Origin of the sequence: Mangrovibacter sp. MFB070 (genome assembly GCF_000705335.1) — a bacterium.
GTDB classification, from domain to species: domain Bacteria; phylum Pseudomonadota; class Gammaproteobacteria; order Enterobacterales; family Enterobacteriaceae; genus Mangrovibacter; species Mangrovibacter plantisponsor.
In genome coordinates this window covers 1-57,671 of sequence record NZ_JJMI01000056.1, presented here as the reverse complement: position 1 = coordinate 57,671, position 57,671 = coordinate 1, and the positions used below count along the sequence as shown (strand labels likewise).

The following is a 57,671-nucleotide window of genomic DNA, read 5'->3' as shown; positions in this document are numbered from 1 at the left end:
GGTCGCCCGCGAAAACGGGGATTGCAAAGGGGGCGAGCCCCCTTTAGCCCGTTCACTGGCTGTGAAGCCACATTAACCACGCCACTGGAAGTGAACGGAAACAACTACACTGTAAGTGAACGGAACTTTCACCGCACTGGCATCAGTACAAAGCAACAAAACCAGGATAACAAAGGGGCGAGCCCCTTAAATCGCCCATCCCCCGGCATAAAACGCCACCAGCGCAACAGCAATCACCAGCGTCCCCACATTCAGCTTACGCCATTCACCAGACACAATACGGCCAATCACCAGCGCAGCAAAACCCAGCATAATCCCGGTGACAATATTGCAAGTCAGAACAATAAACACCGCAGTGATAAGGCCCGCCATCGCATCGACAAAATCATCAAAATCAAGGCGCGACACATTACTCAGCATCAGCAACCCCACATACATCAGTGCAGGCGCAGTAGCATAAGCAGGCACCAGGTAAGACAGCGGAGACAGGAACATAATCAGCAGGAACAACAAACCAATCACTACAGCTGTCAGGCCGGTTTTACCGCCAGCAGCCGTACCTGCAGCAGACTCAATATACACCGCCGCCGGCGCCGCTCCCACAAGGCCGGAGAACACACTGCTCACTGAGTCACTGGTCAGCGCTTTACCACCATCAATAATCTGCCCGTCTTTATCCAGCAGATTAGCCTGGCCTGCCACAGCACGAATCGTACCGGTGGCGTCGAATACCGCCGTCATAACCAGAGCCAGCACACTGGGTAAAACAACCGGGTTCAGCGCCCCCATAATGTCCAGGCTGCCAATCAGTGAATGCCCATTTTCATCGTTCAGGGAAGGCATTTGAAAGAAACCGTGGAAGTGAACTGATGGGTCAAAAATCAGCCCAACCACAGAAACCCCAACGATAGTTATCAGAATCCCGCCTGGTACTTTCAGCTTTTCCAGGCCAATTATCACGGCCAGGCCAATCAGTGACATAATCACAGGAAAACTGGCGAAATCACCCAATGCAACGGGTAAACCATCCAGCGGGTTTTTGATAACCAGACCAACCCCATTGGCAGCAATTAATAACAGGAACAGGCCAATCCCAATCCCGGTACCTTGCGCAACACCCGCGGGCAGGTTACGTAAAATCCAGCTACGAATACCCGTTGCAGAAATAACACTGAACAAAACCCCCATCAGGAATACCGCGCCCAACGCAACAGGAATACTGATGTGTTGCCCCAGCACCAGGCTGAATGCCGTAAAAGCAGTTAACGAAATAGCGCAACCAATGGCCAGTGGCAGGTTAGCCCACAGCCCCATAAGGAGAGAGCCAAAACCCGCAACCAGGCACGTTGCTACAAATACGGCAGTGGGTGGGAACCCTGCTTTACCGAGCATGCCAGGCACTACAATGACGGAGTAAACCATGGCGAGGAAGGTTGTCAGGCCAGCGATGACTTCCTGGCGCACGGTGCTGCCACGTGCTGAAATTTTGAACCAGGCGTCGAGAGAGCCGCCGGCACGCGGAGAAGGTGTAGACATACTGAAAATCCTCTGAGATTTCTTGGCTGGTTTTACTGCGAAGAGACAACCCGGTAAACGTAAACTTCCCGCAACTGATGTGAGATACAGCGAGGCACCACAAAAGCAAACGTTTAACTTCGCAAGCGAAAACACTGACTGTTTTTTGAGGCCTGCGATTATCAAGCCTTCTCACAGCCATTTTCAACTTTACTGTGCGGCTTTTCGCGAAAAAAAACGTTCTGTTGACCAGAGATTAACCAGCCGATGCGCAATCGTTATCGTCCATGCGCAATGCTGCAACAATATTGCAGCATTAAACCTGCTTTAGCGGCAAAGCACTGGGGTGCCATCAGGTGCTGAGGGTCAGAGGCCCGCCAACCTCGATGGCTTTTTGCCAGGCTGCGCGGGATTCCACAGCAGAAAGCCAGCGGCGGGTATGAGGAAGATCTTCAGGCGCGCGCCGGGCAAGCATGGCAATCACCGGGAAGCTCATTTGAAAATCAGCGCAGCTGATAGCATCGCCGGCAAACCACTCATGGGCTTCCAGATGTTGCTCCACGAAGTTGACATGCGTATCAATGCGCCGGTTAAGCCAGGTCTTTTGTACCGCCTCGCCAAACATCGCTCCAATCTTGCGGAACATTTCGGGCACAGGAGGCCTGTCGAGGTTACCAAATACCGTTTTCATTACCATCAGCGGCATCAGTGAGCTTTCTGCATAATGCAACCAAAATCGGTAATCAGCGCGGGACTGAGCAGCCGAGGGTTTAAACTGATTTTGCACATCGTAGGTTTCCTGAAGATATTCCAGAATAGCGCCAGACTCTGCCAGTACCAGGCCGTTATCCTCCAGGACAGGGGAACTCCCCAGCGGATGAACACGCTTCAGTGCATCCGGTGCCAATAATGTACTTTCCCGTTGGTAACGCACCAGCTCGTAAGGCAACCCTAACTCCTCCAGCATCCACAAGATCCGGTGAGAACGTGAGTTAGTGAGGTGATGCAGTTTCATACTTATCCCCTAATAAGAACACCCTGTTTTAACTATATCCAAAATAAGCAAATTTGCCGGAAAGCCATGAGCAAAACGCCATGTTTTACTGGCAACTTCAAACTGAAGGCTATAAAAAGATGTCGGCAACCTGGTGAAAATATTTAGGAAATAAATACACAACAAAAAATTGTGTGTTTTTCATACAGCGCACTATACTTACTTATGTCGGGGTGCACCGGTACCTGAAAGCAAAGGCTGTAAAGGGGCTCCGATGTCGGGGGAAACCCTCCTGCCCAATGCGGGATAGAGCGAAAGACAACCGGCAAAACGAAAGCGCCAGCAATGGCGCTTTCGTCGTTGTGAAACAGCAGTGAATCCCTGTGGGTGCCCTGCAGGTTAAAGAGAAAATTTAAGGAAAATCGGTTTACTGATTTTCAGCCTTTTACTACGGCAAAGGAAAAACCACGCTTTTTCCTTTGCCGTCAGCAACCTCAAGCGCCAGAAATGGCGCTTTCGTCGTTCAGGCAGGGCTATAGCAGTTTTAATGCTACTTATCTTCCAGCAGGCGGGCACCACTGCCCTGCTCACCCAGTTTATCGCCTGGGTTGCGCAACGGACAATCACTGCGCGACAGGCAGCCACAACCAATACAACCATCCAGTTCATCCCTCAGGGCTTCCAGGGTTTTGATACGGTGATCCAGTTCTTCCCGCCAGCCCGAGGAAAGCTGTTTCCATTCGGCAGGAGTCAGCCGGTGCCCTTCAGGCAAAACACTAAAGGCTTCACCAATGGTTGACAGCGGAATACCAATACGTTGCGCAATCTTAATTATTGCTACATAACGCAACACATCACGCGTGTAACGCCGCTGATTACCACTGTTTCTCGTACTTTTAATCAGGCCTTTGCTTTCATAAAAATGCAGCGCAGAAACTGCCACGCCACTACGCCTGGCAACATCACCGGGCGTGAGGAGCGCTTTTATACGGGGAGATTTATTTTGCATAATTCGCTTTACCTCAAGTTAACTTGAGGAATTATACTCGCCCCAGATGAAACTTTCTAATTGAGAGCAACGCGAGGGAGTCTTATGTCACATCAGGATATTATCCAGACGCTGGTTGAGTGGATTGATGAACATATTGATCAGCCTTTAAACATTGATGTTGTGGCGCAGAAATCGGGCTATTCGAAGTGGTATTTACAGCGGATGTTTCGGGGAGTCATGCACCAAACGCTGGGGGATTATATCCGCCAGCGCAGGCTGAATATGGCTGCAGAGGCGTTACGCACAACTGAACGCCCTATTTTCGACATCGCCATGGACTATGGCTATGTATCGCAACAGACCTTTTCACGCATTTTCCGCCGCCAGTTTGACAGAACGCCAACTGACTACCGGTTACAGGCCTGACAGGTAGCATTAAAAGACCCAGTGCGGCTTGCCGGGGAACACGGTTTTTCGGGCAAGCCAGGCTTCAAACTCATCGGAAGGCATTGCCCGGGCAAAATACCAGCCCTGGCAGTATTGCACACCCCGCTTAAGTAACCAGGCAACCTGTTCCATGTTCTCAACACCTTCCGCAATCGTTTTGAGTTGCAGGCTGTGCGCCATTTCAATGATATGCTCCGCAATCAAATGGCTGGTATTCGGCCCAACCAGCGTATCAATGAAAGACTTATCAATTTTGAGAATATCCACGTTCAGTGAATAGAGGTTTTGCAGGTTAGAATAGCCGGTACCAAAGTCATCAATTGCCACTTCAAAACCTGCGGCCCGAAAGGCCTGGATAACCGGCGTCGTTTTCGCGACATCAATAAAACCACGCTCAGTCACTTCAATCTTGATTTGCCCGGTTTTCACACCGAACTGATGTGCTTTATCAGAAATCCAGTCAATCAAATACGGGGAATGAAAATCCGTGGCAGACAGATTGATGGAAATATAAATATCCGGAGTTTTTGCCAGGTACTCACCCAGGTCGTCAAAGACGTAATCAATGACATATTCAGTCAGGTGAGACATCAGCCCTTCCCGCTCCGCCACAGGTATAAACACTGCCGGGCTCATCAGCGGGCCTGAATAACCATGCCAGCGCAGTAGCGCTTCCGCGCCAACACACCGGCCAAGCTTAATATCGACAATTGGTTGATAATGCAGGTGGAACTGTTTTTTCTTCATGGCATTCATCAACAAACGACGGGGAGAATTAAGCTCCCGCTGCGCCCGTGACCATCCCATAAAGATAAGCAAACTCAAGATTACCCCCAACGGCACAGTCACAGTCATTTGATGAGACCAGAAACTGTAAAACAGGTCATCTGAGGTTGATACAATGACAGCTATGGGGCGTTTGGCATTGCTTATGCTGTAAAAACGCTGGTTGGCGCGAAACATCGAATTGCCATGCCGAATTAACCCGGACAAATCCTGTGCATCAACACCTGGGCCCAAAGAGAAAAAGTGCATTGTGCGGGTATCGAAAATCCCCCACTGCATTGATTTGTCGTTGGTTATAACGTTACCAAACGCCAGAGGGTTCACCACCGCAACATAATTCCCTTTGCGCATGTAAACCATTTTGTGGCCGGAGAAAAATGGGGTATCGCGAAAATAATAGATAGCGACATCACCTTCACGCGAATAATCCGGAGCCCCCAGGTAAAAAGGGAGCGACGGGCGTAAGAACGTCGAACAGAGCAGGTCATCGTTATGCGCGTAAATCAGCTCCTCCACATCCATGGAGGTTCGCAGGCTGGTAAGCATACTCACCTGATGTGCAGGCGAACAAGGGATCCCGCGAAAACGGCTGGCATCTTCGCGAACATCGTTCACATGGCTAATCACGCTTTCACTTTTTTCGAGAACCATAGAGGCAAATGCCTGCAAGTGCTGTTGCGTATCATTTTCAGCACGGATTCTCGCGAACCAGATTGCAAAGACAATTGGTAGCATGACTATCAGCAAAACGCCGATTATTCGCAACGTTTTCTTCCACGGCTGGAGAGTCATAGATGCCTCATAAGCGCGGTTATAGCACCTGGTAATGAGAATCAGTAAAAATAGACGTTTACGTTGCATGAATCCCTAAAAATTAGCAATAGGGAATACCTTTAATTTTCTTAAATTTCAGAGAAACAGTCGCCATTCGTCATAAATTAACGCTATAAATAAAGTGATTTGGTGTTTTGATAATCAATTACAAATATTGGCTGAGAAATACGCTAACGACGGAAAAACCTTGGTCATGGAACGCTACGCATAGCAAAAGCGGGACATAAGGTAAATAACAGCTGGAACATCGCATAAATCAGTTAAAAAACAGCATATTTACATCACACAATTAAGATAAATCTTAATTTATCGATGTTTTCGCTATCCACTGCGGTGAACCCCCAACGATAACAGACATACCGCGACCATTGCGTTTCGCACCATACAGCGCTTCATCCACTTGTTTTAATACTTCACTGGCAGGCATGACTTCGCCAGAACGTAAAGAAAGAATACCCGCACTGAAAGAAATACGCAGATCATGGTAGCCGGGAACCACCTGGCTGTTGGCAAGGCGCTGGCGAAATTGCTCAATAAAACGCCATGCCTGCTGGCTATCAGCTGCCGGGAAAATCGCCAAAAACTCTTCTCCGCCAAGGCGACCGGTAACCATGCCAGGTAGAGGATGAGCCTGCAATTCCCGGCCAAAAAACGACAGGGCAATATCACCGACTGAATGCCCCCAGCGGTCATTAATGCTTTTAAAATAATCCAGATCAAACATAACCACCGACATGCCATTCTGAATCACAAGGTGGCTGTTGCGCAGCAGAATCTCATTGAGTTGCGCAAGAATGCCCGCCCGGTTGAGGCACTGAGTGAGCTCATCAGTAATGGCTTTACGCGCCAGACGCTGCTCTTCACGTTTACGTGCAGTAATATCCACACCAATATTCAAAATAGAATGATCCGGCAATAAAATATTTGACCACAAGGTGGTTAATACGCGCCCGTTTTTATCAATTGGGTACCATTCCTGCATTTTATCCCCTGGCACCGTGGTTACCGAGGCCCGAACGCGTTCACGAACTGTCAAGTCGGGATAAAAAAGTGCCAGTGGATCCGGAAAGCGATTTAATTCATCCCGGCTCCAGCCAAATAATCGCTGGCATTCCCCGTTCCATAATATGCAGCGATTATCTGCACTAAATGAATTTATTAATATTGGCGCATTCGAAAAAAGGGTGGTGTATTGTGAAACTATCTTTTGTGTCTCGTTTAGCAGAAGCGAATTAACAGAATGCTTAATTAGATATTCTTTTATTGCTCCGGAAATAATAGCTGCAAGATTACGGAGTACTTTTTGCGAGTAAGATTGGTGGGGGAAAGCGAGAAAAAAATAACCAGCGACATCACCATTTTGGTGTCGAAGTTTACCTAATACAGCAGATTCAAGGGCACACAAGTTACTCTCAGACCGGGAAAAGAAATGCTTACCGACCCCACTTTCCCAAACCACAGTGTTCCACCCGCACGCCTGCAGGCGTTGGTCCGCAAGCATCTGGTAAACATCCTGCTCCTGGCAAGGACAACAACCACTCACCAGGACATTAAGACTTTGTGCTTCTTGCTCAATAAGAGCGACCCACCCCAGGCTCGCACCAAGTGCATGAGTAAAAGCATCAATAACCTGTTCGAGAGAGGCGCTTTCAAGAATAACCGGAAGCACCCCGGCCAGGGCATTCAATATTGAATCAGGTGTCTGTATATGGTGCTCAGCATTATCATTTTTCATTTAGAATTCTTCACATAACTATATGAATTCGAATAAAATTAACTGAACAACGCTATCGCATTGCGTTATAAATGCAGACTAAAAATAGATCTGTATACAGTGTGATGCGCCAAAAAATATAACAATAACAATCAATACCAAAGGTGACACAGGGTCTGAAAAACCCCACCGTGATATAACACAGTGTAATAAGTCATGAAAAAGTATTAGTAATCAGTACACTGGCATACAAGCGCAGTTAATAATCACTTACGCCATAATAAGTCAGCCAGGTTCTGCTGTAAATAACATCAGGCGGTGCAGGCAACATAGTGATATTTATAATCGACTGATTTTATTTATATAATTAGCAACACCCAGGATTATTCCAGGCAAATTTTCCAGCGACCACAAACCATGCCAGTATTTTCCCTTTATAAAATAATCACATAAAACATCTGTACGTTTTTTTAAAAAATTATCATCGTCAACTGGTGAATAAAACAACAAGTGTGATATAGTTCACAAAAATGAGTTAAAGATTGCTTCATCACCTGCAATGTCACTGCGCTTTCTCAAGGCCGACGTCATCAAAACCAGCCACAGAAAGCCAAAGAAATACTGAGGATTGTTTTCATGGCTACTCTAACAACGAGCGTAATGCTGATGCGCTGGCCACTGTTCAGCGCTGTGCTGATGTTTATGGCAAGTACCCTTAATATTCGTTTTCGCCGTAACGAACGTTACGCGCTGGCATTTGTAAGCACCAGTTGTGGTCTGGCAGCATCTTGCTGGTTTGCAACAACATTACTGGGCTTATCGCTGGTTGATTTAAGTATTTTCTGGGTACATTTCAAAGATGTAATGGTTGATATTATGAGCCATACGCCCCCGGAATGGCCGGTTATGGTTAGCTAAGTTCAGCAGTTAGCTGAAGTGCCTTCTGCAATAGCGGATAAAGCGAATAAACAATACGTTACAGCAAAACACGCCATTTTATTCTGATAGCATAACCAAACCGCTAAAGAGCAAACATCCGTGTTCTGTTGCCCCGGGGTGCTACTTTTTATTTCACTTTCTGGTGAGTTAATATTCGCTGACAAACGCGTAATTACTTTCCAGCACCCCGGCGATATACGCCTCAAAGCTATCTGCCAGGACAATATAACTGTCCGGGTCGTGCAGAAAGCGTACCACCTGGCCACAAGTACCACCGGTTGCCGGGTGGAAATCGATATACAGGCGAGAAGTTCCACCATTATTAAGGCAATGAGCAAAACACAACCGTTCACTCATCGCGACAGAGGTATCAATCCGGCTGTCTACATCAATGACATCCGCCTGCCCGAGCCACTCGCCATAAATATCATTAATTGAATCCCCAAAACGCTGTTCTTCCTGCATTTGTTCACAAGAAAGCAGATAGTAACCAAAGTCCTCGCCTACATCGGATGCCAGTAACAGCAAATTGACCATTTGCCCGCCATACTTTTTCCAGTATGTACCATCAACTTTACTTAACAGTTGCTGTAATTCAGGTGGGCATTGTGGGTAACGTTTTACCAGTTGCGCAAGTGCCTGTTCTGTTGCACCGCACAGCACAGCCCACTGCTCCTGGTTTTCTTCATCCAAATGTAACCTGACTTTTTCGAGGTGGCGCTCAACCAACGTCATAACCTCTCCCTGATGCACAATTAACCAAAGCGCTATCTTGTGTTTTCCAGGTGAAGGCGTCAATCAGCCAGCTGCTATTAATTCCAGGTGTTCTTGCTGCGTTTTTATGCAGGCTACGCCGATTCGCGAATGATAAGTTTTGGCGGCAGGATCAGGCTGTATGTTTCACTGCTACGCTGCCCAAGCTGGCTGATTAACCGCCTGGCGGCCTGGCGGCCCATTTCACGCGCATTGAAATTGACAAACGTAAGGGGAGGTTCGGTTAGTTCCGCTTCTTCGACGTCGTCAAAGCCAATAACAGAAACTTGCTGGCCAATAAACTGGTCCTTGCCGATTGACCGCCCCGCCCGGTGTACACCATAAACCGCACCCAGTGCAGTTGACGAATGGTGGCACAGCATCGCGGTCACTTGTGGCTGCGCTAACAGTAATTGCTCCACCGCCTGAGCAGCAGATGACTGGCTTTTCCCGCATTCCACCACCCATTCAGGCCTGAATGGTAAACCAAACTGCAAGAGTGTTGAGCAGTACCCACCAATACGTTCAGCCCGGCACAAAGAGTGGCTTGCCCCGCCAATGTAAGCAATTCTGCGGTGCCCCTGGCGGATAAGATGTTCAGTCGCGAGTTTCGCCGCAGACATATTATCCGGCCCAACATAATCAACCTGTTTATACACTGGCGCACGAGCAATGCAGACCAGTGGTAAACCATGTTCTTGCAGATTCTCAAGATTGAATGGCTGGCTTTCGTCGATAGGGCAAAACGCTATGCCACCAACGCCCTGCCGCGCCATGGTTAACAGACATTTTTCGAATTTTTCCTGGCTGTCTCCACTCTGAGCCAGAAACAGCATAAAACCCTGCTGTTCTATCTCCTCACTGATACCAGAAGCCACTTCAGCGTAGTAAGGATCACTGATGTCTTTCAGTATTAATCCAATGATTTCGCCTGCCCCGGAACGCAGGTTAGCTGCAGCCCGGTTACGTATGTAACCCAGCTCTTCGACGGCACCATTCACTTTTTCTATCGTGTCAGTAGAAATCCGCCCTTTGTTGCCCAACACCATCGACACCGTAGAAACCGATACACCGGCATGTTTAGCCACTTCTGTGATGGTCACCTTTTTTGCAGACATAGATTCACTTTCAGGATGAGAAAAACGTTTTATCAGAAAACTTTAACCCTGGAAGCCTGATTTTAAAAGCTCGCAGTTTGGGGAAGCCAAACTTGTTTAACACGATCACAGATATTTTGATAAAACGTTTTATCAAAATTTTACCTCTGTATATTGTGCGGATAAAGACAAAAATCCCCTGCACATAATCAGTTGATGGCTTGTGCGCTAAAAGTTCTCAAACTCTGGAGACGTGATATGTCGAATGCTAACAAATCGACCATTTGGGAGTTCCTGCAAAGCCTGGGCAAGACCTTCATGCTACCCGTGGCACTGCTGGCATTTTCCGGCATCTTACTCGGGGTCGGTAGTTCGTTTTCGAGTTCGGCGGTTAAGGCAGCAATCCCTTTGCTGGATAATAACTGGTTGCAATACTTGTTCATGTGGATGACCAAGATTGGTCTGGTCGCCTTTATCTTTTTGCCAGTGATGTTTGCCGTTGCCATTCCGCTGGGTTTAGCCCGCGAAGAGAAAGGCGTCGCAGGGTTTGCCGGGTTTGTTGGCTACGCAGCATTCAATCTCGCCATCAATTTTTTCTTAACAGTTGCGGGCGTGCTGGATGACCCAGCCGCGCGCACAGCTTATGGCGTAAAGAATATTATCGGCATTGAGTCTATTGATACCGGTATTCTTGGCGCGGTTATTGTGGGCGTAATTGTTGCCAGGCTCCACCAGCGTTACTACACATTCAAAATGCCGGATGCGCTGGCCTTCTTCGGCGGTGCGCGCTTTGTGCCAATCATTTCAGCCATTGTTCTGGGTGTGGTGGGCGTATTTATTCCCTATGTCTGGCCTTACTTTGCCGCGGGAATTAACAGCATAGGCCATGTTATTGAAAAGGCCGGGGTCTTTGGCCCAATGCTGTTTGGCACCGGCGAGCGTTTGCTGCTTCCTGTTGGGCTTCACCATATTTTGGTGGCACTGATTCGTTTCACCGAAGCGGGCGGCACGATGGATGTCTGCGGGCAAACCGTCTCTGGCGCACTGAACATCTTCTATTCTGAACTTTCCTGCCCCACGACCACGGCTTTCACACCAGAAGTTACCGCGTTTTTATCTCAGGGGAAAATGCCTGCTTTCCTGGGCGGCTTACCTGGTGCGGCTCTGGCGATGTACCATTGCGCCCGCCCGGAAAACCGGTCAAAAATCAAAGCGTTGCTTATTTCTGGCGTCGTAGCCTGCGTTATTGGTGGCATTACCGAACCACTCGAGTTCCTGTTCCTGTTTGTTGCGCCGGTTCTGTATTTGATTCACGCCATCCTGACGGGCATTGGCTTTATGCTGATGGGGATGCTGGATGTCACTATTGGCAATACCGACGGTAATCTGATCGACTTCCTGGTATTTGGCGTGCTGCAGGGCACGGCAACCAAATGGTATTTAGTGCCTTTGGTGGCAGGTATTTGGTTCGCGGTTTACTACGGCGTGTTTAAGTTCGCTATTACCCGGTTCAACCTGAAAACGCCAGGCCGGGAAGTGGATAACACAGCGGTTGATGAAAAGCTGCAGGCAGTATTTGTCAATGAATCTGGTAAAGGTGCGGCAGTCCTCGCAGCTCTGGGCGGGAAAGAAAATATTACTTCACTGGATAACTGCATAACGCGCCTGCGCCTGTCCGTTAACGATATGAGCTTAGTGGACGACGCCAAACTGAAGGCGCTGGGTACCCTGGGCGTGGTGAAATTAGACAAACACAGTTTACAGGTGGTAATTGGCACACAAGTTCACCTGGTGAAAAACGAAATGCAGGCCATTATTTCCGCAAGCTAAGAACGGTTTGCATTAATGCTCACTTTCGGCACATTTCTTTCCAGTGCCGAAGGTGCGTAATCCGGGGTGATACGCATGACACAGAACACTGACTTTGATACACCGATTGACCGCACTGGTACTTACTGCACACAGTGGGATTATGTCCAGGACAGGTTTGGGCAGCCCGGCCTGCTGCCTTTTACCATTTCAGATATGGACTTTGCCGTACCAGAGCCCGTGCTGGCCGCCCTTAAGCAGCGGCTTGCACACCCGGTTTTTGGCTACAGCCGCTGGAACCATGATGATTTTAAGTCTGCCATCAGCCACTGGTGCCAGTCCCGTTTTGGCTGCGCCATTGATAAGCAACATGTGGTTTACGGGCCATCCGTTATCTACATAGTTTCTAAACTGATTGAGCAGTGGACTGAACCTGGTCAGGGTGTTGTTTTTCATACACCCGCTTACGATGCGTTCGACAAAATGATTACCGGCCAGGGAAGAGAGTGTATTCATAGCCCGCTGGTTAACAGGCAGGGCCGGTTTGAAATCGACTGGGGCGATTTAGAGCGCAAGCTGGCTGATGCCAGGAACACACTGTTCTTATTATGCAGCCCGCACAACCCAACCGGGCGGGTATGGAGCAGGCACGATCTACAAAAACTCGCAGATCTTTGTGCACAGCACCATGTCAGGGTTATCTCCGATGAGATCCATATGGATCTCTGTTTTAAACCTCATACGCCGTATGTCGGGTTTGGGCCATCTGAGCACTGGGCACTGGTAACTTCCGCATCCAAGTCGTTCAATATCCCGGCACTGAACGGTGCCTGGGCGTTGATTCCCTGCCCACAGGCCAGAGAGCAGTACCTGCACAAACTCAAAGACGTGGATGGCCTTTCATCACCCGCTATTTTGGCTGTTCTGGCAACCATGGCGGCTTACCACGAAGGCGCAACATGGCTTGATGCACTGAATAATTACGTTCGGGCGAATCATGTGTATTTACAGGAAACACTGCACAGCGCATTCCCTGAAATAAGCTACCAGTTGCCCGATGCAACTTATCTGGCGTGGCTGAACCTGAGGCCGTTGAAGCTCAATATGGCAGAGCTTAACCAGGCATTAATCGAACAGTTTCACGTAGCCATTATGTCTGGTGAGGTGTACGGGGAAGCTGGCCTGGGTTACTTGCGCCTCAACCTTGGGTGCCCACGCGCCAAAGTAGAGCAAGGTGTGGCAGCATTAATCCAGGCGATTAAACTGCAACGGTAAGCAACCAGAGGTTGTGTGCACAAGCAACCCGTCGCCTTCCCCTTGGTATATGTGGCAAATAGCCTGTGTCGCAAAAAGCATCATGGCTGCGAATACTGGTACAGCTCGCCAACCGTGGCACTGGCAGCAGTGTGGCGGTACAGCCTGTCGATTTGCACCAACAAGAGTTCAGCACAAGCCACTGCATCCACCAGCGCATGGTGTGCCGGGTAATCGGGCAGCCCGTAACGGCGGCGGACTTCAGCCAGTTGCCAGTAACCACGCGGCTCTTGCTCCATTCCCCAGGGCCGGGGTAATGATTTTTCGATGTTAAGCGTATCCAGCCAAATCAGAGCGGGGGCTGGCAACCCTGCCAGCCTGAAAAAACGCGCAATAAATGCCTGTTCAACCACGGTGCCATGCCCTAATACCACCTGCCCATCCAGCGCCTGCCATACGCTTTCCAGTGCTTCTGCCAGTGGTAACCCCTGGCGCTGCATCTGGGGCAGAATATGGTGTAACCGAATTGCGTCTCCCTGCTCCGGAACGGCTGACTGCACCAGCATATGCCCCGCAGAGGCAAGGCGGATTATACCCGCCTGTAATGCCACAAACCCGATACTGACAATATTGTCCTGGTCCGGGTTCAGGCCACTGGTTTCAAAATCCAGAGCGAGAATGGTTTGCCCGAACAGAGGTGCATTTTCACCAGCCAGTGGCCGGGAAAACACGGTCGCCAGAGCCCCAGGCCAGGGTAAACCGGCCTGTTGTGCATAAAGCTGTGCAAGCCGTTGCCAGGCAGAGCGACGCAGGAAGGGCCAGCGCATCTTACAGCCCGAAGTGCATTTTCGCGGCGTCCTGAAAACCGCTGATAATCCGGAAAGCGTCTTTCAGGTGCTGGCGTTCAAAACTGCCAAAGCGCGCAGGTTGCAGGATGTTATCCGGGGTATCGCCACGCTTCAGGGCTTCACGCTGGTGAACATAACGTAACTGATTTACATAATGCCAGGTGCCCGACATATTCTCCCCGGAGGCATGGTTCAGAACCCCGGCATCAATCAGTGCCTGAATACGCTCCCCGGTATTCAGTTGCCGTAACCCCTGCTGCAAACTGTAAATGCGTACCAAATCCACCAGGCAGTGAATCGACGCATCTTTAATATTCAGTACCTTCTGGTTATCGCCATTTTTTTCCAGTACCAGATTATGGAAGATGCCCAAAGGCGGGCGAATACGCAGTGCATTACGCAACAGAGAAACCATAAGCCGTGGGTTATTGCTCACTTGCTGATGGCGGTAATCGTCCACCCTGGCAAACAGCGCCGGGTCCCCGTCAAGGCAGCGCAGCTCAACAAACACATTCAGATTGAGCAGGTATTCATATTCCGGGTTAGTTGCCCACTTGCGGTAATAATGGCACCAGACCCTTTCGCGCTGGCACCATTTAGAAGTAGCCGCCATAAACCGGCCACTGCACAGGGTATAGCCGCACTCTGCCAGCCCTTTGCATATATACATGGCAAAGTGGTTAAAGTAGCGCAGGTCACGTTCAGTTGCGCTGTCTTCCAGAATCAATGCATTATCCTGGTCTGAAGACATATGCACTTCATTACGGGCATGGGACCCCGCAACCACCCAGCTCCAGGCGCAGGGCGGCTCACCAAAATAGTGAATCGCCATGGCTATCAGACGGCGGGTAAAGGCATCGTAAATCATGGTCATGACATCACCAATGATATCGGGTGCCACGTTGCCATCTACCAGTGCCGCAAAAATGGCTTCCCGCACTGGCAACAATGCCTGCAATGCAGCAACGGAATCTGCCCGGCTGATTTGGTCGATTAAAAATATCGCCTGGACGCTGTTTTTCTGAATCAGTTGCTGGGGTGTAACCAGCCCCACCGGTTGCTGGCGGGCATTGAGCACAGGGATATTCTGGATGTTGTATTGCATCATCAGCAGTGTGGCGCGCAATACCCGCTGGTCATCCTGCACGGTGTGCAAAGAAGCGGTCATCACATCCGCTACCGGCCGTTGAATATCAACCCCTTGTGCCACCACCCGGCGTGTCATGTCTTTGTCCGTCATCATACCTACCAGGCGGCCCGCGTCATCGACGACAAAAGCACAGGTGGTACGCACGACATTACGCATCTGATGCGCAACCTGCTGGATGGTATCGCCCGGTTTAACCAGTGCCATATTCCGGCTGGCAACTTCGGTGACAGGTTTAAAAAACAAGCCTTTATCGGTATCTGACCACTGTACTTCAACCGCTGACGCCATGCGGGCCCAGGCACTGCGCGCCAGTTGCGAAATGATATGCGGGTAACCGGCCAGGGCATCAATCAGGCGCGCGTAAACAATCCGGTAGATAAGCGAGCTTTCCAGCGCCCGCACGCTGTAGTCGGCCACCTGCTGTTCCGGGCTGGCATGCAGGCTGAAACCGAACAGATCATCGCTGCCCAGTTTGGCACGCAGGCTGCCATCTTTATGGCGCTGCTCAACCACACCAGAGCGAATAAAATAGAGATACTCCTGGTTATCTGGCGGATACTGCAGCACTTCATCCTGAGCCAGCCAGAGAATTTCCATATGGCGGGAAATACTATCCAGCACTGATACAGGCAATGATTCAAAAGGCTTCAGCGATTGCAGAAAGTTTATGATATTTGGCAGTAATTCATCATTCATCAACACCTCCGCCATAAACAACAAAGGCCTTCTACTGAAGGCCCGAGGCTGACGACACACCTCATGTTCGTGCAGAACCAGAGGGTGTCACTCAATAAAAAACCAGCAAAATCAATTTATTGATTTTCGGCTGCTAACTAAAAAGAAGGAAAAACCACGCTTTTTCCTTCTTTTTCATCAATCTGAGGCCTTCTACTGAAGGCCTGAGGCTGGCGACACACCTCATGTTCGTACAGAACCAGAGGGTGTCACTCAATAAAAACCTGCCGTGTTTTACCAGAACAGCGCGTACAGCACCGCCAGTATCACAACAATGGCATAAGCCGCTACGTTAAAACTACGCTCTGTTTTAAAAGTGGCGGCAGTGACATGAATTGCACCGCTGTCATCATCCTGCTCTGATGTGCTCAGGCTGGTGAAGGCAATCACCACGATAGTAAACAGCAGGGTATACAGCATCTGGTCCATGAACGGCATGTTCAGCGGCATGAACTTCAGGAACAGTGCAAACGGAATGGATGCCACAACCCCAATGATAGCGCCTTTACTGGTGGTTTTTTTCCAGAACAGGCCCAGCAAGAAGACCGCCAGGATACCCGGGCTCACCAGACCAGTATATTCCTGAATATACTGGAACGCCTGGCCGATGCCACCCAGCATAGGTGCAACAAAGCAGGCAATAACCAGCGCCACAACCGCAGAAATACGCCCCACGTTAACCAGTTTATGGTCACCGGTATTCGGTGCAATGTGCGCTTTATAGATATCCATGGTGAAAATGGTCGCGGTGGAGTTCAGCATGGATGCCAGGGAAGACACAATTGCCGCAGCCAGCGCCGCAAACACAATGCCTTTAATACCAGCAGGCAGGAACTGAGTCAGCCACGGGTAAGCTTTATCGGCATGTGCAACACTTGGCAGGTTATGTGCCGCAACAGAACCCATTTGCGCCATCAGTTCCGGAGACTGGGTAATGACATAAGCCGCGATACCCGGAATAACCACCAGGAACGGAACAATCAGTTTCAGGAAGGCAGCAAACAGAATACCTTTCTGTGCTTCCGGAACAGATTTCGCCGCCAGAGTACGCTGGATAATGTACTGGTTGAAGCCCCAGTAATACAGGTTGGCAACCCACAGACCACCAATCAACACAGCAATGCCCGGCAAGTTCATATATTGCGGGTTGCTCTGGTCGAGGATCATCTGGAAGTGTTCAGGTGCGGCATCAAACATTTTGCCGAAGCCGGACAGGAAGCCGCCATCACCGCCAATAAAGGATACGGCCATCCAGGTTGTCATCAGGCCACCGAGTACCAGGAAGAACACCTGAATAACATCGGTCCATACCACGGCAGAAAGACCACCATAGAGGGAATACACCAGCGCAAACACCGCCAGACCAATGATGGAATAAATCATTGGGATCCCAAGGATAGTTTCCAGTGCCAGGCCACCCAGATAGAGCACGGAAGTCAGGTTGACGAAGATGTACAACGCAATCCAGAAGATAGCCAGAATCGTCTTCAGGTTTTTGTTGTAACGCTTTTCAACAAACTCAGGAATGGTATAAATGCCTTTCTCAATAAAGACCGGCAGGAAGTATTTACCCACAATGATCAGCGTGATTGCTGACATCCATTCGTAGGACGCGATAGCCAGGCCAATAGAATAGCCAGAACCTGACATACCAATGAACTGTTCTGCGGAGATATTTGCGGCAATCAATGATGCCCCAACCGCCCACCACGGCAGTGATTTACCTGCCAGGAAATAGTCTTCCGTGCTCTTTTTACTTCCTTTCTTGTCTCTGGAAACCCAGATCCCGACCCCAATGATTATCGCAACGTAAACGGCGAAAACCATGTAGTCCAGGGTGCCTAAGCCGTTCTCGATGTTAGCCATCTGCCACTCCTATCCTTCACCCAAAAGCTGTTTGATAGCAGGGAGTGTAATCGCTACCACTAATGAATAATGTCTGTTATCTCACATGTTTTAACTTTAATTTCATTATGTAAAAATAAAAAACATTAAAATAAATAAAAATCAAATAGTTATAAATAGCAGATGTAAACACGAAGTTTTAGTTAAGTTACATTGACATAACTAAACGGCATGGTTTTCTGGAATTTTTGAAATCGGTTACAATGGTTTTGCTGTGAATCAATCCATATGGGTGCTCCCCATCGGACCAGTTACTGGAGCTGTAGTGCAGAACATCTCACCGATGTGAATGAGCAAATGCAGGAATATCTGTGTATCCAATACCACTATACACTGAAGGTACAAACGTCAAAGACGTTCACATTACTTACCTTTTCGCGACAGTTATTTTTAATAAGTAACGTTACCAGAAAAATACTATCGATTAATCACAACCTGAATGAAATGTTGTATCTTCATGCTCAGCCAATATCGCGTTACAAAACAAACCCACAGAAGGTCAAACCATTTCACACTCATAACAACAGTAGGTTGTTTAATTAAAGTTTTCGTCAAAGAAATAAGGGATAAATTTATTTTTCACAAATTCATCCCTCATACTTATTATGCTGAGTAACCACCATCCATAATCACATCCGAGCCAGTCGCATAGCTGGCATCATCCGATGCTAAAAATGCGACAGCACCAGCAATTTCCTCAGGGCGGGCAAATCGTCCCAATGGAATTGACTGATTCACAGCATCCATGAAATTCTGTTTTTCTTCTTCACTTTGTAAGCCCGTTTTATCATAAAGAGGCGTTTCCGTAGCACCAGCACTTACAGCATTCACTCGTACGCCAAATGGAGCAAATTCTTTCGCCAACGCTTTTGTCAGTGCGGAGACAGCAGCTTTACTGGCAGAATAAACAGAGATATACGGTGTTGGGCGATGCGCCACACCGGATGAAATATTAATGACCACACCTTTAGATAGTTTTAACAGCGGTAGAGCCTGCCGCGTCACATCAATCAGGCCTCTGACGTTAACATTAAAAATGAAGTCATACTGATCCATAGTTAATGATTCGAACGGTGTGTTAGGTGCCACTCCTGCATTGTTTACCACAATATCAAGTTTGTTGAACTTATTTTTAATGTGAACCATTAACTCACTAATACTCTGTGAATCAACAACATCTGCAACATAATGGCTGATATTATCATGCCCGATGGCAGTTTCAATAAGAGGGGCCTCGCTGCGACCTATAATTACAACCTCTGCACCTTCACTGGCCAGACGCCTGGCAATTTCACGCCCAATTCCTGAACCGCCACCAGTCACTAATGCTGTTTTACCTGTAAGTTTACTCATTATTTCCACACCTCTTACTCTACGTTTATTTGTTACTTATATTATTAAGACTATTGATATCATCAATGCACTGCATTAACAGCACAGGCTGTTTAGTGTTAATTACATCATATAGCTTATACAGTTACTCAAATTGCAATTTACTTCATGAATTTTACGGCTCCATTCCTTCCACAATATATGTTCTTGTATTTCCGGAACGGTGCCTGATGGGGATTATTGACTGGTATTCCGGTGAGTTATACCATGCTCGCGCTTGTGACAAAGAGTCAAACTTAATGATAATTAACCGCCCCTGAGCCCCAAAACCCTCTTTCACATCCATATTTCCGCCACGGACAATAAACCGCCCTGAATACGGTAAAAATGTAGATTCAACCTTTGCGCTATAAGGTTTTATTCCTTCGGGGTCAGTTAACTGAAACTCAGCAACATAGTAGGCAGGTTTACTGCTGTCTTTTTTTTCTGTAGCCAATACTGAAGATGAAAATATAAGCTGACTGAATATCACAATAATTGACATGCAACAGGATATTGTTTTCTTCATTATAAATTCCTTAACAGGGGTATTTAGTAGCAGGTGAATATCCATTTAATAAATTTACTGTGAATGGTACTGCCGTCGCTTACCTTCTCAAGCCATGTACCATTTCGCTGTTCAGTACCATATTCGACATTGTCTAACCGGTTAGTTTCACCATTAGGTGATAGTTAATATTTCTACTTTTTATCCAATATTCAGGATTGCAGGCGTGCTGCAAGTGCTGACTGAAATGACTGGAGTTTGCTCTGGTCAGCACCGGCCACTTCATAGAAGGCCAGAGGAGAAGCGAATGTCATTCCAACGTAAAGTGCACTTGCTCTGACAGGCGTCAGGACTTCATCCATCGTGCTGTCGACCAGACCTGCATGGGAGTATGTGTACTCACTGGCTCCTGCCGAGGTCACAACTAACAATTCTTTCCCCTTCAGTGCATTCCCGCCCGGGCCAAATGCCCACCCATAGGTCCAGACTTCATTCAGCCAGGTCTTCAGTGCCGGTGTTAAATTGAACCAGTGTGTTGGGTACATAAACACAATACGATCAGCTTCCTCACACGCTGACTGTTCTGCCTGAATGTCAAACCCCTGAACAGGGTTACCATAGAGAAACTCAAGATTTCGAACTACGGTATTGGATAATTCCTCAGCTGTACTTTGCAGAGCCTGAATAACCCGCGACTGTGATACGTAAGGGTGAGAGACAATAACTAATGTTTTCATAACTATTTGGCCTGGATGTAATTAATTACATGTATGAAACAGACTCAACCAGCCATGCGGTGGTATCAGCTGCTGCATGACGGTATTGAATAATTGACTGATATTCTGGTGAGCTATGCCATTCATGTGCTTTTTCCATATTATCGAATTCCAGCATAACAAGAATACCATTAGGGGCGTACCCTTCCACCGTATCCATTTTTCCACCCAGAACCCGTAATACACCACCATATTTTTTGAAAGTTTCTGCAACCTTCTCCTGATAAGGCTTCAGTGCGTCAGGATTATTTATTTTCACATCAAAAATGAAATACGCTTTATTTTCCATTAGAACCTCACATTAAATTATGTTGATATTCAGAGACTGCACTCAAGTATTTTATGGCTGTCATCAGGCGTTATATTCAGGTGTTCACCTAATTGTGTCATACCATGAATCCTTAACCGCTCTGTTACTGCAGCCACAGCCTCTTTACCCAGTGCATAATCTGAAAGGTGGGTTTTCATTCCCAGACATTCAAAAAATTCCCGGGTATTCGCTATTGCGGTATCAATCCGGGAGTCGCAGTCACCTTCCTTCACTCCCCAGACGCGTTCTGCATACTGGAGCAACTTGTCACGCTTTCCGGCACGATACATTTCCAGCGTTGCAGGCAGAATAATTGCCAGCGTCCTTGCATGATCAATCTGATACAGGGCCGTTAACTCATGGCCAATACAGTGTGTTGACCAGTCCTTCGGTACCCCGGCACCAATTAATCCGTTATGCGCCATGGATGCTGCCCACATCATATTTGCCCGCGAGTTATACTCTGCCGGTTCATGAACCACTTTGGGGCCAATTTCAATCAGTGTCTGAAGGATCCCTTCTGCAAATCGGTCCTGAACCCGTGCATCTACGGGGTAAGTCAGATATTGCCCGGTTATATGGACAAAGGAGTCCACAATTCCGTTAGCCAGTTGTCTGGCTGGCAGACTGTACGTTTTTGTCGGGTCCAGTATCGAAAAACGGGGAAACAACGCTGGTGCCGTGAACCATTTTTTCGTTTTTGTTGACTGCCGGGTGATCACTGACACACAGTTCATTTCAGAACCTGTCGCAGGTAGTGTCAGGACAACACCAAACGGCACAGGGGAAATGATGGACCGTCCATTATTTTCCAAAATATCCCAGGTATGTCCTGCAAAATTAGCAGCCGCAGCAACAAATTTTGTACCATCAATGACCGATCCACCGCCCACTGCAAGCAAAAAATTAACCCGTTCCTTTCTCACCAGGTCTACAGTGCGTTCCAGTGTTTCCCATAAAGGATTTGGTCCAATACCACCAAACTCCAGAAAATAGCGTTTTCCCAGCGCCAGCCTTACTTCCTTAAGAGTTCCGTTATACTCAGCACTTTTTCCCCCATGCAGAACCAAAACACGCGCATCATGTGGGATCATCGTATTCATATCAGGAATACGATTCTGGCCAAAAATTATCCGCGTTGGGTTATAAAATTCAAAGTCCTGCACGGGTTACTCCATTACAGTGGTATCTTTTTATCATTGTTACGACAAAAGAGTATGCACACTTGCATTGATAACTTTAACTATGCTTCAGGTTGAAGGATAAGTAACATAAAGTTGATTATAAAATATGACTTATATGCTATCCCCCAGTATGGAGATAACAGACGTACCGGTAATTAATAATGGATGTGGCAATAACACAGCCAGATTATTTGTATATCTCTGCCACGCCATACAGTTTATTTTTACCGCCAACAGACAGTACGCGAAATGATGAGGCTCCGGCTTCATCGGCTTTGCGGGAAAGTGTCGTCACCGCGCTGTTGACAGTCATATCGCCAGCCGTGGACACCACGCCCATTTTTTCATGGCCAGTCGCTGTATGTACTTCAGTAGCAGCAAATGATGACTGCACAAAAAAGGTCAGGCTCATGGCGGTAAATAACAGTTTCAATGATTTCATTGGAATTTCCTCAGAGTATGTAGTTTGTCAGAATGAGAGGAGGCAGATTATTTTCATTCCAGGAAAATCCTTTCGGGGATTCATCAGGAATAAGCGCTCCATGGGATGTAGTATGCAAAATATTCAGTCGCACTTTAAGAAGGGTAGTGGTTGATTCATTGACAACGTAAAGTTATGAATACTTCATATCATTCCTGTTAATGTTGTTCTTGCTGAAGCCCAATTATTGTCACAATATCTCTACGTGACCGTTGCGGGAGTTGAACCGATTTTGTTATTTGGTTAACAATGCCGTCAGGAAAATGTGCCGGTTCTGGCACGAATAAGGGGTCAATTTATGGAACTTTCACAGCGCGTGCGGGCAATTCTCTCATTTGTTGAAGCCTGCGATGCAGGGAGCTTTGCGTCAGCAGCCCGTTCACTTGGTATCAGTTCTGCGGCGGTCAGTAAGAATGTGGCCAGTCTGGAACAGGCCCTGGGCGTCCGTCTGATGAACAGAACGACACGGAAACTGAGCCTGACAGAAGAAGGAACCGTATTTCTTCAGCAGGCAAGAGTTGCGATAGAAGCTCTGGATAATGCTGTGGATACCGTTGTTGCCAGAAAAATGGAAACCAGTGGGCACGTCAGGATCTCGACAAGTGCAGCCTTTGGCCGGGACCAACTGTTACCGGTCTTGCCCGGATTGCGGACCCGTTATCCGGCTCTGACTATCGAGGTCGATTTCGATGACAGGGTCATTGACCTGGTTCGTGATGGCTATGATCTTGCCATTCGGGGTGGGCGAATTGTTGATTCATCACTTGTATCACGCCCGGTCTGTCACCTGAGTATGGTGCTGGTTGCGTCACCAGAATACCTTGAGCGGCATGGTATACCTGATACTCCCGAGGAACTGTCAAGACACAACCTTATAGCACGGCGTTTCCTGGGGGGAAAAGTTTCGCCATGGGGATTTCGGGCACCAGATGGTAGCCTGACAACCATGGAGCCTGTACATGCGGTTGTCACAATTTCAGCACCTGAAGCACAAGTCCAGGCCGCTATTCTGGGATTAGGTATTGCTCAGGTTGGAATGCATCATGCCCTGCGTTACCTCAAGGACGGGCGCCTGAAACTGGTACTATTTGGTAAACATGATCCAGGGAATTATGAGATGGTCATTCAGTACCCCCACCGGGCACTGATTGCCCCGAGGGTAAGGGCGACCGTTGATTATCTGCTCGCGGCATTCAAACAGGATGAGACCCTCAATTGTTCGGCTGAACAACTCTCATTATATCGGGCAAACAGGTAACCGATGGTACTCGCTAAACTCTCAGTCACCCAACGCGATGGCACGGCCTGTACAGATGCAATGCGGCATGAGTGCACCAGCAAGGCATGAATTCAGAGTCTTTTAACGAACTGAATGAGTGCTCCTTGCCGGGCTGTTGTCCCTTCTGTACCTGGCCGGAGGCACCATGTATTTATTTCTGAACACACGTGTGAAAGATTGTTGTGAGTCAAATCCATATTTAAATGAAATCCAGGAAATACTTTCACGGCCCTGAATCAGGTCATGAGCTGCCTTTTCAAGTTTTTTTTCCCGGATATAATTGCCAACACTGGTATTCATTACCTGGGAAAAGATCCTCTGTATATGCCAGTGCGAATAGCCGGAACGGCTGGCAACATCCCGTATTTTTAATGGCTTATCGAGGTTGTTGTCGATCCAGGAGGTAAGCTCGTTAATAATATTTTCAGGGCTAAGCATGGACATCTCCTGTAATCAGCCGGATATACAATGGATTATATTTGTTGATTATCGCTGATGATTTAATGGATAAAAATGCATGAGCAGGTTGAAGAATTCACAACCTGATGTTAATAATCCATATAAGTATTTATGCTACACAACAGCAACATCCATCTGATTTTAGCCAGGGCGAGCTGTTCCAGGTGCTGTAATTGAGGGCAGAACTCCGGCACCCAATTCAAGTACATCAAGTACTGCTGGATTTTATTTCTGTTGATTCAGTTTTATCCGGTAAAAAATATTTGGCCTTCGGTTGCATATTCTCTCCATTTGATATGACCAATTAATAAGTAATTACTAACAAGTACAACGCAGAATATTTTTTCTACCTTCCATGACTCTGCCCTGCTGATTGGTTCTGTTTTAATAGTGAGGAAATTAAATAATTATGTCTGGAATGCTGAAGGGGTAAGATTTTGCTGACGCATGGCCACAATACCGTCATACTTGAGAAAAAGAGCAGGACCGGGCGTTCAAAACGTTATATTTAGTATATATGCAGGGTGTGAGCTTTTAGCCTGCCCGGCATAAAAGCCGGGCAGGCTAATGATCATTCGGTGAATCTTACTCCATGGGTTTTTCCCAGGAACCACGAGTATCCACGCCTGCTTCAACAGACAATTTCTCAATCAAAGCAATTTCTTCATCACTGAGGTACAACTCTGCGGCTTTAGCGGCATCACTGACATGATGAACTTTAGTGGCACCAATAATTGGCAAAGTACCCTTGCTAATAGCCCATGCAATGGCAACCTGTGCAACGCTTGCTCCCTTTGCTTCTCCTATGGATTTCATTGCATCGGTCAGGGCTTGCAGCTGTGGCAGCACTTTATTATATGTCTCAGCACGACCACTACCTTCCGGCATAGGATTTTGCGGGTTATAACGGCCACTTAAGGCTCCCTGCTCCAGCACCATGTAAGCGAAGAAAGTAATACCGTTGGCTTTGCAGTAATCCAAAATGCCTGCATCTTCTGAAGAGCGATAAAGCAGGCTGTAGTGATTCTGCACTGCACTTACTGAAAAGCCTGCTGTACCCAAAATTTCATTGGCGCGCTTAATTTGCTCCAGATTATGGTTAGATACCCCAACACGTTTCACCTTACCACTTTGCAGTAATGGTATTAGGCCAGGCGTCCATTTTTCAACATCATGCGGGTTGTGGATCCAGTAAATGTCGATGTTTTCAACACCCAGGCGATTAAGGCTGTCTTCCAGCATTGCACTGACAGGGTGAGCCGCATTTTCATCTGCTATTTGTGGGGTAAATTTGGTAGATAAAATCAGCTCATCGCGTTCATACTGGCGGACCAATTTCCCAAGAGCATTTTCGGAACTGCCCATACCATAGACGGCAGCGGTGTCCCATAAATTGAGCCCAGCCTGGATTGCCGTGTCAAAAACTTCTTTCATCTGAAAATCGGACAAGGTATTGCCAAAAACAGTATCACCACCTGCAAAACCAGTGCCCCATGACCATGTTCCTAATGCAATTTTAGGTAATTGTTTCATCTTTCAACTCTCCGGATTGGCTTTATGTTATTGAAACGTTGAGTATCCATTGTTTCTTTTGGTATGGTCGCAAACATATCCCTGCATCTGTCTAAGTACATGAGGAAAACACCGGCCGACAGGGGCAATACTGCAACAGCAAATACCTGTGATGTAATCAACGAGCATCTCGTTGACCAGGAGAGTATAGCTGCAAGATTGGAAACATTAAGTGCAGCTATGGTTGATATATAATTAACTCAAGGTTTAGAATCATCATCCTTTCCAGTCAGTAACCGGAAGTATGCGTGGGTAAAAGAATCAGTTCTTGTGTCTAAGAATTTTATATTTCTCTCTGATAAAAATGCACCTGCCTTAAGTGAATTATCTACATTTAGAGATAGTAGAGACATCCATTTAATTCTACACACTTTTATTTATCCGATAATGGCAGAAATATTACTGTCTGTAATTTTTCATAAAAAAACTCCGAATGTTACCATACGGAGTATCAAAGCCACGTACTTATACCACTGAGGTATTTTATTATAATGAGAAGAGAGGAAGACTACTCAACGTAAAAAATATAATAATCAATACTCCAGGCTCAGCAGCCGTAAAAACTGACTTCTGGTAAAAATCATTCAGATGACATGTTTTTCACGCAACAAATTAATTTCTGGCTCACTATAACCCAGGTCATGTAATACCGCTGCAGTATGTTCCCCCCGCAATGGAGAAGAAGTAATATCAACCGGGCTGTCGGACATTTTTATCGGCATGCCCACAGTTTTATACTTACCACGTACAGGATGATTGACTTCAACAATACTTCCGCTGGCTTGTAAATCGTAATCTTCTGCTATCTCTTTCATTGAAAGAACTGGCCCGCAAGGCACATTATAATGTTTTAATATTTCCACCACATCATATTTAGAGTGCTCTGTTGTCCATTGCTCAATACGCTGAAAAATTGACTGCAACTGTGGCAACCTTGCCTGAGGCGTATTCATTGCTTCATCATCAGCCCAACTTTCCTCACCAATCACTTTACACACCGCAGGCCATACTGCGGCCTGAAGAATAAAGTAAATATAGGCATTCTGATCAGTTTCCCAGCCTTTACATTTCAGCACCGCACCAGGCTGCCCACCACCAGAAGCATTACCCGCGCGCGGCACGGCCACACCAAAAGGTTTGTGCGTATATTGCGGGTATTCTTCAAGTACACCAGTACGTTCCAGCCGTTGCTGGTCACGTAATTTTACCCGGCAAAGATTAAGCACTGCATCCTGCATAGCAACAGAAACTTTCTGGCCGCGCCCGCTGGTCACACGCTGGAATAGTGCAGAAACAATCCCCAGAGCCAAATGTAAACCTGAACCAGAATCCCCGATTTGCGCACTGGTAACTACCGGTACACCGTCATCAAACCCGGTTGTTGAAGCCGCACCACCAGCACACTGTGCGACATTTTCATAAGACTTACACTCTTCATAACGGCCAGCACCAAACCCTTTTACCGATGCCAGTATCATTCTGGGGTTTACCGAATGAATATGCTCCCAGGTCATTCCCATTCTGTCCAGTGCACCTGGTGCAAAGTTCTCAACTAATACATCGCTAGTGGCGATAAGACTGTCTAGTATTTCTTTCCCTTCCGGAGATTTTGTATTTAATGTAATTGCGCGTTTATTGTGATTCAGCATAGTAAAATAAAGGCTGTCCACATCGGGGATATCCCGTAACTGTTTACGTGTTGCGTCTCCTTCATCAACACGTTCAACTTTAATAACATCTGCCCCCATCCAGGCCAGTAATTGGGTACAACTCGGCCCGGACTGCACATGTGTAAAATCAATAATTTTAATTCCGTCCAATGCCTTTTTCATCACAGCCATCCTTTTCTTTATTCATCAATAATGAATTTGTTGAAATAACTGCACTGAAGTATTCAGCCAGGGTTTTCACCCATCAATATTATTCCGGGTTATTCCCCATTCCCGAGTTCAGCAAGCCGTTTGCGTAAAGCGCGTTCTTCCTGGAAACGCTGCGTTTCATCACGAATAATGGCGATTATCGACTCAGGCTTGCCCGCTTCCCCCAAAACTAATGCAATTGAGAAAGCAATAGAAATAGAGCTGCCATCACGTTTCATCGCGGGTACATGTAACAGTGATGTACCGTAGCGGTTCTTTCCCGTATTCATCGTCTGCTCAAAGCCCGCAGCATGACGCATGCGGTATTTCTCAGGAATGATGATGTCAAGTGAGGCGCCTGTGGCCTCACTCTGTGCATAACCAAACATTGCTTCAGCGGCACAATTCCAGGTGGTGATGATGCCGTTCGCATCAGCAATAACAACGGCATCACCAATCACAGACAGGAAGTGTTGCAAAGAGAGTGCCATAGCAATCAGACTGCCTTCGCAGCGTGGATAGCGGCGATTTGTTCCGTTGAATAACCGAGTTCTTTCAGAACTTCATCGGTATGTTCCCCCAGTAACGGAGAAGCCGTGATGGTCGGTTTCAGGTCAGAGAACTTGATAGGGCAACCCACTGTCCAGTAGCTTCCGCGCACTTTATGCGGCACTTCAACAATCGAGCCACTCTTCAGCAGTGATTCATCGTGCAGCAATTCTTTCATAGACATTACTGGTGCACAGGGGATGCCGAACTTACCGAAGTATTCTACCGCGGCATATTTGTCTTTATCTGTAGCCAGAATGTAGCTTTCAATAGCACCGAAAATATCCATGATATGTGGCTGGCGCGCTTTCGGCGTGGTATAGGCCGGGTTCTCTTTCCATTCCGGGCGTTCAATGGCTTCGCAAATGGGTGTCCAGACTAAATCTTGTATGGTGAAATAGATATAGGCATTTGGGTCGGTTTCCCATCCTTTACACTTCAGGATCCAGCCAGGCTGGCCACCACCACCAGCATTCCCGCCGCGCGGCACGACATCGGTGAAAGGTTCGTGAGGGTATTGCGGGTATTCTTCCAGGTAACCGACTCTGTCAAGGCGCAACTGGTCACGCATTTTCACACGGCACAAGTTAAGTACGGCATCCTGCATGGCGCAGGCCACTTTTTGCCCGCGCCCGGTTTTCTGGCGGCCAATGTAAGCGGTAAGAATACCGATGGCTAAATGCATCCCGGTATTGCTGTCGCCAAGAGCTGCGGCAGAAATTGTCGGGCCGGCATTCTCCCCTTTCCACCAGCCGGTTGTTGAAGCCGCCCCACCTGCACACTGGGCTACGTTCTCATAGGCCCGCAAATGTTCATAATGGTGACCTTCGCTAAAGCCTTTTACTGATGCCAGAATCATGCGGGGGTTCAGTTCCTGAATATATTCCCAGGTGAACCCCATACGGTCCAGCGCACCCGGACCAAAGTTTTCCACCATGACATCGCATTCTTTAATCAGCTTAACCAGCACTTCTTTGCCCTCTTCTGTTTTTGTATTCAGAGTCAAAGAACGTTTATTGCTGTTAAGCATGGTGAAATACAGGGCATCTGCATCGGGAATATCACGTAATTGATTACGGGTAATATCACCAGAGCCAGGGCGTTCAATTTTGATAACGTCAGCACCAAACCAGGCCAACATTTGCGTACAGGCAGGGCCTGCCTGAACATGGGTGAAATCGATGATCCGAACGCCGGCCAAAGGCAGATTGTTGTTACTGTTCATAATTTAATCTCCATCATATATTTTTTAACAGCCACACATCACTATGGTGAGAATGGCTTACTTCTTAACGGCTTTAGCCGGATTCAGATTGGTAATACGCCCACTCTCTGTCCCAACAGTTTCATCAATGGCGACATTAATTAATGTGGGTTTTCCTGAAGCCAGGGCCTCACTCATTGCCTGCTGCAATTCGCCAGTTGTGGTGACTTGCACACCAACGCCACCGAAGGCCTGCATCATCATTTCGTAGCGGGCATTTTTCACGAACACAGTGGGTGCAGTGTCCTTGCCACCAGAGGCATTCTTGTCTGTGCCCTTATAAATACCGTTGTTGTTGAAGACCACCACGCATACTGGCAGTTGGTAGCGGCAAATGGTTTCAACTTCCATCCCACTGAAACCGAAGGCAGAATCCCCTTCGATGGCAATGACCCGATGACCGGTTACCACGGCACCAGCAACGGCGAAGCCCATACCTATGCCCATCACACCCCACGTCCCTACATCCAGGCGTTTACGTGGCAGGTACATATCCACAATGCTGCGGGCAAAATCGAGGGTGTTGGCACCTTCGCTAACGACAATGGCTTCCGGGTTATCCCGGACAATGTCTTTAACCACGCTGAGTGCGCTGTGGAAATTCATTGGCGATGGGCGTTCAGCCAGCTTGTCAGCCATTTTTCCAAGGTTCTTGGCTTTGCGTTCTGCAATGGGACCCGTCCATTCCTGTGATGGCTTCGCCCAGTCATTGCCAATACGGGCCAACAGAGCGCGCACACAGGAACCCACATCACCAATCAGCGGTGCATCAATGGCGACGTTGCTGTCGATTTCCCCCGGGCAAATATCTATCTGGATAAATTTCTTCGGCCCGTTTGCCTGGCCCCAGGTTTTGCCTTTACCGTGGGAAAGCAGCCAGTTCAGACGCGCGCCAACCAGCACCACAACATCCGCTTCCTGCAAAACATAGGAGCGCGTGGCAGCAGCAGAGAGTTCATGGGTATCCGGGAGCAGCCCTTTCGCCATGGACATTGGCAAATAGGGGATCCCTGTTTTTTCGACTAACTCGCGAATTTCCTGGTCTGCACGTGAATAAGCGGCCCCCTTACCCAGCAGAATAAGTGGCTTTTTGGCGCCTTTGAGTAACGTAATGGCACGCTCCACCGCTTCTTCAGCCGGGCGCTGAGATGGCGCAGCATCAACCACTTTAATTAAGGACTTATTCCCTTCTTCTTCAGGCATGGTTTGCGAGAACAGTTTCGCAGGCAAATCCAAATAGACCCCACCAGGACGACCAGAGACTGCGGCACGAATCGCCCGTGCGATCCCGATACCGATATCCTGAGCACGCAGTACACGAAATGCGGCTTTACACATTGGCCGGGCAATCGCCAACTGGTCCATTTCTTCATAATCGCCCTGTTGCAGGTCAACAATTTCACGTTCACTGGAACCACTTATCAGAATCATTGGGAAGCAGTTGGTAGTGGCGTTAGCTAACGCAGTCAGGCCATTGAGGAAGCCCGGCGCGGAAACTGTCATACACACACCCGGTTTCCCTGTCAGAAAACCAGCGGCTGCAGCGGCATTACCGGCGTTTTGCTCATGGCGGAAAGAAATGACACGCATGCCTTCTGCTTGTGCCATACGCAAAAGATCAGTAATCGGAATCCCGGGTAAACCAAATAATGTATCAATACCATTCAATTTAAGTGCATCAAGGAAGAGATGAAATCCATCCGTTAATACCGGCTGTTTTGTTTCAGAATCGACTTCTTTTTCAAGCTCAATAATGCTACACATATAAACCTCTCTTCTTTTTATCTATCTCGATAAAGTTAATTAATGCTTCAAAGGGTCATTAATAAATAATTCGGGTGTATCCTTCCAGACTGGTGGGTTTTTCCATAAAGGAATTAAAATCACACCAGAGAGCACAGCCATTACAGAGGAGACAATAATTGTGAATGAGTGGCCATAGGTGGATATTAAATAAGCCGACAACACCCCACCATAAATACCACCCATTCCTTTAGCTGTCGCATAAAGCATCCCGTAATTTGCGCCAGAAGCCACCTCGCCATAGTAATATCCAACAATTGACGCAAATAACGAGTACAACGCTCCCCAGAAGAAGATGGATACAATACAGCTGACGATATAACCGGTAGCACCACCTGACTCAGCAAAATACAATGCCACCAGAGAAAACACCCCGCACAAGATATAAAATACGGACATTGTTTTATCGACACCGATAATATCTGCTATCCATCCCCCCACAACGCGGCTGAGCCCACTGGTAATAGCTATACCAATTGTCACCACAGTGCCGGCAGTCAGGCTAAAGTGGTATGCAGCAGCAAATTTAATACTGTTGGAGATAAACGTCAGCCCGGATGCAGAGACGAGAACAAATGAGGCAATCAGCATCCAGAACTGCCAGGTATGCATGGCTTCACCCATGGTAAATTGCTTCTCACACGGGCGTTTTCTAATTTTCTTATTGGCAGATATGGCGGCTGAAAACTGAGACCAACCTTTTGGCGGGTCCTTCATGAACAACCCGGTGATAATAATCACCCCACCAATGATAGCCGCCATCATGTAGATAACATTAAAAAATACACTGTCTGGCGCGCTGTCCGGGATAGCCCGGATGGGGAAAATGAATGGAATCGCCCCCCAGGAAAACGCAGCGGAAATGATACCTATGGTGATATTTCTGTGGTCAGGGAACCACTTATTGCAGGTGGTTACCGCTGCGTTATAGACAAAACCGCAGAAGAAACACCCAATACACCAGAATACAAAAATCGCGGTATACGAGAGCGACTGGCCAAAGGCACATGCCAGAATCCCCAAACCGGAGATAACCCCGGCAACAACTGATACCACCTTGGGACCAAACTTATCTCTTAAGATACCACCGGGTAATGTTCCAAATGCCTGGAAGATAACAAAGGCACTAAACATTAATGAAAGTTTGGTTGGTTCCCAGCCATAAATTTTTGCAAAATGCGGTGCAATAACTGACCAGGCATATTCATAAGGACTAATTACAGACATCGCGAGAAAAGCCAGAACAAATAGCCACCATCGGCTAAAGCCCAGGATTTCTTTATCTGTGCGATCCTGTTGTCTTACCATATCGCTCATTTTAAATCTCTCCTGTTTAAGGAATTATCAGAAATCGATGTTCTACTCGGTGTATTTAAAAACGTATAAATTTGGCTGTTCGCCCCTTTGGCTAATGCTTCCAGGGCAATCAGCATTTATTTTCTAAACCAGATCGAAATAAATATTTTCTGGTATTGTGACAATTGCCACTTTCATTTTTATTTGTAGGGTACAGAGGCGGGCTGATAACTCATCACACAGGATTTTGGAGTAAATCCAGTGTTACGAATTCGTTTTATTACGTAACACAACTAAATATGCCCACTCTTTTTGAGAGCTTCCTCAATGATTTTTTAAAGTTAGCAAATTAAGTTAGTAAATGTTTTTTCACTCCGCCTTCGAACCTAATTAAGACCCAGGTGAATGAATGTGGGAAACGTTTTTTATTTATCAGTTGATGAACAAAACTCATGAATCTTTCAAATATATCATTACGCCAGCTACGTATCTTTCTGGCAGTCGCAGAACATCAGGGGTTCAGCCGGGCAGGTAACATGGTTGGGCTAACGCAATCAGCAATGAGCCACAGCATCAGAGATTTGGAAAATGAGCTCGGGATCAAATTATTTGATCGCACAACACGCGAGGTGTTTCTTACTCAGGAGGGGCAATATCTGTCTGGGGAATTACGCCGGTTAATGGGAGAACTGGAAGCCACATTCAATAATGCATGGAGCCGGGGGGAACAGCACAGCGGGCTGGTACATGTCGCCACCAGTCCAACTATTTCTGCCGGGATCATGCCGCACTGCATTAAAAAGCTGATCAATAAATACCCGCAGATCAACGTGATGATCCATGACCAGGTCCAAAAGCAGACCATTCAGAAAGTGGTAAATGGTGAAGTGGATTTTGGCGTGATTGTCGAGCCATCAACGCCTTCAGATTTGCACACCGAGACTTTCATGGAAGAACCGTTCTGTCTGATCCTTCCACCAACACATAAGCTCGCCCGCCAAAAGAAAGTGGAATGGGGCCGTTTAAAAAACCAGGATCTGGTATTACTGGATGACTCTTCTGGTAGCCGTTCGTTAATTGATAACGCCTTAATTCGCAATGGCGTTACTCCCCATGTCGTTCAGGAGCTGGGGCATGTGGCCACGATATTCCGTATCCTTGAATCCGGTATTGGTGTGTCGATCATTCCGCAGATAGCCTCATCTGCCGTTGAGAAACTGGGACTGGTGTGCCGCCCGCTGTATCCAACAGAAAACCGGAAGTTGCAATTAGCCCGCCGCCATAATCGCTCACTCTCACCCGCGGCTTCTGTAGTGTGGAACATGATACAAAATGATTTAACCCTGAGCCTGCCCGTAAGGCCATAGTGGCCCGGCGCAAAGCCCTGCATACAACACACGACCGGGGGTTTTCCCCTGTAACGACAGTGAACACAGATAAGCAGATAAGCAGATAAGCAGATAAGCAGATAAGCAGATAAGCAGATAAGCAGATAAGCAGCAGAGAAATATAAATGATGAACCGCAACAAAAAGGCCGCAATGTTAACCATTGCGGCCTTGCCGAAGCGCTGCGCCCCGGAATAAATACGCTTAATTTAAAATGCGCACTTAGAACGGAATATCGTCGTCGAAATCCATTGGCGGTTCGTTAGACGGTGCTGGTGCGCTCGGAGCCTGTTGCGGACGAGACTGCGCGCCGCCACTGAATGCAGCGTTATTGCCTTGCGGCTGCTGCGGCTGACCCCAGCCACTCTGCCCGCCCTGGTTACCCTGGTTGCCACCCATTGGTGCACCACCCTGGCCACCCTGACGACCACCCAGCATTTGCATGGTGCCGCCAACGTTAACCACGATTTCAGTCGTGTAACGTTCCTGGCCACCCTGATCCTGCCATTTACGGGTGCGCAACTGGCCTTCAATATAAACCTGTGAACCTTTACGCAGATATTCACCTGCGACCTCAGCCAGCTTGCCGAACAACACAACACGGTGCCATTCAGTCTGCTCTTTCATTTCGCCGGTCTGCTTGTCACGCCAGGATTCGGAAGTAGCCAGCGTAATGTTGGCTACTGCGCCACCATTTGGCATATAGCGTACTTCCGGGTCCTGGCCCAGGTTACCGACGAGAATCACCTTGTTTACGCCTCTGCTGGCCATGATAGTCTCTCCTGAAAAACGGTTAGCGATAGTTTAAACGCGGCATTCTAACACGCCAGTTAAGCAGATTATAGTTGCGATAATGCTTCCAGGGTATCGTTGTACGTTACATGCTTTACATAGAAACACTGGATATCCATTCAGGTTTTATTGTGTCATAATTAGCCGTTTCGGGTCGCCGGCTTTTCGTCTTGCTGGTTTTTAGTTGTAAAAACAAGGGCGAGAACCGGGATGACTGCATTTACTCCGGGGAAGGTGAATGGACAAGATAGAAATTCGGGGCGCCCGCACCCACAATCTGAAAAACATCAATCTGGTCATTCCGCGCGATAAACTGATTGTTGTGACGGGGTTGTCTGGGTCGGGTAAATCATCACTGGCATTTGATACACTGTATGCAGAAGGCCAGCGCCGCTACGTTGAGTCGCTTTCAGCTTATGCGCGCCAGTTCCTTTCACTAATGGAAAAACCGGATGTTGACCATATTGAAGGCCTCTCCCCGGCGATTTCTATTGAACAGAAATCCACATCGCACAACCCGCGTTCCACCGTTGGTACTATCACTGAAATTCACGATTACCTGCGCTTGTTGTTTGCCCGTGTAGGTGAACCACGCTGCCCGGACCATGATGTCCCGCTGGCGGCGCAAACAGTGAGCCAAATGGTTGACAATGTGCTGGCGCAACCTGAAGGCAAACGCCTGATGCTGCTGGCTCCCATCATTAAAGAACGTAAGGGTGAGCACAGCAAAACGCTGGAAAACCTGGCAAGCCAGGGCTATATCCGTGCACGTATTGATGGCGAAGTTTGCGATCTGTCCGATCCGCCCAAACTGGAACTACAGAAAAAACACACCATTGAAGTGGTTGTGGACCGGTTTAAAGTGCGCGAAGACCTGGCTCAGCGCCTTGCGGAATCATTTGAAACCGCACTGGAGTTATCTGGTGGTACTGCCGTTGTCGCCGACATGGACGACACCAAAGCAGAGGAACTTCTGTTTTCTGCAAACTTCGCCTGCCCGATTTGCGGGTACAGCATGAGCGAACTGGAACCTCGCCTGTTTTCCTTCAACAACCCGGCAGGTGCCTGCCCAACCTGTGACGGGCTGGGTGTGCAACAATTTTTCGACCCCGAGCGAGTGATCCAGAATGGCGAGCTGTCACTGGCTGGCGGCGCGATCCGTGGCTGGGATCGCCGTAATTTTTACTATTTCCAAATGCTGCGTTCACTGGCCGATCACTACAAGTTTGATATCGAAGCCCCCTGGGACAGCCTGGGCGCCGACATTCAAAAAGTGGTGCTGTATGGTTCCGGTAAAGAAACCATTGAATTCAAATATATCAACGACCGGGGCGATACCTCCGTGCGCCGTCACCCGTTTGAAGGGGTGCTGCACAACATGGAGCGCCGTTACAAAGAGACGGAATCCAATGCAGTGCGTGAGGAACTGGCGAAATTTATCAGTAACCGCCCCTGCGCCAGCTGTGGAGGCACCCGCCTGCGCCGCGAAGCCCGCCATGTATTTGTAGAAAACACTCCGCTGCCAACTATTTCTGATATGAGCATCGGCCACGCCATGGATTTTTTCAGAAACCTGAAACTGTCCGGGCAACGGGCCAAAATTGCTGAAAAAGTATTGAAAGAAATTGGCGACCGCCTGCAATTTTTAGTGAATGTCGGGCTGAATTACTTAACGCTGTCCCGTTCTGCGGAAACGCTTTCCGGTGGGGAAGCACAACGTATTCGTCTGGCAAGCCAGATTGGCGCCGGGCTGGTTGGGGTGATGTACGTACTGGATGAACCTTCTATTGGGTTACACCAGCGTGATAACGAACGCCTGCTGAAAACCCTGATTCACCTGCGTAACCTGGGTAATACCGTTATTGTGGTGGAGCACGATGAAGACGCCATTCGTGCAGCAGACCATATTATTGATATTGGGCCCGGAGCCGGGGTTCACGGCGGGAATGTGGTTGCCGAAGGGCCACTGGCAGATATCCTGGCGGTTCCTGAATCGCTGACCGGCCAGTACCTGAGTGGTGTGCGTAAAATTGGCGTGCCGAAAAAACGCGTCCCGGCAGACCCGAATAAAGTGTTAAAACTGAGTGGTGCCCGGGGCAATAACCTGAAAGATGTCACACTGACTCTGCCCGTCGGGTTATTTACCTGCATTACCGGGGTTTCCGGTTCGGGTAAATCCACACTAATTAACGACACCCTGTTCCCGATTGCCCAGAAGTTACTGAATGGTGGCTCCAGCATAGAGCCTGCGCCTTATCGGGAGGTTCAGGGTATTGAGCATTTCGATAAAGTCATTGATATTGACCAGAGCCCCATTGGCCGCACCCCACGTTCTAACCCGGCAACCTACACCGGCATTTTCACCCCGGTGCGTGAGCTGTTTGCCGGTGTGCCGGAATCCCGTTCCCGTGGTTACAACCCCGGGCGTTTTAGTTTCAACGTGCGTGGTGGCCGCTGTGAAGCCTGCCAGGGTGATGGCGTGCTGAAAGTGGAAATGCACTTTTTGCCGGATATCTATGTACCCTGCGACCAGTGCAAAGGCAAGCGCTATAACCGTGAAACCCTGGAAATTAAATACAAGGGTAAAAATATTCACGAAGTGCTGGATATGACCATTGAAGAAGCCCGCGAATTCTTTGATGCCGTACCGGCGCTGGCTCGCAAGCTCCAGACATTAATGGATGTGGGGTTGTCCTACATTCGCCTTGGGCAATCAGCAACAACACTTTCCGGCGGTGAAGCACAGCGTGTGAAACTGGCCCGGGAGTTGTCCAAACGCGGTACAGGCCAGACGCTGTACATTCTGGATGAACCCACAACCGGCCTGCATTTTGCCGATATTCAGCAGTTGCTTGAGGTATTGCACCAGTTACGCGACCAGGGCAACACCATCGTGGTGATTGAGCATAATCTGGACGTAATTAAAACTGCAGACTGGATTGTGGATCTTGGGCCGGAAGGCGGCAGTGGCGGCGGGGAAATCCTGATTTCCGGCACACCAGAAACTGTTGCCGAATGCGAGGCTTCCCACACTGCACGCTTCCTGAAACCCATGCTGAAATAAACCGGGCTTAACGGGAATATTGCTGCCTCAGGGATGCAGGCAGCAATTCCAGCGCCTGTTGCCAGGCATCTTCCACCAGGTAATAAATTTGGGAATCCGGCAGGCTGCCATCCAGCCACAGTGTGCTCCAGTGCGCTTTATTCAGCAGTGCACTGGGGAAAACATCTTCATGAGACTGGCGTAACAGCTCGGCCAGTGCCGGGCTGGTTTTTAGCGAAAGCGCCGGGCGGCCATCTACTTCGTGCAACATAGCGAACATCACATCCGCCAGTTTAATTTGTGTTGCGGCCCACTCGCGGTGCGCCGACTGTGTCACACCCGGTTTATTCATGCAGAACGTGAGTAACTGAGACTGGTTCATGGCATTGGCTCCCCTTGCAGCGTCACGGCAATACGCCGCGCGCCACCATGGATTCGGTGTTCCCCTAACCAAATCCCTTGCCATGTCCCCAGCAACACACGCCCGCGCTGTACGGGCAGGGCTAACGATACGCCAAGCAAAGAAGATTTGATGTGCGAGGGCATATCATCTGCCCCTTCGTAGTCGTGCTCATAATCACCCTGGTCCGGAACCGCGCGTAAAAAATGCCGTTCCATATCGCCCCGCACCGTGGGATCACAATTCTCATTCAGCGTCAGCGAAGCAGAAGTATGCTGCAGCAATAAGTGCAACAGGCCAGTATTCACCTGGCTGAGAGCAGGAATATTGCCGAGAATCTCCTCCGTGACCAGGTGAAAGCCACGAGGTTTAGCGCTGAGTGTCAGAATCTGTTGATGCCACATGGTGTTGGTCCCTGGTTAACAAAAAGCACATGCAGGCACACATGCCTGCGTGTTTAAGTGTGCAGCATTTTGCTAAAAGGTAAACCCTGTGGCATCACAAGCAGCACAACCAGGCCGTGCTGCCGCCCTGGCACTCAGTATTCGGAATTAACAATCACCTCTTCGCCAAATTTACCGGCAGAAGGCAATGGGCGATAGGTGGAGTTGGAAGCACGCAACACGCGAATACCACGGATACCGGCATCGCGCGCCGCAGTGATATCGCCATCAGAATCGCCGTAGAAAATGCGGATTTGTTTATCCACCAGCCAGTTTGTTTTCGTGTTCTGGCCGGGGTTATCGCCGGCAAAAATCACCGGGTTCATACTACTGGCGGGAATATGGAAATCGTCCTGCAAGGTTTTAGAGACCGTTTCTGTTTTTGTCTGGCTGCGCCCGGTAATAAACCAAATGCTGTCACCCCGCCGGACGTGCATATCAATCAAGGCGCGGGCCACTTCTTTAGGGATGCTGAATTCATCCCAGCCATTATTCATTTTTTCCCAGAATGCCGGGTTGCTCAGGTAGTCATTGCTTTCCGGAGAGAACATTTTTTTGCCGCGGTAAAAGCCCGGGCTTGAGAACAGCACGGTGTCATCAATGTCAAACCCGACAGCCATTGGTGGGCGGCCAAGCAGGCTATTTTCAATTTGCGCCACAGATACCCAGTGAACCGGTGCCTGTGCAGCCAGTTGGGCAACGTTAATACCACTATAAAGCGGTGGTGTGGATTCTTTGGCAACTGCGGTATGAGAAAAGGCCAGGCCCAGGAAGAGTGCGCCTAATGCGCGGGTCAGTTTATGCATGTTATCCCTGTGTATCACGGTGTTAGTTAATCTCGTTTTGCTCATCGCGTGAATCGAGGAAAACCTTAACGTTAAGCCGGTCCTGAGGGAAGGTTTTTTTATGCAGAAATAAGCAGAAAGTGTGATACCTGCCGGAATATTTCCACCCCGACAGGTAAGTAAGCACTTACATTACAGCAGCAAAGGCTTCGGCAACGCGGTTAACGTTACGGGAGTTAAGCCCGGCCACACACATGCGCCCACTGGCTATCAGGTAAACCCCAAATTCATCACGCAGGCGGTCAACCTGAGCGGCGCTCAGCCCGGTATAAGTAAACATACCTCGCTGTTTCAGGAAGTAGCTGAAGTCGTGGTTTGGCAGCGCCTGTTTCAGCGTTGCTACCAGAGCCTCACGCATGCTCAGAATGCGAACACGCATTTCTTCCACCTGGGCCAGCCAGTCGGCTTTCAGCGCCGGATCATTCAGTACCAGCGATACCACTTGCGCACCGAAATTCGGCGGGCTGGAGTAGTTACGGCGTACCGTGGCTTTCAGTTGCCCTAACACCCGGCTGGCGGTATCAGCGTCTTCACACACCACTGACAGCCCACCAACACGTTCGCCATACAGCGAGAAAATCTTGGAGAAAGAGTTACTGACCAGTGCCGGAATACCTGCGTTGGCAATGGCACGAATGGCATAAGCATCGTCATCCATACCCGCGCCAAAACCCTGATAGGCGATATCCAGGAACGGAATTAACTGGCGGGCTTTGAGCACCTCCACTACGGCATCCCATTCTGCCGGCACTAAATCAGAGCCAGTCGGGTTATGGCAGCAAGGGTGTAACAGCACGATGCTTTTTTCAGGCAAACCGGCAAGGGTGTCCAGCAGGGCCTGAGTGCGGACCCCTTTGGTTTCGTCATCAAACCAGGGGTAAGTACCCACTTCGAAACCCGCACCCGCAAAAATGGCAATGTGGTTTTCCCATGTTGGGTCGCTCACCCACACACCGGATTCAGGGAAATAGCGTTTCAGGAAATCGGCCCCGACTTTCAGCGCCCCTGAGCCACCTAATGTCTGAATAGTGGCAATCCGCCCTTCACGCAGCGCCGGGTGGTCTGCACCAAAGAGTAAAGGAGCAATGGCATTGCGATAGCCACCCAAACCTTCCATTGGCAGGTAAACAGATGCGCCATGAGGCGCGGCATTCAGACGGACTTCGGCTTGTGCCACTGCCCGCAGTTGCGGAATGGTACCGTCTTCATCGTAATAGAGACCGATACTCAGGTTCACTTTATCCTGGCGAGGATCGTCTTTGAAACGTTCCATCAGCGACAGAATAGGATCGCCTGCGTAGGCGTCAACGTTCTGAAACACGCGGGGGTTCTCCTGATATCCATTAAGTAGGGGTGCCGCAAACTAAGGTTGTATTTACCTGGTTTTATCTCACGCCTCGGCAGCGGATAAAGCAGGCAACAACACGCTGTTTAACGGAATTACCACAATAAACCGGAAGTAATGGGAAAGCGAGAGTAAAGCAGCGTGGATTAACGGTGGAACAATTTCAGGTGATATAACACCGGGCGGTAACCCGCCCGGATGAATGAATCAGTCAAGGTAGTGCATGGCGACACGAGATGTCAGGCGGGTAATAAGTTCGTAAGCACTCACTTTCGTTACTTCCGCTATGCGTTCGACGGGTAAGCCTTCTCCCCACATCACAACGCTGTCGCCGGGGTGTTCTTGTGCATCTGGCCCCAAATCAACACAAATCATGTCCATGGCGACCCGGCCAACCAGTGGCACTTCACGGCCATTCACCAGCACGGGCGTGCCTGATGGCGCACTGCGTGGATAGCCATCGCCATACCCCATTGCCACCACACCCAGGCGCGTATCGCGCTGGCTCACCCAGGTGCCACCGTAGCCTACTGGTTCACCGGCTTTGTGGTCACGTACCGCAATCAGGCTGGATGTCAGGCTCATAGCTGGCTGGAAGCCAAAGTCAGTTCCCCAGGGTTTGTGGTCCAGCGGAGAAACACCATAGAGAATAATCCCCGGGCGTACCCAGTCAAAATGAGACTGAGGCCAGAGCAAAATACCGCCCGAAGCAGCGATAGATTTCAGGCCAGGTTTGCCTTCAGCAAAATGGTTAAAAATAGCCAGTTGCTGTTCGGTCGCCCCCACTTCCGGTTCATCGGCACGGGCGAAATGGCTGACGATATTCACTGGCTGGCGCACATTTTTGCACTGGCTCAGGCGGGCATAAAATGCCTCTGCTTTTTCCGGGCGAACCCCCAGGCGGTGCATGCCGGTATCAAGCTTCATCCACACCGTGACGGGCTGGCTCAGCTGCGCCTGTTCAAGGGCTTCAAGTTGTTCTTCGCTGTGCACCGCTGTGTGGAACTGCTGGCTGGCGATAACCGGCAGGTCGCTGGCATTAAAAAAACCTTCCAGCAGTAACACAGGTTGAGTGATGCCCCCTTCGCGCAGGCGGATGGCCTCTTCCAGGCGGGCAACGCCGAACGCATCGGCATCTGGCAGGGTACGGGCAGTTTCTAACAAACCATGCCCATAAGCGTTTGCTTTCACAACTGCCACCAGGCGGCTGGACGGAGCCAGTTCACGCAGGCGTTGCAGGTTATGTCGCAGAGCGCGGCGGTTAATCACAACAGTTGCCGCTTGCATGTTTATTCCTTCAATTATTCTTCGTCGTATTGCGGGCCTGCATAGTTATCGAAGCGCGACCATTGCCCGTTAAAGGTCAGACGCACAGTCCCGATAGGGCCGTTACGTTGCTTACCGATAATAATTTCCGCGATGCCTTTGAGATCACTGTTCTCGTGATACACCTCATCGCGGTAGATAAACATAATTAAGTCGGCATCCTGTTCAATGGAGCCGGATTCACGCAAGTCTGAGTTGACCGGGCGTTTATCTGCACGCTGTTCCAGTGAACGGTTAAGCTGTGACAGCGCCACCACCGGCACCTGCAGCTCTTTTGCCAGCGCTTTCAAAGAACGGGAGATTTCGGCTATTTCCAGAGTACGGTTGTCGGACAACGACGGCACGCGCATTAGCTGGAGGTAGTCGATCATTATCAGGCTTAAGCCATCGTGCTCACGGAAAATACGCCGGGCGCGAGAGCGAACCTCTGTCGGAGTCAGGCCGGAAGAGTCATCAATGTACATATTGCGCTTCTCCAGCAAAATCCCCATGGTGCCGGAGATACGTGCCCAGTCCTCATCATCCAGTTGGCCGGTACGGATACGGGTCTGGTCGACGCGAGACAAAGACGCCAGCATACGCATCATTATCTGTTCCGCGGGCATTTCCAGGCTGAAAATCAGCACCGGTTTATCCTGCAACATGGCGGCGTTTTCGCACAGGTTCATGGCGAATGTGGTTTTCCCCATGGAGGGACGCGCCGCGACAATAATCAAGTCTGACCGTTGCAGGCCTGCGGTTTTCTTGTTGAGGTCCTGGTAACCGGTATCTACCCCGGTCACGCCATCGTGCGGTTGCTGGTAAAGCGTTTCAATACGCGCAACTGTCGCTTCCAGGATCTGGTCAACAGATTTGGGGCCTTCATCTTTGTTGGCGCGGTTTTCTGCTATCTGGAAAACCCGGGACTCAGCCAGGTCGAGCAAATCTTCACTGGTGCGCCCTTGTGGGTCAAACCCGGCATCGGCTATTTCGTTGGCAACGGCTATCATTTCACGCACAACAGCACGTTCACGGACGATATCTGCATAAGCGCTGATATTCGCTGCACTTGGCGTATTTTTTGATAACTCAGCCAGGTATGCAAAACCGCCAACACTTTCCAGTTGCCCCTGGCGCTCCAGGGACTCCGACAGCGTTATCAGGTCAATGGGGTGGCCGGTTTCCTGCAGACGGTGCATTTCCGTAAAAATAAGCCGGTGCTGCCGGGTATAGAAATCTTCCGAGACTACGCGCTCGGCAACATCGTCCCAGCGTTCATTATCCAGCATTAACCCGCCCAACACTGACTGCTCCGCCTCAAGAGAATGCGGAGGAACTTTCAGCCCGGCCACTTGCAGATCACGCGGTTCGCGCGGCTCAGCGGGTTTGTTGAAGGGTTTATTTCCTGCCATAGTGAAAGGGTTTACCAAAAATTGAACGGGGAAACGTGGCATTATACCTGAAAACCGTCAGTTTGCAGGCAGTGGAATGCACTTACCTGTATCAGTAAACCACGATACCCACACAGGAGGCAGTGAAACAGTTATGGCAACGCGTATTGAATTTACCAAACATGGTGGCCCCGACGTGTTACACGCCGTGGACTGGACGCCCCCTGAGCCCGGCGACAACGAGGTCCAGGTTGACAATAAAGCGATAGGTATCAACTACATTGATACCTATATTCGTAGTGGGTTATATCCCCCGCCTTCGTTACCCAGTGGGTTGGGAACAGAAGCCGCAGGCATCGTCGCCAAAACAGGGAAAAATGTCACCCATTTTCGCCCCGGCGACCGGGTGGTTTACGCCCAGAGTTCGTTAGGTGCTTACAGCAGTGTACACAATGTGCCTGAGCATAACCTGGCTCTGCTTCCCCCGGCGATTTCCTTTGAGCAGGCAGCCGCGTCTTTCCTCAAAGGGCTGACTGTGTTCTACCTGTTGCGTAAAACCTATGAAATCAAACCCGGTGAAATGTTTTTATTCCACGCCGCGGCAGGTGGTGTTGGGCTGATTGCCTGCCAGTGGGCTAAAGCGCTGGGGGCAAAACTGATTGGTACTGTTGGTTCAGCACAGAAAGCTGAGCGGGCTATGCAGGCCGGAGCCTGGGCCACCATCAACTACCGTGAAGAGGATATTGCCGGGCGGGTTCGTGCGCTCACCGGCGGGAAAAAATTGCCGGTTGTATATGATTCGGTTGGCAAAGACACCTGGGAGTCTTCACTCGACTGCCTGCAGCGCCGTGGTTTGATGGTCAGTTTCGGTAATGCTTCCGGGCCGGTCACAGGCGTAAACCTTGGGATCCTCAACCAAAAAGGCTCACTGTATGTTACCCGCCCTTCACTTAATGGTTATGTTACTAACCGTGAAGAATTGCAGGAAGCGAGCAGTGAGCTGTTCTCGCTGATTGCCAGTGGCGTGATTAAAGTCCAGGTGGAGGAAGCGCAGAAATTTGCTCTGGCAGATGCTGCCCATGCGCATAAGGTTTTGGAAAGCCGCCAGACTCAGGGCTCAAGCCTGTTAATTCCCTGACAGAGAAAATGGTAAAAATACAAATGATTAGGGCTTCCCGCAGGAAGCCCTTCATTTTTATAGTTCGCGCTGAATTTGTAGGGTACAGCTGCGATGAATTTGGTAGATAGCGAAAGCATAGTGACAGATTTAATAAGTAAATAATATGTTGTTAACGGAAAAGTTGTAAAAAAGTTCCAGGGTTGTGATCAGCCGCTCAAACAACCTGTCATATCAACGCATATCACGGCGATAATGTGAGCGTGATTGGGTATTGTTGCCATTATTTATGGCCCGGATAACCCACACAGCGACAATAGCCAGTAGTAACCAGGGCAACATTTTGAGCATTAACACCAGCAGCCCGCCAAAAAACATCACGCCCACAGCCACCAGCAGCGCAACAAAAACCCCCACCAGCGACACACCAGTCACCAGCAGCATAATAAAAAATCCCAGCACAAATAATAGTTCCAGCATCGTCAGTACCTCCAGGTAATAATCAGAGGTATTACAAGAACCATGCCAGAATATAATCACATGATTTTGAAACAAAAAAACCCAGCACACAGGCCGGGGCATAGCGAATTTAACGATTATTGCGTCAATTTAATCAACACGAGCCACTTTGCTCAGCGCGGTTTCCAGAACCTGAATATCTGCGCCAGGTTTATGGGCATTTTCACTCAAGTAACGACGCCACTGGCGGGCACCAGGCACGCTCTGGAATAAACCCAGCATATGGCGGGTGATATGGCCCAGGTAAGCGCCCTGGCTCAGTTCCCGTTCAATATACGGGTACATAGCTCGCACAACATCAGCCGGGGACGGGCTGGCAGTGGTGTCGCCAAAAATCTCGCGGTCAACAGACGCCAGTAGCCCCGGATTTTGGTAGGCCTCACGCCCCACCATAACACCATCCATATGTTCCAGATGCTGTTTCGCTTCTTCCAGCGTTTTCACGCCGCCATTAATCGACATTGTCAGGTGTGGGAAATCACGCTTCAGTTGCCATACCCGGGGGTAATCAAGGGGCGGAATTTCGCGGTTCTCTTTCGGGCTTAAGCCAGACAACCAGGCTTTACGGGCGTGAATAATAAACATGTCACACCCGCCCTGTTGGGAAACAGTTTGCACAAAATCACACAGGAATTCATAGCTGTCCTGGTCATCAATGCCAATACGGGTTTTCACTGTAACCGGAATCGACACCACATCGCGCATTGCTTTAACGCAATCCGCCACCAGTTGCGCTTCCCCCATCAGGCACGCACCAAAGCGCCCGTTTTGCACCCGGTCAGACGGGCAGCCAACATTAAGGTTTACTTCATCATAACCACGTTGCTCAGCCAGTTTCGCACACTGCGCCAGAGCCGCCGGGTCGCTTCCACCCAGTTGTAACGCAACCGGGTGCTCTTCTTCGTTGTAAGCCAGGTAATCGCCTTTGCCGTGAATAATCGCCCCGGTTGTCACCATTTCGGTGTACAGCAGCGTATGGCGTGACAGCTGGCGCAAAAAATAGCGGCAATGGCGGTCAGTCCAGTCCAGCATGGGGGCAATGGAGAAACGCGACGCTGAGTACGCTGAGCACATAGAAACAACCTTTATGAAAAGTAGCGGTAGATAACAGTAACCCCACCAACCTGCATTCCTGAGCAGGCTGGCGTAAAAATGGGCTACGGATTATACAGTCCAGGCCACAGTGGGGCAACGTGGAGGGAACAGGCAATGCCAATACCCGTGGCCGCGCCAGGCAAATAGTGCATTTTGCCGCAATATTTACCCGCCAGGTTTATACTTTGGCTTATGCACCACCATAAGCTGCGTGTACAGCGATGCGCTAACAAGGAGAATATTATGCGTCACCGTCATACCTTCTGGATAAACGCACTACTCGCCATAAGCCTGGCATCACTTCCTGCTGCAGTTCTTGCCAATAATGGCAACGGGCATAAACCAGACAAAGCCAAACACAGCCAGGGAAATAACCACGGCAACAATAAACAAGATAAAGATATCGACTGGGGCGATTTCCGCCTGAAAGCAAAACATATGGGGTACACCGGGTATAAACCCCTGCCACCAGGGATTGCCAAAAAACTGGTGCGTGGGCAGCCTTTACCGCCGGGGATTGCCAAAAAAGCTATTCCGGGCGACCTGGGGCGTTTGTTGCCTTATTACCCGGGGAGGGAATGGCGCATTGTAGGAAATGATTTAGTGTCTGTTGTGATAAGCACAGCCATTGTTGCAGAAATTATTCATGATGCGTTTGATTAACCAGGTAACGGTGAGCAGACCTCATTTCACCATGCCATGCAGTACGCCATAACGCTTTTTATACTCACGCGGCGCCACGCCATTGTGGCGCCTGAAAATACGCGAAAAATACATTGCATCGCTGTACCCTACCGCCTCGGCAATATTGCTTACCGATAGCTCCGTGCTTTGCATTAAAGCTCTGGCACGGTTAACACGCTGTTTCTCACGCCATGAAAAGATGGTCTCTCCCATTTCACTGCGGAACAGATGCGCCAGACGGGAAGGAGACAGAAATACCATCTTCGCTAACGCATCTACGGTCATTTCATCAGCAATATTGTTATTCAGATAGTCGCACAGTGCATTAATACGTGGGTCGACATTATGGCGGTTACTTTGCGGCTGCATCTGGAAGCAATGCAGAATCAGGCGTTCAAGGGCATTCATTGCCAGCGCTTCAGACAACGGGGCATCATCGCTGTTATGGTGAATAACCTCGGAAAACAGTGCCTTTAACCCTTCCTGTATTTCTGGTGTCTCACACTGTGTCCGGCCAATATTCTGACGGGTGTTATCCCAGCGCAGCCAGTCCAGCCAGTAAGGGCGGGGCATAAAATAGATCCATAAATGGTCCCAAAAATCATGGGATTCAGCACGCCCGTAGTGGTGTGGTACTCCGGGGGGAAACAGCACCAGTTCGCCTTCCTGGCAGGTAATATACCCCTCACCTGCTTTAACCCGCCCGGCACCACGTAACGTAAGGTTGATGATGTAACCTTTCATGCCTTGCGGGCGGTTGATGTAATAGTCAAGCCGCCCGCCACGGGATATGGGGGTATACCCCGACACCAGATACGCATTAAACGTAAAACTCTTCATCAGGGGCGAAAAGTTTACCAGGTCGTTCATATCCAGTGGCATATCCATCTCCTTTATGCCTCCTCCTGTTCCAGGTCAGAAGCAATAATTACTGTATCCCAGGGGGCCAGTATAAGAGGCTTGCCCCGGCTAACCCGGCCTTGCTGGAGTACCTGAACACCATTCACGGGTGCAGGCAAGTTTTGCGGTGTTGGGGAATAATTAAAGATAAACACCCTTTCCTGCCCGTCGGCCTGGTAAAGCCGCCGCACAATGACAGGGAAACTCGCATCTGCAGCCTGCGACGATAACCGGAGATCGGCAGTAAATTGCGAAAACAAACCATATAACCACGCTTTTTCCGGCAAAAAACCAACATACATAGCCTGCCCTTTACCATAATGAGCCCGTGTGACTGCCGCATATTGCCCCCAGGCCGGGTGACGATAGCGTGCCATAACTTCTATTTCCGGGTCTGGCGTCAGTAATTCTGCCCACAGCTCTGCCTCGGTGTCCGGTAACCCAATGGCACTGGCATCTACTTGCAGGGAATCCGGGCGCGTGAACTGGTTATAGGTTACGCCGCACACATCACGCAGGCCACCGGGTTGTGGCGTGCTACGAACTTTCACGTTCTCGTCACTGAAGCCTGATTTAAAACTAATAACCGCACGACCGCCACGTTCAACCCAGGCGTGAATCCGGGACAACAGGCCGTCCGGCGCACTGTAAAGTGCCGGAATAATCATTACTTTGTATTTATCGCACTGAGCGTCCACATCATTAATAATGTCCACACCCACATTGTTGTCGTACAGAGCATCATGGAAACGGCGGAAAATATCATTCCAGACATTGGTTTTGCCGTCTGCCGGAGGGAAGTGATTCAGCGCATCCATAGCCTCATTGCTAATCAAAATAGCCACATCATGGCGGGCTGACAGGCCAGATAATTGTTCACCATACTGCGCGAAGTCTTTACCAATGGTACAGGCTTCACGCCAGGTGGGGTTGGGCGCAAAATCGTGGCTCAATAACCCTTTCCAGTATGTTTCAAAGGAATTGTGGATAGAGTGCCAGTGCCAGTAAGAAACCATTCGCGCACCCTGGGCAATATGGCTGAATGCCTGCAGCCGCAATTGCCCAGGGTATGGAGTCCATTCAGGGAAGCCCTGTGCCTGGGTTTCCAGCACGAAATAATTGGCACCCTGTTTAATTCCGCGAGTTATTGCGCCGCCAAAGGCGATTTCGCGCCCTGTCAGGTGATCCTGGGTGGGATGGTAAATATCCACCCCGGCAACCGTCAGCGCCCGGGCCGCAGCAAAATGATCCACCCGTGGCTGAACCCCATATGAATAGCCGCGCCATTCAAAATCAAAGTTATGGGTAATAAACTGGCCGGGCTTGCAGTACTCACGCACCAGCTCTCCCTGCCAGGCCAGATAAGCCGTCACTTGCTCGCGTTGATACTGAGAGAAAGCACAAGCCAGGCTGGCATTAATGGTACTTTCCACCGGAGGGAAGTCAGCCCAGTCATCAATGCGATTGCTCCAGTAATCCAGGCCAAAGTCATGGTTAAACTGGCTGATATCCGGGTAGCGCACCTTGAGCGACTCAATAAACCCGGACTGCATCCAGTGGCCGGTGTTGTCATAGTGCTTAGTTTCATTATCCAGTTGATACCCAATAACTGCCGGATGCTGACAAACATGCGCCATCAAAACCCGGATGATATTTTCCGCATAACGGCGAAACACCGGGTTGACGATGTCCATGATTTGGCGCGGGCCATACTTCTGGGTACCCTGAACCGTCGTTACCATCACTTCAGGGTGTTTTTTGGCAAGCCAGGTTGGAATGGCATACGTCGGCGTCCCGATAATCACCGCAATCCCTGCGGCATGCATGGCATCCATAACACGGTCAATGTGGTAGAAATTGTAGGTGCCTTCAGCCGGTTCCAGTGTACTCCAGGTGGATTCAGCAATACGGACGACGTTAATTCCGGCCGCCAGCATCATTTCAATATCTTTTTCAAGGCGGTCTTCCGGCATATATTCATCGTAATACGCCACACCATAATATAATTCAGCCATACTGCCTCCTCCTGGGGTTATTTAGCTAAAACAGGCTCAGAAATAAACGCTCGTGCTTTGTCCAGGGTCACGACGGACATCAGCGTAAAGAACAGCGCGATACCTCCCAGTAAGATATAACTATCCTGGAACCCGTAGCGTTGGTACATATGACCAATACCCGTTGAAAGAAAAATTGAACTAAAGCTTTTCGAAAACTGGAAACCTATTAAATAAACTGTTGCAGATAACAGCGGGTTAAAATTAGCCGTAATATATTTAAGCGCGGCCACCAGCAATACTGAGCTTTCAAAACCGTGTAACAATTTGATAAGGCTGATAGAAACTGGCCCAATTGCCCATGCCGAACCAATAATACGAAAACTCATTATCATGCCACAGTATATCAACGCATTTTTTGGGCCTATTTTGTTAACAAACCATGGGGCAAAAAACATCACCAGTGCATCCAGAAAGATTTGCCCGGTAGTCAGATAACCGAAGACTTCTGCGCCGCGCGCTTTGGTTTCGAAGAAATGGCTGTAATAAATAGCGAATTGCTGGTCATAGGTTTCATAAATAGCGCCGACACCAATCATATATGCACCAAAGAACCAGAATTTCCTCATCTTTAACAGCGTGATGGCATCATTCAGGTTGACAGGTGAACGCGCTGGCTGCACTACCTGCCCTTGTTCATTCTGGTCCGGCTGAGTTTTCCACACTGTAAATAACAAAAATACCCCGGCAACACTTGCCATCCAGAAAATATAGTTGGCATCGAAACCAAACAGTTTTCCGGCGATAAAGGTGCCAATGGCCGCACCAAAGCCACCGAACATACGTGCCCGACCAAATTCAAAACCAGTGGCGCGACTGACTTTATCTATATAAGCTTCACATACACCACAACCAGCACCATACGCCAGGCCGATATAAATACCTCCGGCAAGGGCACCGAGTATGACATTTACTTTTAATAATGGCGCGAAAACATAAATCCAATAAGGCGCAAATAACGTAATAATAATCGCCAGCATCCACATTAAATTTTTGCGGTAAACCAGCTTATCTGAAATAAATCCGAAGAAAGGTTGAACAGCAACAGACACAATAGCGGTAAAAGAGTAAACCAGACCAACATCGGTATAATCAACACCAATTTTCTCTGTTAACCACAACGACAGATAAGGATAACAACACCCCCATCCAATGAAGAAAAACAGAAAGAACAGGCAGCTCATGACATAGTTTTTATTTAATGAAACCATGATACACCCCGGTACAGTAATCGATAAAATGCACTGCAAAAATTACTACGAGGCGAGAGTATTAAGGTGGAAAGTTTCGCTGGCAACCTGTAAAAATCTGCTGTCTGATTATGAGTTGTGAAACAGCTCACAACCTCCCCATAACCACGGGGGAATTCCTGCTGTCATCCAGCATTGATACTTTCCCGACCAGCACCGTTAAGAGTTACCTGAAATACCCGGACACAATTTCTCAGCAAAAATGCTTCACATTTTTTATAACGGCAATTATGTTATGTTATAACATTATTTACAGGCGTTTTTACAATGCACTCTTCTGCAAGCCACCACTCCTTGTTAACGCTGTCCTCACTACTGCGCATTGTGTGCGCACTGGTGTTGCTGGCCGGGCTGTGGTGCGCCATTTACTGGGCTAACGCACTAGCATGATACACCTTGAGAATTTAGCTACAGGCTACCGCCGTCAGCGCATTGGCCCACCTTTTAATGGCACCTTTCATACCGGTAGCCTGACAGCCATTGTGGGTGCCAACGGCACCGGGAAATCCACTTTACTAAAAACACTGGCAGGTATTTTGCCGCCGGTTTCCGGCCAGGTGAGCTTCCCGGAAGGCCGGCCACGCATTGCCTGGCTGCCGCAACAAGCTGAACTGGACCACCAATTTCCACTGACCGTGTTTGACGTAGTGTCTATGGGGTGCTGGCCCGCATTGCGCTTCTGGCAACGCTTCTCTCGCCAGCGTATGGCACAGGTCTGGCAGGCTATTGAGCAGGTTGGCCTGGTTGATATGGCGAAAAACACCATCAATACGCTTTCTGGCGGGCAGTTCCAGCGCATGCTGTTTGCCCGGTTACTGCTACAACAGGCACCACTGGTTTTACTGGATGAGCCATTCACGGGTATCGACCAGAAAACCGGCGAATTACTGGTCAGCGTAATGCAACAAATGCACCGCGACGGGCAGACGCTGATTGTTGTTCTCCATGACAGCAGCCTGGTAAAGCGCTGCTTTCCGGACACTCTGCGCCTTGAAAACCAGCATTACCAATGGGGGAACACCCTGGAAGTGATGGCGTAAGTGCTGTCCGGGGTTAACTGACATGTTTTATCACACCATTATCGATCCTTTTATTCAGTTCGGTTTTATGCGCCGGGCGCTGGTCGCCTGCCTGGCGCTGTCACTGAGCATTACTGTACCAGGCGTTTTTTTGCTGTTACGCCGCATGAGCCTCGCCGGAGATGCGCTATCCCATGCCATTTTACCTGGGGTTTCAATTGGTTATTTGATGTACGGCATGTCGCTGGTAGCCATGGGGTTTGGTGGGTTTATCGCCGGGCTGTTAGTTGCACTGGCTTCCGGCTGGGTGAGCAACCTGACACCGTTACGGGAAGATGCCAGTTTTGCCGGCTTTTACCTGGGTTCACTGGCGCTTGGCGTAACCCTGGTGTCATTACATGGCTCCAGTGTCGATCTGCTGCATATGTTGTTTGGCTCGATTCTCGCGGTAGACAAGCAGGCGTTATTTTTCGTGGGCTATATCGCATCATTTACCTTGCTGTGTATTGCCCTGCTCTACCGTTTGCTGGTGATGGAAGCGTTTGATAAAGCATTCCTGACAGTGAATGCCCGCCGGGCTCCGGGAATCATCAATGCGCTGTTTATGACACTGGTGGTGCTGAACCTGGTGGCGGGTTTCCAAATCCTCGGCACGCTGATGACAGTAGGCCTGATGATGTTGCCTGCAATTTCAGCCCGCTGCTGGGTGAACCGGCTGCCGGCCTTGCTCACCGTCTCAGCAATATTAACCGCGTTGTCTGCTTTTATTGGCCTGGTGTTCTCGTTCCATGCGGGGATACCCGCAGGCCCGGCCATTGTGCTCACCGCCGCACTTTTCTTTATGGTCTCAATTCTCTTTGGGGCTCACAACGGGCTGATTCCCGTTTTTGGCAAGCGAACCACTCAGAAGGAAACGTCATGAAATACATTAAGCCTTTATCTCTGGCAGTGCTGTTACTCAGCCCGGCTGCTGTTTTTGCCGCAACACTGAATACCGTCGCCAGTTTCTCTGTGCTGGGCGATATTGTGAAAGAAGTGGGCGGCACACATGTGCAAGTCACGTCACTGGTGGGCCCGAATGGCGACCCACACACCTTTGAGCCGAAACCGGCAGACAGCCAGACCCTGCACAATGCTAATGTCGTTTTTGTCAGTGGTCTGGGAATGGAAGGCTGGATGGACCGCCTGATCAGCGCATCGGGTTATAAAGGCGAAGTAGTCACAGCTTCCGAGGGTGTTAATTCGCGCCAGATGCAGGAAGATGGCAAAACTGTAACAGACCCTCATGCCTGGAACAGTGCGGCCAATGGCGCAATTTACGCACGTAACGTAATGAATGCGTTAATTAAAGCAGACCCACAAGACGCCGATTATTTCCGCCAGCACGGCACAGCCTATATTGAGAAACTGAACAAACTGGATGCCTGGGCGAAACAAACCTTTGCCGCTATTCCAGAAAGCCGCCGCCATGTCATCACCAGCCATGATGCCTTTGGGTATTTTGGTGCCGAATATGGTGTGAAATTCCTTGCACCGGTAGGCTTTTCTACTGAAGCCGAAGCCAGTGCCAGCGATGTTGCCGGGCTGATTAACCAAATCAAGCAGGAGCATATCCACACCTACTTTATCGAAAACCAGACAGACCCGCGCCTGGTAAAACAAATTGCCGCAGCAAGTGGTGCTAAACCTGGGGGTGAATTGTACCCGGAAGCATTAACCACTAAAGATGGGGTTGCCCCGACTTATGTGGCGGCGTTTAAACATAACGTGGAAACCATCGCCGCCAGCATGAAATAACAGGCAGAGTAACACCCCGGCGAGCGACCGCCACCGGGGTGTGTTTTATCAGAAGGTGAAAGTCAGTTGCGCGCCCGCGCCCCATGTTTCTTTTTCTCCCACCAGGCCATTAATATCCAGGTGAACCCGGTTAAATGGCGCAAACCCCAGGCCTGCAGTCACCGCGTTGTTATCATTGCCTTTAATGTCAGCCTGGTAACCCGCCCGCACTGCCAGCCAGCTTAATGGGCGAACTTCAGCCCCGGCTCTCAGGTATTGTGAGTTCTCTTCGCTCTTAAAACCTTTGGTTTCTGTCAAGTCGCCATCGGCTGTCAGTGTCAGTAACTCGTTGCTCCACGCAACCCCCGCCGTTACCAGTGGTGAAATTTGGAAGGTATCTTTGTAGCCGTTGATCTCTTTGGTATCGATATCGCGCGGAACCAGGTTTTGCCCACTCAAGCCAACCGTCCAGTGTTCACCGAAGTCTGCCGCGATCCCCGCATCCACGTTAAACCCGGTGTCGGTATTGCGGTATTTACTGTCACGCAGGTCGTCACTGTTATAGTTGTAAATAGAAACGGAGTAGTTATACAGCCAGGTTTTTTGCAGTTTTGGCGTTACACCAACAGATACCGGAACACCGCCAATATCAAACTGTTTTGCCAACGCAATCCCGTAATCAGAGACAATCGCTGCCCGGCCAAAGCCGGTTGATTTGAGGTTGTCCTGCACCGCACTGGGATCCAGAGCTGCTGCTGCGGCTGCAGTAGTACTGTTGGAAATATTTTGTAACAGCGCAACATCATTGGGGTCGATATAAGAACTCACCCGCGCGCGCGCCCAGGCCTTGGTGACAAACGCCATCGAGATAGTACTGGTGGGAATACTGACCGCCAGACCAGCTGCTGCTTTAGCGCTGGCTGTTTTGCCATCCAGATAATTCAGTTCATCAGCCAGATCGCCTGCCGCAGCCTGAATCCGCGGCAACTGTTGGGTGTAATTCAGCAAAGTGATATTACCCAGTTCATCTTTCCAGGTATTCACTTTGTCGCTGATGTTGTCAATTTCATTACGCAGGTTGTCTTTATCTGATACCTCTACCCCCACAGACGGCAGCACAACAGATACGTTGTCATCGTCGTGAGATTTCGCCAGCAGAGCCGGGTTTATCAGCACACCACTGCCATAACTGGCAGAAGCGACCCCTGCCCCCCCCATCCCATCACTCCGCGATTCAGCCCAGGTATTGGCAGCCAGCGCCGGGTGAGCAATCAAAAATGTGGCAGTCATGGTCGCCACTGAAACTTTGCTTATTCTGTTCACAGGCATTCCGTCCAGGTATTGTGAATAATTTTCGACCACCCTCTTTATCACCCAGGTAGCCGCAAGCTATTGCTGTGAATAACGGCGAAAAAAGCAGGTTATTGCAGTGTTTAAAAAGACGTATCCATCCTGGACAAATTGTTATTTTGTGACCTACCTCATATGTATAGTTCAGGTTTTTGATTTTTGTGAAGGTTTCCCGGCAAAGCGCACCACATTACCAGGCTCCACTCAATGCGGGCAAACGCGGCAATGTGGCGCACATATCGGTGTTTTGAGCGGTTCATGGTAAAGTAGCCTCTTTACGACCATGTTGAGGGCCGGGATGGATAAGTCTGGGACACAAAACCTGTTAGCTCGGGCAGAAAAGCTTTGCCAGCAGCGCAATGTACGCCTGACACCACAGCGCCTTGAAGTGCTGCGCCTGATGAGTGAGCAGGACGGGTCGATAAGCGCATATGACTTGCTGGACTTATTGCGTGTCGCAGAACCTCAGGCCAAACCTCCCACGGTTTACCGTGCTCTGGATTTTTTGCTGGAACAAGGGTTTGTTCACAAAGTTGAATCCACTAACAGCTACGTGCTGTGCCACCTGTTTGACCAGCCCACTCATACCTCCGCCATGTTTATTTGCGACCGTTGCGGCGCAGTGAAAGAAGAGTGTGCGGAAGGTGTAGAAGACATCATGCACAGCCTGGCGGCCAGCATGGGGTTTGCATTGCGCCACAATGTTATTGAAGCCCATGGTTTATGTTCACAATGCGTGGAAGTGGAAAGCTGCCGCCATCCGGAAAGTTGTGGGCATGACCATTCTGAACAGGGTAAGAAGAAGCGCTAACCACTGTTTGGCTACAGAGGGCCGTGAAGCCCTCTGTGACGATGAATCAAAGGGAATTTACCACCGGTAGTCGTCGCGTTTTTCCCAGGCGGCCACTTCTTCTTCAGCCCGGGCTTTCGCATAACCATAACGTTCCTGAATTCGGCCTACCAGTTGATCACGTTTCCCTTCAATGACTTCCAGGTCATCATCGGTCAGTTTGCCCCACTTTTCTTTCACCTTACCTTTGATGATTTTCCAGTCTCCACTGATTTCCGTCATATTCATCACAGCGTCCTCGCGGTTGGTTAATTGAAACAGTGCCGTTTACTGACAGCTTGTTTTGCTTACCTCGTGAAAAATTGTAGTTCATCGAATTGTATTTGATTATTTTTTAAGAATGTTTAACTGACAAACCAGAATAATACCGCCTGTAAATTCCTTTCAAACAGCTCTGCCTTTTCCGCTCGCTGGCATTCCGTTGTTAATAACTTGTAAAACCCACCGGGGAAAATGATTTCCCCCTAAAATAAGTTGCGGTAACATTGGCGGAATCCCCCGTGAAGGCCTGCCGCTTATGCCACCAGAAAATTTGCTCCTTGATAACCAACTGTGTTTTTCCCTCTATTCGGCGAACCTGGCACTGAATAAAATCTACCGTAATGTGCTTAAGCCTCTGGAGATAACCTATCCCCAATATCTGGTGCTGCTGACCCTCTGGGAATCTGACCAACAAACTGTTTCGGCCATTGGTGAGCGCCTGTTCCTGGATTCCGCCACCCTTACGCCGTTACTGAAACGCATGGAAGCCGCCGGTCTGGTTGCCCGCCAGCGATCCACACAGGATGAACGCCAGGTGATTGTCAGCCTGTCTGATAAGGGCCGGGGCTTGCAGCAACAAGCAGAAGGTATTCCTCAACATATTTTGTGCGCTTCTGCCTGTGACCAGGCCGAACTCATCACGCTTAAGCAACAACTCGATACCCTGCGCAATCAGTTGATCAAAAACGCCTGAAAGCTTTAAAGGCAAGAAACACGAAAAACACAGCCCGGTGCTCTGCCATGATAGAGGTTATCTTTTAGTTACCCCGTTCAACCCCGGAGAGAAACGATGAGTGCTTATGTAATTTTCGTGCGCAAAACCACGCATGATGAACAAGAAATGCAAACCTACGCAAAACTGGCCGGAGAAGCTCGCGGCGACCATCCCATTACTCCGCTGGCTTTTTACGGTGATATCACCACTCTGGAAGGCGATGATGCCGAAGGTGCGGTTATTCTGTCATTCCCGGATATTGAAGCTGCAAAAGCCTGGTACTACAGCGATGCATACCAGAAAGCCAAAAAGCACCGGAATTTGGGTGCCGACTACCAGGTGTTATTGATTCAGGGGGTTTGATCAACAGGTTGTTCTTTCTGTAAAACAGAACCAGATCTGGAACCTATAGCCACATCAGTCTGGGTGAACGAAATTTTCAGTTGCAGCAAAAACAACCTGCCAGTACTGAGCAAATTGCGCGCCGTGTCAGCCACACTGCTTTCTCTCACCACCAGCGCCCGGCGCCCGCAGGGGGCACTGGCCCCCTGCACCCCCTTTCGTGGCCGGCAAAATCGCCGCTTCGCGGACATTCGGCTTACCCCGGCGGCCTGTTCGGGTACCGCTCCGAGTCGGCTTCCTGCCTCC

The 57,671-nt window shown here is 49.2% G+C and carries 54 protein-coding genes; 17 read left to right on the top strand and 37 right to left on the bottom strand.

The features are described 5' to 3' along the window. Positions 1-186: 186 nt before the first annotated feature. The 3 genes from DT73_RS24685 to soxR form a co-directional block, all read right to left on the bottom strand. Positions 187-1,536: an NCS2 family permease gene (locus DT73_RS24685; RefSeq protein ID WP_036116602.1), complete on the bottom strand. Its 1,350-nt coding sequence runs from the start codon at positions 1,534-1,536 to the stop codon at positions 187-189. A gap of 331 nt (positions 1,537-1,867) precedes the next feature. After that, positions 1,868-2,530, bottom strand: a complete 663-nt coding sequence (locus DT73_RS24680) for a glutathione S-transferase family protein (protein ID WP_036116599.1) — start codon at positions 2,528-2,530, stop codon at positions 1,868-1,870. Between the two features lie 529 nt (positions 2,531-3,059). Then, complete coding sequence (soxR, locus tag DT73_RS24675; RefSeq protein WP_036116597.1) at positions 3,060-3,518, bottom strand: redox-sensitive transcriptional activator SoxR; 459 nt, start codon at positions 3,516-3,518, stop codon at positions 3,060-3,062. Positions 3,519-3,602: 84 nt separating this feature from the next. On the opposite strand from soxR, the gene soxS reads away from it, so the two are divergent. Further along, on the top strand, positions 3,603-3,926 hold the full coding sequence (gene soxS / locus DT73_RS24670) for a superoxide response transcriptional regulator SoxS (protein WP_036116595.1): 324 nt from the start codon (positions 3,603-3,605) through the stop codon (positions 3,924-3,926). 9 nt (positions 3,927-3,935) lie between these two features. Here soxS and DT73_RS24665 read toward each other — a convergent pair whose 3' ends face one another. Further along, positions 3,936-5,525 carry an EAL domain-containing protein gene (locus DT73_RS24665; protein WP_036116614.1) on the bottom strand — a complete coding sequence of 530 codons (1,590 nt, stop codon included), beginning with the start codon at positions 5,523-5,525 and terminating at the stop codon, positions 3,936-3,938. A gap of 343 nt (positions 5,526-5,868) precedes the next feature. Beyond that, complete coding sequence (locus DT73_RS24660) at positions 5,869-7,302, bottom strand: sensor domain-containing diguanylate cyclase (RefSeq protein ID WP_051691537.1); 1,434 nt, start codon at positions 7,300-7,302, stop codon at positions 5,869-5,871. A 615-nt stretch (positions 7,303-7,917) separates the two neighbouring features. Between DT73_RS24660 and DT73_RS24655 the strand changes: the two genes are divergently transcribed. Then, entirely contained in the window at positions 7,918-8,199 is a 282-nt protein-coding gene (locus tag DT73_RS24655; protein WP_036116593.1) for a YjcB family protein, read from the top strand. Positions 8,200-8,367: 168 nt separating this feature from the next. On the opposite strand, the gene DT73_RS24650 is transcribed toward DT73_RS24655, so the two are convergent. Beyond that, the gene (locus DT73_RS24650; RefSeq protein WP_036116591.1) at positions 8,368-8,955 is read right to left on the bottom strand and encodes an SMI1/KNR4 family protein; all 588 of its coding nucleotides are present in this window, start codon (positions 8,953-8,955) and stop codon (positions 8,368-8,370) included. A gap of 113 nt (positions 8,956-9,068) precedes the next feature. Then, positions 9,069-10,091 carry a Mal regulon transcriptional regulator MalI gene (gene malI / locus DT73_RS24645; RefSeq protein ID WP_036116589.1) on the bottom strand — a complete coding sequence of 341 codons (1,023 nt, stop codon included), beginning with the start codon at positions 10,089-10,091 and terminating at the stop codon, positions 9,069-9,071. A gap of 237 nt (positions 10,092-10,328) precedes the next feature. Here malI and malX point away from each other — a divergent pair, with 237 nt between their 5' ends. Beyond that, entirely contained in the window at positions 10,329-11,900 is a 1,572-nt protein-coding gene (malX, locus tag DT73_RS24640) for a maltose/glucose-specific PTS transporter subunit IIBC (protein ID WP_036116588.1), read from the top strand. Positions 11,901-11,975: 75 nt separating this feature from the next. Next, positions 11,976-13,154 carry a MalY/PatB family protein gene (locus DT73_RS24635; protein WP_036116585.1) on the top strand — a complete coding sequence of 393 codons (1,179 nt, stop codon included), beginning with the start codon at positions 11,976-11,978 and terminating at the stop codon, positions 13,152-13,154. 80 nt (positions 13,155-13,234) lie between these two features. On the opposite strand, the gene DT73_RS24630 is transcribed toward DT73_RS24635, so the two are convergent. The 9 genes from DT73_RS24630 to DT73_RS24590 all read right to left on the bottom strand — a co-directional run bounded on the left by DT73_RS24630 (position 13,235) and on the right by DT73_RS24590 (position 22,362). Next, the gene (locus DT73_RS24630; protein ID WP_051691536.1) at positions 13,235-13,960 is read right to left on the bottom strand and encodes a 3'-5' exonuclease; all 726 of its coding nucleotides are present in this window, start codon (positions 13,958-13,960) and stop codon (positions 13,235-13,237) included. Between the two features lies 1 nt (position 13,961). Continuing rightward, positions 13,962-15,827 carry a putative nucleotidyltransferase substrate binding domain-containing protein gene (locus DT73_RS24625; protein ID WP_036116584.1) on the bottom strand — a complete coding sequence of 622 codons (1,866 nt, stop codon included), beginning with the start codon at positions 15,825-15,827 and terminating at the stop codon, positions 13,962-13,964. Between the two features lie 273 nt (positions 15,828-16,100). Then, positions 16,101-17,732 carry a sodium/sugar symporter gene (locus DT73_RS24620; RefSeq protein ID WP_036116581.1) on the bottom strand — a complete coding sequence of 544 codons (1,632 nt, stop codon included), beginning with the start codon at positions 17,730-17,732 and terminating at the stop codon, positions 16,101-16,103. A 642-nt stretch (positions 17,733-18,374) separates the two neighbouring features. Next, on the bottom strand, positions 18,375-19,124 hold the full coding sequence (locus tag DT73_RS24615; RefSeq protein WP_036116580.1) for an SDR family NAD(P)-dependent oxidoreductase: 750 nt from the start codon (positions 19,122-19,124) through the stop codon (positions 18,375-18,377). Positions 19,125-19,278: 154 nt separating this feature from the next. Continuing rightward, positions 19,279-19,671: a DUF1330 domain-containing protein gene (locus tag DT73_RS24610; protein WP_072007013.1), complete on the bottom strand. Its 393-nt coding sequence runs from the start codon at positions 19,669-19,671 to the stop codon at positions 19,279-19,281. Positions 19,672-19,862: 191 nt separating this feature from the next. Beyond that, positions 19,863-20,387, bottom strand: a complete 525-nt coding sequence (locus tag DT73_RS24605) for an NAD(P)H-dependent oxidoreductase (RefSeq protein WP_036116578.1) — start codon at positions 20,385-20,387, stop codon at positions 19,863-19,865. 25 nt (positions 20,388-20,412) lie between these two features. After that, a complete protein-coding gene (locus DT73_RS24600; protein WP_036116576.1) occupies positions 20,413-20,715 on the bottom strand; it encodes a DUF1330 domain-containing protein in 303 nt (100 codons plus the stop codon). 29 nt (positions 20,716-20,744) lie between these two features. Beyond that, positions 20,745-21,902 (bottom strand): iron-containing alcohol dehydrogenase, encoded by a 1,158-nt coding sequence (locus DT73_RS24595; RefSeq protein ID WP_036116574.1) that lies wholly within the window; start codon positions 21,900-21,902, stop codon positions 20,745-20,747. A gap of 205 nt (positions 21,903-22,107) precedes the next feature. Then, positions 22,108-22,362, bottom strand: a complete 255-nt coding sequence (locus DT73_RS24590; protein ID WP_036116572.1) for a DUF1471 domain-containing protein — start codon at positions 22,360-22,362, stop codon at positions 22,108-22,110. A 337-nt stretch (positions 22,363-22,699) separates the two neighbouring features. On the opposite strand from DT73_RS24590, the gene DT73_RS24585 reads away from it, so the two are divergent. Continuing rightward, the gene (locus tag DT73_RS24585; RefSeq protein ID WP_036116571.1) at positions 22,700-23,659 is read left to right on the top strand and encodes a LysR family transcriptional regulator; all 960 of its coding nucleotides are present in this window, start codon (positions 22,700-22,702) and stop codon (positions 23,657-23,659) included. 102 nt (positions 23,660-23,761) lie between these two features. On the opposite strand, the gene DT73_RS24580 is transcribed toward DT73_RS24585, so the two are convergent. The 7 genes from DT73_RS24580 to DT73_RS24550 form a co-directional block, all read right to left on the bottom strand. After that, a complete protein-coding gene (locus tag DT73_RS24580; protein WP_036116568.1) occupies positions 23,762-24,118 on the bottom strand; it encodes a helix-turn-helix domain-containing protein in 357 nt (118 codons plus the stop codon). Between the two features lie 606 nt (positions 24,119-24,724). Next, positions 24,725-25,672 (bottom strand): aldo/keto reductase, encoded by a 948-nt coding sequence (locus tag DT73_RS24575; RefSeq protein ID WP_036116567.1) that lies wholly within the window; start codon positions 25,670-25,672, stop codon positions 24,725-24,727. A gap of 623 nt (positions 25,673-26,295) precedes the next feature. After that, on the bottom strand, positions 26,296-27,543 hold the full coding sequence (gene frc / locus DT73_RS24570) for a formyl-CoA transferase (protein WP_036116564.1): 1,248 nt from the start codon (positions 27,541-27,543) through the stop codon (positions 26,296-26,298). A gap of 98 nt (positions 27,544-27,641) precedes the next feature. Next, positions 27,642-28,061, bottom strand: a complete 420-nt coding sequence (locus tag DT73_RS24565) for a PAS domain-containing protein (RefSeq protein WP_036116562.1) — start codon at positions 28,059-28,061, stop codon at positions 27,642-27,644. A 5-nt stretch (positions 28,062-28,066) separates the two neighbouring features. Further along, a complete protein-coding gene (gene frc / locus DT73_RS24560) occupies positions 28,067-29,344 on the bottom strand; it encodes a formyl-CoA transferase (RefSeq protein WP_036116561.1) in 1,278 nt (425 codons plus the stop codon). Between the two features lie 57 nt (positions 29,345-29,401). Continuing rightward, positions 29,402-31,147 carry an oxalyl-CoA decarboxylase gene (gene oxc, locus DT73_RS24555; protein ID WP_036116558.1) on the bottom strand — a complete coding sequence of 582 codons (1,746 nt, stop codon included), beginning with the start codon at positions 31,145-31,147 and terminating at the stop codon, positions 29,402-29,404. Positions 31,148-31,186: 39 nt separating this feature from the next. After that, positions 31,187-32,503, bottom strand: coding sequence for an MFS transporter (locus tag DT73_RS24550; protein ID WP_036116555.1), 1,317 nt, complete (start codon positions 32,501-32,503; stop codon positions 31,187-31,189). Between the two features lie 431 nt (positions 32,504-32,934). Here DT73_RS24550 and DT73_RS24545 point away from each other — a divergent pair, with 431 nt between their 5' ends. Then, on the top strand, positions 32,935-33,849 hold the full coding sequence (locus DT73_RS24545) for a LysR family transcriptional regulator (RefSeq protein ID WP_036116553.1): 915 nt from the start codon (positions 32,935-32,937) through the stop codon (positions 33,847-33,849). 242 nt (positions 33,850-34,091) lie between these two features. Here the strand turns inward: DT73_RS24545 and ssb1 are convergent, their stop codons facing one another. Next, positions 34,092-34,640: a single-stranded DNA-binding protein SSB1 gene (gene ssb1 / locus DT73_RS24540; RefSeq protein ID WP_036116551.1), complete on the bottom strand. Its 549-nt coding sequence runs from the start codon at positions 34,638-34,640 to the stop codon at positions 34,092-34,094. Positions 34,641-34,899: 259 nt separating this feature from the next. Here ssb1 and uvrA point away from each other — a divergent pair, with 259 nt between their 5' ends. Further along, positions 34,900-37,725: an excinuclease ABC subunit UvrA gene (uvrA, locus tag DT73_RS24535; RefSeq protein WP_036116548.1), complete on the top strand. Its 2,826-nt coding sequence runs from the start codon at positions 34,900-34,902 to the stop codon at positions 37,723-37,725. A 7-nt stretch (positions 37,726-37,732) separates the two neighbouring features. On the opposite strand, the gene DT73_RS24530 is transcribed toward uvrA, so the two are convergent. From DT73_RS24530 to dnaB, 6 genes are all read right to left on the bottom strand, one after another. Further along, on the bottom strand, positions 37,733-38,086 hold the full coding sequence (locus DT73_RS24530) for an MmcQ/YjbR family DNA-binding protein (protein WP_036116546.1): 354 nt from the start codon (positions 38,084-38,086) through the stop codon (positions 37,733-37,735). Continuing rightward, entirely contained in the window at positions 38,083-38,508 is a 426-nt protein-coding gene (locus DT73_RS24525) for a secondary thiamine-phosphate synthase enzyme YjbQ (protein ID WP_036116544.1), read from the bottom strand. The genes DT73_RS24530 and DT73_RS24525 overlap by 4 nt, the downstream gene beginning before the upstream one ends. Before the next feature lie 134 nt (positions 38,509-38,642). After that, positions 38,643-39,353 (bottom strand): acid phosphatase AphA, encoded by a 711-nt coding sequence (aphA, locus tag DT73_RS24520; protein WP_036116542.1) that lies wholly within the window; start codon positions 39,351-39,353, stop codon positions 38,643-38,645. 166 nt (positions 39,354-39,519) lie between these two features. Then, positions 39,520-40,713 carry an amino acid aminotransferase gene (locus tag DT73_RS24515; protein WP_036116540.1) on the bottom strand — a complete coding sequence of 398 codons (1,194 nt, stop codon included), beginning with the start codon at positions 40,711-40,713 and terminating at the stop codon, positions 39,520-39,522. Between the two features lie 231 nt (positions 40,714-40,944). Further along, on the bottom strand, positions 40,945-42,024 hold the full coding sequence (alr, locus tag DT73_RS24510) for an alanine racemase (protein WP_036116538.1): 1,080 nt from the start codon (positions 42,022-42,024) through the stop codon (positions 40,945-40,947). A 14-nt stretch (positions 42,025-42,038) separates the two neighbouring features. Then, positions 42,039-43,454: a replicative DNA helicase gene (gene dnaB / locus DT73_RS24505; RefSeq protein ID WP_036116608.1), complete on the bottom strand. Its 1,416-nt coding sequence runs from the start codon at positions 43,452-43,454 to the stop codon at positions 42,039-42,041. 133 nt (positions 43,455-43,587) lie between these two features. Here dnaB and DT73_RS24500 point away from each other — a divergent pair, with 133 nt between their 5' ends. Beyond that, the gene (locus tag DT73_RS24500; RefSeq protein ID WP_036116606.1) at positions 43,588-44,571 is read left to right on the top strand and encodes a quinone oxidoreductase; all 984 of its coding nucleotides are present in this window, start codon (positions 43,588-43,590) and stop codon (positions 44,569-44,571) included. A gap of 213 nt (positions 44,572-44,784) precedes the next feature. On the opposite strand, the gene pspG is transcribed toward DT73_RS24500, so the two are convergent. Then, complete coding sequence (gene pspG / locus DT73_RS24495; RefSeq protein ID WP_036116536.1) at positions 44,785-45,030, bottom strand: envelope stress response protein PspG; 246 nt, start codon at positions 45,028-45,030, stop codon at positions 44,785-44,787. A 129-nt stretch (positions 45,031-45,159) separates the two neighbouring features. Further along, the gene (dusA, locus tag DT73_RS24490; RefSeq protein WP_036116535.1) at positions 45,160-46,143 is read right to left on the bottom strand and encodes a tRNA dihydrouridine(20/20a) synthase DusA; all 984 of its coding nucleotides are present in this window, start codon (positions 46,141-46,143) and stop codon (positions 45,160-45,162) included. A gap of 264 nt (positions 46,144-46,407) precedes the next feature. Between dusA and DT73_RS24485 the strand changes: the two genes are divergently transcribed. Further along, positions 46,408-46,827 carry an anti-virulence regulator CigR family protein gene (locus DT73_RS24485; RefSeq protein ID WP_036116533.1) on the top strand — a complete coding sequence of 140 codons (420 nt, stop codon included), beginning with the start codon at positions 46,408-46,410 and terminating at the stop codon, positions 46,825-46,827. Between the two features lie 21 nt (positions 46,828-46,848). On the opposite strand, the gene araC is transcribed toward DT73_RS24485, so the two are convergent. Genes araC through DT73_RS24470 form a run of 3 tightly spaced genes read right to left on the bottom strand, consistent with a single transcriptional unit; the run spans position 46,849 to position 51,013 of the window. Beyond that, entirely contained in the window at positions 46,849-47,730 is an 882-nt protein-coding gene (gene araC, locus DT73_RS24480) for an arabinose operon transcriptional regulator AraC (protein ID WP_036116531.1), read from the bottom strand. Positions 47,731-47,741: 11 nt separating this feature from the next. After that, on the bottom strand, positions 47,742-49,763 hold the full coding sequence (locus tag DT73_RS24475; protein ID WP_036116529.1) for a beta-galactosidase: 2,022 nt from the start codon (positions 49,761-49,763) through the stop codon (positions 47,742-47,744). A gap of 17 nt (positions 49,764-49,780) precedes the next feature. Then, entirely contained in the window at positions 49,781-51,013 is a 1,233-nt protein-coding gene (locus tag DT73_RS24470) for an oligosaccharide MFS transporter (RefSeq protein WP_036116527.1), read from the bottom strand. Positions 51,014-51,319: 306 nt separating this feature from the next. On the opposite strand from DT73_RS24470, the gene DT73_RS26970 reads away from it, so the two are divergent. The 4 genes from DT73_RS26970 to DT73_RS24450 are packed head-to-tail and all read left to right on the top strand — an operon-like array spanning position 51,320 to position 53,868. Then, positions 51,320-51,442, top strand: coding sequence for a hypothetical protein (locus DT73_RS26970; protein ID WP_255358371.1), 123 nt, complete (start codon positions 51,320-51,322; stop codon positions 51,440-51,442). After that, complete coding sequence (locus DT73_RS24460) at positions 51,439-52,092, top strand: metal ABC transporter ATP-binding protein (RefSeq protein WP_036116524.1); 654 nt, start codon at positions 51,439-51,441, stop codon at positions 52,090-52,092. The genes DT73_RS26970 and DT73_RS24460 overlap by 4 nt, the downstream gene beginning before the upstream one ends. A gap of 22 nt (positions 52,093-52,114) precedes the next feature. Next, positions 52,115-52,993 carry a metal ABC transporter permease gene (locus DT73_RS24455; RefSeq protein WP_036116522.1) on the top strand — a complete coding sequence of 293 codons (879 nt, stop codon included), beginning with the start codon at positions 52,115-52,117 and terminating at the stop codon, positions 52,991-52,993. Continuing rightward, a complete protein-coding gene (locus tag DT73_RS24450) occupies positions 52,990-53,868 on the top strand; it encodes a metal ABC transporter substrate-binding protein (RefSeq protein WP_036116519.1) in 879 nt (292 codons plus the stop codon). Before DT73_RS24455 ends, DT73_RS24450 begins: the two co-directional genes overlap by 4 nt. A 48-nt stretch (positions 53,869-53,916) precedes the next feature. Here the strand turns inward: DT73_RS24450 and DT73_RS24445 are convergent, their stop codons facing one another. Then, positions 53,917-55,170 (bottom strand): conjugal transfer protein TraF, encoded by a 1,254-nt coding sequence (locus DT73_RS24445; RefSeq protein WP_036116604.1) that lies wholly within the window; start codon positions 55,168-55,170, stop codon positions 53,917-53,919. Between the two features lie 325 nt (positions 55,171-55,495). Between DT73_RS24445 and zur the strand changes: the two genes are divergently transcribed. Next, complete coding sequence (gene zur, locus DT73_RS24440) at positions 55,496-56,008, top strand: zinc uptake transcriptional repressor Zur (protein ID WP_036116517.1); 513 nt, start codon at positions 55,496-55,498, stop codon at positions 56,006-56,008. Positions 56,009-56,065: 57 nt separating this feature from the next. Here zur and DT73_RS24435 read toward each other — a convergent pair whose 3' ends face one another. Continuing rightward, complete coding sequence (locus DT73_RS24435; protein ID WP_036116515.1) at positions 56,066-56,275, bottom strand: CsbD family protein; 210 nt, start codon at positions 56,273-56,275, stop codon at positions 56,066-56,068. Positions 56,276-56,564: 289 nt separating this feature from the next. On the opposite strand from DT73_RS24435, the gene DT73_RS24430 reads away from it, so the two are divergent. The 3 genes from DT73_RS24430 to DT73_RS26905 form a co-directional block, all read left to right on the top strand. Then, complete coding sequence (locus DT73_RS24430; RefSeq protein WP_036116513.1) at positions 56,565-57,002, top strand: MarR family winged helix-turn-helix transcriptional regulator; 438 nt, start codon at positions 56,565-56,567, stop codon at positions 57,000-57,002. Positions 57,003-57,098: 96 nt separating this feature from the next. Further along, complete coding sequence (locus tag DT73_RS24425) at positions 57,099-57,386, top strand: DUF1330 domain-containing protein (protein WP_036116512.1); 288 nt, start codon at positions 57,099-57,101, stop codon at positions 57,384-57,386. A gap of 63 nt (positions 57,387-57,449) precedes the next feature. Then, positions 57,450-57,671 (top strand): hypothetical protein (locus tag DT73_RS26905; protein ID WP_235234597.1); only part of this gene is annotated, 222 nt, incomplete at its 3' end.

Bases quoted from the DNA above. Each gene is read 5' to 3' on its own strand.
- DT73_RS24630 (WP_051691536.1), bottom strand. From the start codon at position 13,960: ATGCGCTGGCCCTTCCTGCGTCGCTCTGCCTGGCAACGGCTTGCACAG.
- DT73_RS24485 (WP_036116533.1), top strand. From the start codon at position 46,408: ATGCGTCACCGTCATACCTTCTGGATAAACGCACTACTCGCCATAAGC.
- zur (WP_036116517.1), top strand. From the start codon at position 55,496: ATGGATAAGTCTGGGACACAAAACCTGTTAGCTCGGGCAGAAAAGCTT.
- DT73_RS26970 (WP_255358371.1), top strand. From the start codon at position 51,320: ATGCACTCTTCTGCAAGCCACCACTCCTTGTTAACGCTGTCCTCACTA.
- DT73_RS24565 (WP_036116562.1), bottom strand. From the start codon at position 28,061: ATGGCACTCTCTTTGCAACACTTCCTGTCTGTGATTGGTGATGCCGTT.
- DT73_RS24425 (WP_036116512.1), top strand. From the start codon at position 57,099: ATGAGTGCTTATGTAATTTTCGTGCGCAAAACCACGCATGATGAACAA.
- alr (WP_036116538.1), bottom strand. From the start codon at position 42,024: ATGCAAGCGGCAACTGTTGTGATTAACCGCCGCGCTCTGCGACATAAC.
- DT73_RS24660 (WP_051691537.1), bottom strand. From the start codon at position 7,302: ATGAAAAATGATAATGCTGAGCACCATATACAGACACCTGATTCAATA.
- DT73_RS24550 (WP_036116555.1), bottom strand. From the start codon at position 32,503: ATGAGCGATATGGTAAGACAACAGGATCGCACAGATAAAGAAATCCTG.
- DT73_RS24525 (WP_036116544.1), bottom strand. From the start codon at position 38,508: ATGTGGCATCAACAGATTCTGACACTCAGCGCTAAACCTCGTGGCTTT.
- DT73_RS24685 (WP_036116602.1), bottom strand. From the start codon at position 1,536: ATGTCTACACCTTCTCCGCGTGCCGGCGGCTCTCTCGACGCCTGGTTC.
- pspG (WP_036116536.1), bottom strand. From the start codon at position 45,030: ATGCTGGAACTATTATTTGTGCTGGGATTTTTTATTATGCTGCTGGTG.
- DT73_RS24665 (WP_036116614.1), bottom strand. From the start codon at position 5,525: ATGACTCTCCAGCCGTGGAAGAAAACGTTGCGAATAATCGGCGTTTTG.
- DT73_RS24435 (WP_036116515.1), bottom strand. From the start codon at position 56,275: ATGAATATGACGGAAATCAGTGGAGACTGGAAAATCATCAAAGGTAAG.
- dusA (WP_036116535.1), bottom strand. From the start codon at position 46,143: ATGTGCTCAGCGTACTCAGCGTCGCGTTTCTCCATTGCCCCCATGCTG.
- DT73_RS24475 (WP_036116529.1), bottom strand. From the start codon at position 49,763: ATGGCTGAATTATATTATGGTGTGGCGTATTACGATGAATATATGCCG.
- araC (WP_036116531.1), bottom strand. From the start codon at position 47,730: ATGCCACTGGATATGAACGACCTGGTAAACTTTTCGCCCCTGATGAAG.
- soxS (WP_036116595.1), top strand. From the start codon at position 3,603: ATGTCACATCAGGATATTATCCAGACGCTGGTTGAGTGGATTGATGAA.
- DT73_RS24635 (WP_036116585.1), top strand. From the start codon at position 11,976: ATGACACAGAACACTGACTTTGATACACCGATTGACCGCACTGGTACT.
- ssb1 (WP_036116551.1), bottom strand. From the start codon at position 34,640: ATGGCCAGCAGAGGCGTAAACAAGGTGATTCTCGTCGGTAACCTGGGC.
- DT73_RS24605 (WP_036116578.1), bottom strand. From the start codon at position 20,387: ATGAAAACATTAGTTATTGTCTCTCACCCTTACGTATCACAGTCGCGG.
- uvrA (WP_036116548.1), top strand. From the start codon at position 34,900: ATGGACAAGATAGAAATTCGGGGCGCCCGCACCCACAATCTGAAAAAC.
- DT73_RS24430 (WP_036116513.1), top strand. From the start codon at position 56,565: ATGCCACCAGAAAATTTGCTCCTTGATAACCAACTGTGTTTTTCCCTC.
- DT73_RS24680 (WP_036116599.1), bottom strand. From the start codon at position 2,530: ATGAAACTGCATCACCTCACTAACTCACGTTCTCACCGGATCTTGTGG.
- DT73_RS24615 (WP_036116580.1), bottom strand. From the start codon at position 19,124: ATGAGTAAACTTACAGGTAAAACAGCATTAGTGACTGGTGGCGGTTCA.
- soxR (WP_036116597.1), bottom strand. From the start codon at position 3,518: ATGCAAAATAAATCTCCCCGTATAAAAGCGCTCCTCACGCCCGGTGAT.
- DT73_RS24575 (WP_036116567.1), bottom strand. From the start codon at position 25,672: ATGAAACAATTACCTAAAATTGCATTAGGAACATGGTCATGGGGCACT.
- oxc (WP_036116558.1), bottom strand. From the start codon at position 31,147: ATGTGTAGCATTATTGAGCTTGAAAAAGAAGTCGATTCTGAAACAAAA.
- DT73_RS24655 (WP_036116593.1), top strand. From the start codon at position 7,918: ATGGCTACTCTAACAACGAGCGTAATGCTGATGCGCTGGCCACTGTTC.
- malI (WP_036116589.1), bottom strand. From the start codon at position 10,091: ATGTCTGCAAAAAAGGTGACCATCACAGAAGTGGCTAAACATGCCGGT.
- DT73_RS24650 (WP_036116591.1), bottom strand. From the start codon at position 8,955: ATGACGTTGGTTGAGCGCCACCTCGAAAAAGTCAGGTTACATTTGGAT.
- DT73_RS24460 (WP_036116524.1), top strand. From the start codon at position 51,439: ATGATACACCTTGAGAATTTAGCTACAGGCTACCGCCGTCAGCGCATT.
- DT73_RS24620 (WP_036116581.1), bottom strand. From the start codon at position 17,732: ATGGCTAACATCGAGAACGGCTTAGGCACCCTGGACTACATGGTTTTC.
- DT73_RS24590 (WP_036116572.1), bottom strand. From the start codon at position 22,362: ATGAAATCATTGAAACTGTTATTTACCGCCATGAGCCTGACCTTTTTT.
- DT73_RS24530 (WP_036116546.1), bottom strand. From the start codon at position 38,086: ATGAACCAGTCTCAGTTACTCACGTTCTGCATGAATAAACCGGGTGTG.
- DT73_RS24455 (WP_036116522.1), top strand. From the start codon at position 52,115: ATGTTTTATCACACCATTATCGATCCTTTTATTCAGTTCGGTTTTATG.
- aphA (WP_036116542.1), bottom strand. From the start codon at position 39,353: ATGCATAAACTGACCCGCGCATTAGGCGCACTCTTCCTGGGCCTGGCC.
- DT73_RS24625 (WP_036116584.1), bottom strand. From the start codon at position 15,827: ATGAATGATGAATTACTGCCAAATATCATAAACTTTCTGCAATCGCTG.
- DT73_RS24470 (WP_036116527.1), bottom strand. From the start codon at position 51,013: ATGGTTTCATTAAATAAAAACTATGTCATGAGCTGCCTGTTCTTTCTG.
- DT73_RS24610 (WP_072007013.1), bottom strand. From the start codon at position 19,671: ATGAAGAAAACAATATCCTGTTGCATGTCAATTATTGTGATATTCAGT.
- dnaB (WP_036116608.1), bottom strand. From the start codon at position 43,454: ATGGCAGGAAATAAACCCTTCAACAAACCCGCTGAGCCGCGCGAACCG.
- frc (WP_036116561.1), bottom strand. From the start codon at position 29,344: ATGAACAGTAACAACAATCTGCCTTTGGCCGGCGTTCGGATCATCGAT.
- DT73_RS24500 (WP_036116606.1), top strand. From the start codon at position 43,588: ATGGCAACGCGTATTGAATTTACCAAACATGGTGGCCCCGACGTGTTA.
- DT73_RS24585 (WP_036116571.1), top strand. From the start codon at position 22,700: ATGGAACTTTCACAGCGCGTGCGGGCAATTCTCTCATTTGTTGAAGCC.
- frc (WP_036116564.1), bottom strand. From the start codon at position 27,543: ATGAAAAAGGCATTGGACGGAATTAAAATTATTGATTTTACACATGTG.
- DT73_RS24450 (WP_036116519.1), top strand. From the start codon at position 52,990: ATGAAATACATTAAGCCTTTATCTCTGGCAGTGCTGTTACTCAGCCCG.
- malX (WP_036116588.1), top strand. From the start codon at position 10,329: ATGTCGAATGCTAACAAATCGACCATTTGGGAGTTCCTGCAAAGCCTG.
- DT73_RS24580 (WP_036116568.1), bottom strand. From the start codon at position 24,118: ATGCTTAGCCCTGAAAATATTATTAACGAGCTTACCTCCTGGATCGAC.
- DT73_RS24600 (WP_036116576.1), bottom strand. From the start codon at position 20,715: ATGGAAAATAAAGCGTATTTCATTTTTGATGTGAAAATAAATAATCCT.
- DT73_RS24545 (WP_036116553.1), top strand. From the start codon at position 32,935: ATGAATCTTTCAAATATATCATTACGCCAGCTACGTATCTTTCTGGCA.